Below are 57,671 nucleotides of genomic sequence, written 5' to 3'. Positions count from 1 at the left end.
GGGGGGCTGGCAATGCTGGCACGTTCCCTCGGGCATCAAGTAACCGGCTCGGATGCTAACGTTTATCCGCCAATGAGCACCCTGCTGGAAAATCAGGGTATCGATCTGATTCAGGGCTACGACGCCAGCCAACTGGACCCGCAGCCGGATCTGGTGATTATCGGTAACGCCATGACCCGCGGTAATCCGTGTGTCGAAGCGGTGCTGGAAAACAACATTCCGTACATGTCTGGCCCGCAGTGGCTGCACGACTTCGTCCTGCGCGACCGCTGGGTGCTGGCCGTTGCCGGTACTCACGGTAAAACCACCACCGCCGGCATGGCGACGTGGATCCTCGAAGCCTGTGGCTATAAGCCGGGCTTCGTTATCGGCGGCGTACCGGGGAACTTCGATGTTTCCGCACGCCTGGGCGACAGCCCGTTCTTCGTGATTGAAGCCGACGAATATGACTGCGCCTTCTTCGACAAGCGTTCTAAGTTCGTTCACTACTGCCCGCGCACGTTGATCCTCAATAACCTTGAGTTTGACCACGCGGATATCTTTGACGACCTGAAAGCGATTCAGAAACAGTTCCACCACCTGGTGCGCATCGTGCCGGGCAAAGGCAAGATTATTCTGCCGGAGAGCGACATCAACCTGAAGCAGGTGATGGCGATGGGCTGCTGGAGCGAACAGGAGCTGGTGGGCGAGCAGGGGCACTGGCAGGCGAAGAAACTCAACGCCGATGCCTCGCAGTGGGAAGTCCTGCTCGACGGCGAAAAGGTCGGCGAGGTGAACTGGGCGCTGGTCGGCGAGCATAATATGCACAACGGCCTGATGGCGATTGCCGCGGCGCGTCATGTCGGCGTGGTGCCGGCGGATGCCGCTAACGCGCTGGGCAGCTTTATCAATGCCCGCCGCCGCCTTGAGCTGCGCGGCGAAGCCAACGGCGTGACCGTCTACGACGATTTTGCCCACCATCCGACGGCCATTCTCGCAACGCTGCAGGCGCTGCGCGGCAAAGTCGGCGGCACCGCGCGTATTCTGGCGGTGCTGGAGCCACGTTCCAACACCATGAAAATGGGCGTCTGTAAAGACGATCTGGCGCCGTCTCTCGGCCGCGCCGATGAAGTCTTCCTGCTGCAGCCGCAGCATATCCCGTGGCAGGTGGCGGAAGTGGCGGAAGCCTGCGTACAGCCGGCGCACTGGAGCGCCGACGTTGATACGCTGGTGGATATGATCGTGAAAACCGCGCATCCGGGCGACCATATTCTGGTGATGAGCAACGGCGGTTTCGGCGGTATTCATCAGAAGCTGCTGGATAAACTGGCGCAAAAAGCGGCCGCGGCAGAGTAAGCGCGAACGCCTCCGGTTACTGCCCTCCGCGTGAGGGCAGTTTTGTTTTCGCCACCAGGGATTGTCTGATGCTGACCTGTGAAAAAGTCATTTCTACCGACTCGCCCCATTTCGCCGCGCTTGACGCGCTGTACGCCCGTGCCTTTCCGTGGCACGAACAGCGTGAAAGCGACGCCAAACTTCAGGCGTTGAGCAACCTGCACTATGCGCTGGAAGCGTGGTTTGATAACGGGGTATTTATTGGCCTGAGCGGCTGCTGGCAGTTTGCCGGTTATAGCTATATCGAACATCTGGCGATTGACGACACCCTGCGTTCGCGCGGCTATGGCAAACAGCTGCTGGCGCAGATCCTGACGCGCGCGCCGCTGACTATTCTGGAAATCGATCCGCTCACCAGCGAAATCGCCCATAAACGGCTGCGCTTTTACCAGTCGATGGGATTCCATGCCAATGCCTGGGCGCACCGCCATCCGACCTATCATCAAGGGATCGACGATCATGAACTGCTGGTGTTGAGCTATCCGCAGCCGATCGATGTGGCGCGGTATCAGCAGTTTGCCGAGGATTTAGGGCACGAGGTCATGAGGTAAGGTTTGCGATGCGCTGACCGGAGCTAGCCACCGGATACCGATTCGTAGCCCGGATAAGGCGCAACGCGCCGCCATCCGGGAGATGGCGGTTAGCGTGGGAATTAGCCTTCGTTCTCGGCCAGTTCGCGCAGATACTGGAAGATCAGGCGCGCGGATTTCGGCGGCTTGTTGCCTTCTTTCTCTTTTTTGGCATTGCGGATCAGTGAGCGCAGCTGCTGACGATCAGCGTCTGGCCACAGGTTCAATACCTCTACGACCGCATCATCGCCATTATCAATCAGGCGATCGCGGATTTGTTCCAGCTTATGGAACAGCGCCACCTGCTGGTTGTGACGGTTCTTCAGCTTATCCAGCGCCTGGCGAATCGGATCGACGTCGCGATTACGCAGCATTTTACCAATCAGCTGCAGCTGGCGGCGGCGGCCTTCTTTCTTGATACGCTGGGCGAGTTCAATGGCGTCGCGCAGGTCGGTATCGAGCGGCAGCTTATCCAGCGCGTTCTTACCGAGGTCTACCATTTCCGCGCCAAGACGCTTCAGTTCTTCCGCGTCGCGCTTAATTTCACTCTTGCTGACCCAGATAATTTCATCATCTTCATCTTCAACGTCATCACCGGGCACGTCGTCGAGCCAGTCTTCGGGCTGCTTTGTCATCTCAGGCTCCTTAAAAAAGAGGCTAATGTTACCAGTTAAGGCGCGCACTGAAAAACGGTTCTCTGTTAGACTTCAGTTAACTCCTTCTTACATTATGGCATTAGCAATGAAAGTCATCTCTCAAGTTGCACAGCAGCGTAAGACGCTGGAAGAAGCCGTTAGTACGGCACTGGAACTGGCGGCAGGCAAATCCGACGGTGCGGAAGTCTCCGTCAGCAAGACCACCGGCATCGGCGTCAGCACCCGCTACGGTGAGGTGGAGAATGTTGAATTCAATAGCGACGGCGCGCTTGGCATCACCGTTTATCATCAAAATCGTAAAGGCAGCGCCTCTTCGACTGACCTGAGCCCGGACGCTATCGCTCGTACCGTGCAGGCGGCGCTGGATATCGCGCGTTACACTTCGCCGGACCCGTTTGCCGGCGTGGCGGATAAAGAACTGCTGGCCTTTGACGCCCCGGATCTGGACCTGTTCCATCCGGCGGAGGTCTCCCCGGACGAAGCCATCGAGCTGGCCGCCCGCGCTGAGCAGGCCGCCCTGCAGGCCGACAAACGCATTACCAATACCGAAGGCGGCAGCTTCAACAGCCACTATGGAATTAAAGTGTTCGGTAACAGCTATGGCATGCTCCAGAGCTACTGTTCGACTCGCCACTCGCTCTCCAGCTGCGTGATTGCCGAAGAAAACGGCGATATGGAACGCGACTACGCCTACACCATTGGCCGCGCCCTTGGCGATTTACAGACCCCGGAGTGGGTCGGCAACGAATGCGCCCGCCGCACCTTGTCGCGCCTGGCGCCGCGTAAGCTGTCAACGATGAAAGCGCCGGTTATCTTCGCCAACGAAGTCGCGACCGGGCTGTTTGGCCATCTGGTCGGAGCGATTGCCGGCGGCGCGGTCTACCGTAAATCGACCTTCCTGCTCGACTCCCTCGGCAAACAGATCCTGCCGGAGTGGCTGACCATCGAAGAACATCCGCATCTGCTGAAGGGGCTGGCTTCCACGCCATTCGACAGCGAAGGCGTGCGCACCGAACGTCGCGACATCATCAAAGACGGCGTGCTGACCCAGTGGCTACTGACCAACTATTCCGCGCGCAAGCTGGGTATGAAAAGCACCGGCCACGCCGGCGGCATCCATAACTGGCGCATCAACGGCCGCGGCCTGAGTTTTGCAAAGATGCTTAAAGAGATGGGCACCGGGCTTGTAGTCACCGAATTGATGGGGCAGGGTGTCAGTGGCGTGACCGGCGACTACTCGCGCGGCGCATCCGGTTTCTGGGTAGAAAACGGCGAGATTCAGTATCCGGTTAGTGAGATCACCATCGCCGGAAATCTGAAAGAAATGTGGCGTAATATTGTCACCGTCGGCGACGATATCGAAACGCGCAGCAATATTCAGTGTGGTTCCGTGCTGCTGCCGGAGATGAAAATCGCCGGTCAATGACCTGTGTGCCGGGCGCGTCCTGCCGCGCCCGCTTGATATCTTCATAATAAAAAGGAAGTGAGCAATGCGTAAAAAACTGTTAGCGATGCTGGCCGTCTCTGCTTTTGCGCTCGGTTCGGCATCGGCGTTTGCCGACCTTGGCGAAGACATGGACACCCTTGCGGAAAATCTGCAGGTGGTACAGAAAACCTCAGACATTGGCGAGCTGAAAGCGGCGCTGAATAAGATGCGTACTGCTGCGGTTGACGCGCAGAAAGAGACGCCGCCAAAACTGGAAGGCAAAGCGGCCGATAGCCCGGAGATGAAAGATTTCCGCCACGGTCTGGAAACGCTGGTCGGCCAGATCGACGGCGCGCTGAAGTTAGCTGACGCCGGTAAGCTCAAAGAGGCGCAGGCCGCCGCGGAGGACTTCAAAACTACCCGCAATACCTACCATAAGAAGTATCGCTAATCGCCGTTTTCGGGAGGCGTCAGCCGATGTCTCCCGCCTAAAAGCCTACCCGCATCACATTTTTCCCTTTTCTTTTTCCGGTTTTTCCATCGTCGTTTTCCGCTAAACCTCGCGCATTGTTGTGATGCGCATCACGCCATATCGCCTGTTTTTACATTTATCCGGTGAATATGTGGAGTCGATCACCTAAGCCTTCTCCCTTTCCACTTCGAAGTGGAAAACAACTCGCTACAAACTCCTGACCCCCGGCGCTACTTTGGATTCCAGAGACATCAGCGGGGTAACACAAGTGAATAACGGAGCGGTAATAAACGACGTAGGGGAGCAGGCGGCGCAGACCGAACGCCTGGCTGACAAGATGTTACAGCAGGTATTCGCCCTGTTAAGCCGTCACGACATCGTCCCTAACGACGTTCAGGAGCAAATGCTGACTTCCCACGTGCGGGCCATGGCCCACCGGTCAATCAGCGGCGAACCGCTACCGGAAGTGGATGCCAGTCTGTTCGAAGAAATTTCTGAAGATTCAATGGTGCTGGCCCGCGAAGTGGTCGCGCAGTTCGGCAACCTGCCTGATGAAGAGGCCTGGTTGCTGTCCGTCCACTTCGAAGTCGCAAAAGAAAACCTGTAAGGAGCAAAACATGGAACAAATCACCGTAGTTATTGGCGACCGTCTGGGTAAAGGACAAAAAGTCGCGGCAGGCGCAGAAAAAGCCGGCGCACGTGCAGTGGTCGTCCCTGGCGTTGCTGCCGATATGAAACTTGGCGACATGATGAAAGCGGAAAACGCCTCTTTCGGCATCTCCTTCTGCGGCAGCGGCGGCGCAGGCGCTATCACCGCGCAGACCAAGTACGGCTACAAAGCAAAATACGGCATGCGTTCTATTGAAGAGGGCGTCACCGCCATCAACGAAGGTTGCAACGTGCTGGGCTTCGGCTTCATGGATAAAGAAGAGCTGGGAGAGCGCCTGGTTGAAGCCTGGAAAAAGAAATACGGCGCATAAGTATGAAAGAGCAATTCACCACCACGGTGAGGGTTGCAGGCAAAGGCGAAAGCAAATCACGGGCCTTCGCCGATGCCCTTAACCATGTGCAGGCTGCGGTGATGAAATCATCATCGCGCATCCTACTGCGTATTGAGCCACAGGACGTGACGGTTGTTCATGCGCGCGAAGCGGTACGAAAAGAGGCGTTTCTGTTCATCTTTTTGCGCCGTGAACGACGGACCTACAGCGTGGAGCTGGACGTCACCGTCAACGTGACCGCCATCGATCTCGATAAAGTGGATTTCGTCACGCAAACCTGATTGTTACCAAAGGGTCAGACTATGTTCCTGATAATTTTAATAAAATCGCTCATCATCGGCGGCCTGGTCGGCGTCGGCGTGGGCGCCGGAGCGGCACGCATGTTTCACGCGCCCACCACGCAAGGGATGGGGGCGTTTCGTACCTTGGGCGAGCTGAATTCCTGCGAAGGCGATCCGGCTTCTCACTTCTCTTTTGGCCTCGGCTTCTTCTTTAACGCCTGGGCCTCTTCCGTTGCAGCAGGCTCCTTCACCCAGGACGTTGACCACCGCATTATCCCGAACTGGGGCGCGGCGGCGTTGATGGTGAAAAATCGTAACGTTGGCGAAACGCTACACGATCCGAAAAAAATGGCCATTGCCTGCGGCATCATCGGCATGATCGTCGTCGCCTTCCTTAACCTGACCGCCTCTTCCGTGCCGGAAGCGCTGCAGGTCACCGCCGTTAAGGTACTGGTTCCGGCGGCAAACCTGCTGGTGAATACCGTGATGCCGGTGATTTTCTGGCTGGCGGCTATCGATGCCGGTAAGAAATCAGGCTTCTGGGCGACGATTTTCGGCGGCGCGGCGCAGCTGATTATGGGTAACGCCGTACCGGGTCTGGTACTGGGGATCCTGATCGGTAAAGGCGTAGAAGAGAGCGGCTGGAACCGGGTAACCAAAGTGATGATGATCGCCATTGTCGCGCTGTTCGTCCTCAGCGGCTTCTTCCGCGGCTTCGACATGAAGATGCTCGAATCCTTCCATCTGACCGTGCCGAACTGGCTGGACATGATCCACAACTCACTCAGCGGCAAGTAACGGGAGCCTGATAATGGAACAGAATAAAGGTTTTTGGTATGCCGACTGGTCGTTCCCGATCTTTGTTGGCCTGCTCTCCTCCGGCGTCTTCGCCGGGACGCACATGTACTACCTGTACGGCATCGGCGCATTTAACGAAGTGGCCTTCGTGGCGATGTTGAAGGCAGGGATTGATACCGGCGCGTACGGCGCGGTGGCGGCATTCGGCGCGAGCTTCCTGTTCGCCCGCATCATCGAAGGTTCGCTGGTGGGGATTCTGGATATCGGCGGCGCCATCCAGACCGGTATCGGCCTCGGCGTGCCGGCGCTACTGCTCGGCGCGGGCTTTGTCTTCCCGGTGGCGAACTTCGCCGCGTCGCTGGCAACCGGCCTGATCCTCGGCCTGGCGGTCGGCTACATCATCATTCTGGCGCGTAAGTTCACCATCAACCAGAGCGACTCCACCTACGGCGCCGACGTGATGATGGGGGCCGGTAACGCCTCCGGCCGCTTCCTCGGTCCATTGATCATCCTCAGCGCGATGACGGCGTCTATTCCTATCGGGATTGGTTCTTTGGTTGGCGCACTGCTGTTCTACATCTGGCAGAAACCGATCACCGGCGGCGCCATCCTCGGCGCGATGATCCTCGGTTCCATCTTCCCGATTGCGATTAGCTAATCGCCCGATGGCGCTGCGCTTATCCGGCCTACAAGTCAGCGCGATTTGTAGGCCGGATAAGGCGGTACGCCGCCATCCGGCAACAGATTCACTCTTTCATCAGGAGATAGCTATGTTTGATTTACTCCTGCGCCGTGCGCGCCTCGTCGACGATACCCTGACTGATATCGCCATTCAGGACGGGAAAATCGCGGCGCTGGGCGAGATTAGCGCGCCCTCCCGTAAGACCATCGAACTGAACGGCAAGGTTTACGTCAGCGCTGGCTGGATTGACTCTCACGTTCACTGCTACCCGAATTCACCGATTTATCATGATGAGCCGGATAGCGTCGGCATCGCCACCGGCGTCACTACCGTGATCGATGCCGGCAGCACCGGCGCCGACGACGTCGATGACTTCTATCAACTGACCCGTAAAGCGGCGACGGAAGTTTATGCGTTGCTCAACATCTCCCGCGTCGGGCTGATTGCGCAGAATGAGCTGGCGAATATGGCCAATATCGACGCCGCCGCGGTGAAGCAGGCGGTGCAGCGTCATCCTGACTTTATCGTCGGCCTGAAGGCGCGGATGAGCAGCAGCGTCGTCGGCGAAAACGGCATCACGCCGCTGGCGCGCGCCAAGGCCATTCAGCAGGAAAACGGCGATCTGCCGCTGATGGTGCACATCGGCAATAACCCGCCGAACCTCGATGAAATCGCCGATCTGCTGAGCAGCGGCGACATCATTACCCACTGCTATAACGGCAAGCCGAACCGCATTCTTAATCCTGCCGGCGAGCTGCGCAGCTCCATTACTCGCGCTCTGCAGCGCGGCGTGCGCCTCGATGTCGGCCACGGTACCGCCAGTTTCAGCTTTGAAGTGGCGCGGCGGGCGATTGCGATGGGCATTCTGCCGCACACCATTAGCTCCGATATTTACTGCCGTAACCGTATCGACGGCCCAGTACGCTCGCTGGCGCTGGTGATGTCGAAATTTCTCGCCATCGGCATGACCCTGCCGCAGGTGATTGACTGCGTGACCGTCAGCGCCGCCGAGGGGCTGCGCCTGGCGCGTAAAGGGCGCCTGGAAGCGGGCTTCGATGCCGATTTAACGCTATTTAGCCTGCAGCATCAGCCCACGTTATTGGTGGATGCTGAAAAAGAGAGCCTGCAGGCTGACAACATTCTGGTGCCGCTGGCCGCGATTCGCGCGGGCAAGGGCTATCTGACCGAACAAGGGAGCGCGGAACATGCCTTCGATTTTTGAGAAATACCATTTAAAACAAGTTATTAATACTTCAGGCCGGATGACGGCGCTGGGCGTCTCCACGCCGCGCCCGGAAGTGGTTGAAGCCGCGATGGCCGGTATGAACCAGTACTTTGAAATGAAAGACCTGGTGAATAAAACCGGCGAGTACATCGCCAAACTGCTGGATGTGGAAGGGGCGACCGTTGTCTCCTGCGCGTCGGCGGGGATTGCCCAGTCGGTAGCGGCGGTGCTGGTGAAAGACAGCGACTGGCTGCTGGAGAACCTGCACGTTACCCCGATTGAAAATAACGAAATCGTGTTGCCGAAGGGCCACAACGTCAACTTTGGCGCGCCGGTAGGCACCATGGTGGCGTTGGGCGGCGGTAAGCTGGTGGAAGCGGGCTACGCCAACGAATGTTCTGCCCAACAGCTGGCGGCGGCGATCACTCCGCGCACCGCGGCGATTTTGTACATCAAATCCCACCACTGCGTGCAGAAAAGCATGCTCAACGTCGCGCAGGCCGCGGAAGTGGCGCGCCAGCATAACTTGCCGCTGATCGTCGATGCGGCGGCGGAAGAAGATTTGCAGTGCTACTACCGTATGGGCGCCGACCTGGTTATCTACAGCGGCGCGAAAGCGATTGAAGGGCCGACCAGCGGGCTGGTCATCGGCAAAACGCAGTACGTCGAGTGGGTTAAGCGCCAGTCGATGGGGATTGGCCGGGCGATGAAAGTGGGTAAAGAGGGCATTCTCGGCCTGACCTGCGCCATTGAACACTACCTGACGGCGACCAAAGAGAGCGGTCAGCAGATGGTGGACAAGATGACGCCGTTTATCGAACAGCTCAACACTCTCAACGGCGTGACCGCGCGGGTGGTGTGGGATAGCGCGGGCCGCGATATCGCCCGCGCCGAAATTAAATTTGATGAAGCGACCACTGGCGTGAATACCGGCGATCTGGTTAACGCGCTGAAGCAGGGCGAATACGCCATTTACTTCCGCGGCTATAAAGCTAACGAAGGCATTATCGAAGCCGATGTCCGCAGCGTGAACGTGCAGCAGCTGGAGATGGTCGCTCGCCGCATCGCAGAAGTTCTGAATAAGGAGAAACAAGCATGAAACTGACCCCAAATTTTTACCGTGACCGCGTGTGCCTGAACGTACTGGCGGGCAGCAAAGACAACGCCCGTGAAATTTACGACGCGGCGGAAGGTCATGTACTGGTCGGCGTGCTCTCCAAAAACTATCCGGACGTCGCCAGCGCGGTGGCCGATATGCGTGAATACGCGAAGCTGATTGATAACGCGCTCTCCGTCGGGCTGGGCGCAGGCGATCCAAACCAGTCGGCGATGGTGAGCGAGATTTCTCGCCAGGTGCAGCCGCAGCACGTCAACCAGGTCTTCACCGGCGTGGCTACCAGCCGCGCGCTGCTCGGGCAGAACGAGACTGTGGTGAATGGTCTGGTCTCGCCGACCGGTACGCCGGGAATGGTGAAGATCTCAACCGGCCCGCTGAGCAGCGGCGCGGCGGATGGGATTGTTCCGCTGGAAACCGCCATCGCGCTGTTGAAAGATATGGGCGGCAGCTCTATCAAATACTTCCCGATGGGCGGCCTGAAGCACCGCGCCGAATTTGAAGCCGTCGCCAAAGCCTGCGCTGAACACGATTTCTGGCTGGAGCCGACCGGCGGTATCGATCTGGAAAACTACAGCGAGATCCTGAAAATCGCGCTGGATGCCGGCGTGAGTAAAATCATCCCGCATATTTACAGCTCGATTATCGATAAAGCCAGCGGCAACACCCGCCCGGCCGATGTTCGCCAGTTGCTGGAGATGACCAAACAGTTAGTGAAGTAGTGCCATTGTCCCTCACCCTAACCCTCTCCCAAAGGGAGAGGGGACCATCGGGTTTTCTCTCTCCTCTGGGAGAGGGGACCATCTGGTTTTCTCCCTCTCCCTTTGGGAGAGGGCCGGGGTGAGGGGAAACTTATCCCACCGAACCATCAAGGAGTTACCATGCCAACCGCTCGTCACCTGCTTGTTGCTTCACTGTCTCTGCTTGCCGCCGGCGCCGCCGCGCAAACCCACTACGCCTGGATTGGCACCTATAATCCTAATGGCGAAGGTCTGTATCGCTTTACCGTCGATGCCAAAACCGGCGCCCTGCGCGATAAGGCGCTGGTGAGCTCGTTGCCGAACGTCGCGCAGCTGACCGTGTCGCGCGATGGCAAAACGCTGTATGCCGCCAGTGAAGTCGAAAAAGGCGTGGTGCAGGCGTGGCGAATTGACAAGAACGGCGAGCTGACGGAACTCAACCAGGTTGCCTCTGGCGGCGCCGGGCCAGTGTATCTCTCCCTGACGCCGGATGGTAAATATCTGTTGGTGGCCAACTACGTTAGCGGCAGCACCGCCGTGCTACCGGTGAAAGAAGATGGTAGCCTGGGCGAGGCGGTAGATGTGCATCAGGATGAAGGTCCGGCCGGCGCCGAACGTCCGGCGGCGGCCGTCGAGGGCAGCTTTGCCATTAGCGATCACAATGGCCCGCACGCCCATATGATCGCCGCCGATCCCAGCGGGAAGTTTGTTTACTCCACCGATCTGGGGCTGGATCGGATCTATCAGTACCGTCTGGATAGCGCCAGCGGCAAACTGACGCCAAACGATCCGCCGTTTATCGCCGCCTCGTCGCCGGGCGCCGGCCCGCGGCACTTCGTCTTTACGCCAAAGGGCGACGGCCTGTGGCTGATTAACGAAGAAGCGTCGACGCTAACCTTCTATCATCTTGATAAGCAAAGCGGCCTGCTGCGCGAAGGCAAAACCGTCTCTGCGCTGCCAAAAGAGTATAAGGGCACCAGCTTTGCCGCCGGCCTTGTGCTGAGCAACGATGGCAAACAGCTATACGTCGCCAACCGCTTGCATAACAGCATTGCCCACTTTAGCGTGCTGGCTGACGGCAGCCTGAGCCACCAGGAGGATATCTGGACGCGCGGGGATTACCCCCGTACGCTGACCCTGGATAATCAGGGGCAGTGGCTGTACGTCATGAACCAGCGTAGCGATAATATTACCCGTTTTAGCGTGGCGCCGAAGGATGGCAAATTAACCTTTGCCTCAGACTACACGCCGGTCGGTAGCCCATCGCAGATGGTGATATCCGCCCAACCCTGAGCCGTAACAACAAGGAACTGACATGCGATTTCCCAACCAACGCTTAGCGCAACTCTTCACCCTGCTGCGAAATGAAACGCTGCCGCAGGATGAACTGGCGCAGCGGCTGTCGGTTTCTACCCGTACCGTGCGCGCCGATATTACCGCGCTGAATGCGCTGCTGGCGCAGTATGGCGCGCAGTTTACGCTCAACCGCGGTAGCGGTTATCAGCTGAAGATTGACGACCGATCGCGTTTTCAGGCGCTGGAGGAGACGGCGCCGAAGACGCAGCACGTGCCGCGTACCGCCCAGGAGCGCATCCACTTTTTGCTGGTGCGTTTCCTGACCTCGGCATTCTCTATCAAGCTGGAAGATCTGGCCGATGAATGGTTCATCAGCCGCGCCACGCTGCAGAATGATATGGTCGAGGTGCGCGAGCGCTTCCAGCGCTATCAGCTTACCCTCGAAACCCGCCCGCGCCACGGCATGAAGCTGTTCGGCAGCGAGGTATCGATTCGCGCCTGCCTGACCGATCTACTGTGGGAACTGACGCTGCAGGGCGGCATTAATCCGTTGATTAGCGCCGAGGCGCTGGAAGCGGATGTCCCGGCGCAACTGGAGCCGGTGCTGCAGGAGACGCTCACGCGGCATCATATTCGCCTCACCGATGTCGGCGAGCGCTTTATCTGCCTGTACGGCGCGGTCGTGGTGCGCCGCGTTAGTGAAGGCTATCCGCTGGCCGATTTTAGCGCTGAAGATGTGGCGCAAAACGTCCGCGACGCCGCGCGCGATTTGGCGGGAGAGCTACAGCGGTTGACCGGAAAACCCTTCTCGCCCGCCGAGGAAGAGTGGCTGTGCGTGCATATCGCCGCCCGCCAGGTACAGGATGTCGATCCGGAAACCATCAGCGCCGACGATGACGAAGCGCTGGTCAATTACATTCTGCGTTACATTAACAGCCAGTATAACTACAACCTGCTGGACGACGCCCAGCTGCACGCCGATCTGCTGACCCACATTAAGACCATGATCACCCGCGTGCGCTATCAGATAATGATCCCCAATCCGCTGCTCGATAACATCAAACAGCACTATCCGATGGCATGGGATATGACCCTCGCCGCGGTATCGAGCTGGGGCAAATACACGCCTTATACCATCAGCGAAAACGAAATCGGCTTTCTGGTGCTGCATATCGGCGTCGGGCTGGAACGCCACTACAACATCGGCTACCAGCGCCAGCCGCACGTGCTGCTGGTGTGCGATACCAGCAATGCGATGGTGCGGATGATCGAAGCGATCCTGCAGCGTAAATATCCGCAACTGGAGATCGCCGCCACCATTTCCCAGCGCGAGTACGAACAGCGAGAAGCGATCGATGAGGATTTTGTTATCTCAACGGTGCGGATCGGCGAGAAAGACAAACCGGTGGTGACCATCGCGCCGTTCCCCACCGATTACCAGTTAGATCAGATTGGCAAGTTGGTGCTGGTGGATCGCACCCGTCCGTGGATGTTGAATAAGTACTTCGATGCCGCCCACTTCCGGGTGATCGATAAGCCGATAGATCAGCAAACGCTGTTCGCCGAGCTGTGTCAGCAGCTGCAGCAGGAGGGTTTTGTCGATGCGGAGTTTCATGATTCGGTGGTCGAGCGTGAAGCGATCGTCAGTACCATGCTGGGCGATGGCATTGCGCTGCCGCACGCCCTCGGTCTGTTAGCGAAAAAGACGGTGGTCTATACCGTTATTGCTCCGCAGGGCATCGCCTGGGGCGACGAAATCGCCCATATCATTTTCCTGCTCGCTATCAGCAAGAGCGAGTATGAAGAGGCGATGGCGATCTACGATATTTTCGTGACGTTCCTGCGCGAGCGGGCCATGAGCCGCCTCGCCGCGACCCGCAGCTTCGATGAGTTTAAAACGGTGGCCATGGAGTGCGTCAGCCGGTTTTGAGAGGCTGACGGAGGGGATTAACGCAAATGATGCACGACCTGGTTGCTGCTGCCGCGCCAGATAAGCGCCGGGTCTTTTAAATCCTGCACAAACTTACCGTCGACCAGCACGTTAATCAGGTTCACGACTTCCATCTGCTCAGCGTTCAGTTCATCAATCTTATAGCCGGTCCAGACCCAGATATCTTTACCGGGGCATTCGGCGCGTACGCGCTGCACCAGTTTGAGGATCTCCGCGACGTTTTGCGGATGCAGCGGATCGCCACCGGAGAGTGAAAGCCCCTGGCGTTTGATGCGGGTATCGTTGAGGTCGGCAATGATGCGGTCGGCCATCCCGGTCGTGAACGGCATGCCGGAATTCACCCGCCAGGTGCTTTTGTTGTAGCAGCCGGGGCACTCGTGGACGCAGCCGGAGACAAACAGGGTGCAGCGGGTGCCGGGGCCGTTGACGATGTCGACGGGGTAGTATTGGTGATAATTCATTTTCGCTTCTCAATTAACGTCATAGCGGCGTTGGCTGCGCTCACTCACCCCAGTCACGTACTGAATGTACGCTCCTGGAGATTCCTTCGTTTGCCGCCTTGCTCTGACGTTAATTGCTTTGCGAAAACGCAGGCGTGCGGCCATTTCCCGGCGTCGCTGCGCTCGGCCGGGCTACCAGGGGCTGATACCCTCACCCCGGCCCTCTCCCAAGGGGAGAGGGGGAAAACCAGCGCCGGGCTTGAACGGTTCCCACTCCCAAGGGGAGAGGGGGAAAACCAGCGCCGTGCTTGAACGGTTCCCTCTCCCACGGGGAGAGGGGGAAAACCAGCGCCGGGCTCAACGCCGTGCTTGAACGGTTCCCACTCCCACGGGGAGAGGGGGAAAACCAGCGCCGGGCTTAATGCCGGGTTTGAACGGTTCCCTCTCCCTTGAGGGAGAGGGTTAGGGTGAGGGTGAGAACCCTGTGCAGAACTTAACCGATCTGCCCATTGCCCAGGTGCTTCACGCGGCGCTTCACTTCTTCCTGCTTGCCGGCGTTGAACGGACGCGCGTCCGGGCTGCCGAGATAACCGCATACCCGGCGGGTCACCGATACGCGGGCGGCGTCGTGGTTGCCGCATTTCGGGCAGGTAAAGCCCTTGCTCGTGCACTCGAACTCGCCGGTATACCCGCACTCGTAGCATTCATCGATCGGCGTATTGGTGCCGTAATACGGTACGTGCTGATAGCTGTAATCCCATACGTCTTCCAGCGCCTTGAGGTTATGCTGGATATTCGGATATTCGCCGTAGCAAATGAAGCCGCCGTTGGCCAGCGGCGGATACGGCGCTTCAAAATCGATCTTGTCGTACGGGTTAACCTTCTTCTCGACGTCGAGATGGAAGCTGTTGGTGTAGTAGCCTTTTTCGGTCACGCCCGGTACCACGCCGAATTCGGCGGTATCGAGGCGGCAGAAGCGATCGCACAGGTTTTCGCTCGGCGTGCTGTACAGGCTGAAGCCGTAGCCGGTCTCTTCCTTCCACTGTTCAACGGCGTCGCGCAGACGCTGCACGATGGCGATGCCTTTTTCACGCAGCGCTTCGCTATCGTACATATGCTGATTGTTGTACAGCGCGTTGATGGTCTCGTGAATCCCGATGTAGCCCAGGGAAATGGACGCGCGGCCGTTCTTGAAAATTTCCGCGACGTCGTCGTCGGCTTTCAGACGTACGCCGCAGGCGCCTTCCATATACAGAATTGGCGCGACGCGGGCTTTCACCCCTTCCAGACGAGCTATACGGGTCATCAGCGCTTTGCGCGCCAGCAGCAGGCGCTCGTCCAGCAGCGTCCAGAAGGCGGCTTCGTCGCCTTTCGCTTCCAGCGCGATACGCGGCAGGTTCAGGCTGATAACGCCGAGGTTGTTGCGCCCATCATGTACCTGTTCGCCGTTCTCGTTTTCCCACACGCCGAGGAAACTGCGGCAGCCCATCGGCGTTTTAAACGACCCGGTAACTTTCACTACCTGATCGTAGTTGAGAATATCCGGGTACATGCGCTTGCTGGCGCACTCTAACGCCAGCTGTTTGATGTCATAGTTCGCATCGCCGAATTTATGGTTCAGGCCGTCGCGAATGGCGAAGACCAGTTTCGGGAATACCGCCGTTTTGCGGTTTTTGCCGAGACCGGCGATGCGGTTGCGCAGAATCGACTGCTGGATCAGGCGCGACTCCCAGCTGGTGCCGAGGCCAAAACCAAAGGTGACGAATGGCGTCTGGCCGTTGGCGGTATGCAGCGTGTTGACCTCATACTCCAGCGACTGGAACGCGTCGTAGCACTCTTTTTCGGTCCGCGTACGGGCATAGCCTTCGGCATCCGGGATCTGCCACTCTTCGGCAATTTTACGATGCTTTTTGAAGCTCTCGGTGACGAACGGCGCCAGCACTTCATCGATACGGTTAATGGTGGTGCCGCCGTAAATATGGCTGGCGACCTGGGCGATAATCTGCGCCGTGACCGCGGTGGCGGTAGAGATAGACTTCGGCGGCTCAATTTCGGCATTGCCCATTTTAAAGCCGTGCGTCAGCATGCCTTTCAGGTCGATCAGCATGCAGTTGAACATCGGGAAGAACGGCGAATAGTCGAGATCGTGGTAGTGGATCTCGCCGCGCTCGTGCGCCTGTACGACATCGCGCGGCAGCAGATGCTGACGGGCATAGTGTTTGGCCACGATACCGGCCAGCAGATCGCGCTGGGTCGGGATCACTTTACTGTCTTTGTTGGCGTTCTCGTTGAGCAGCGATGAGTTGGTTTGCTCGACCAGACCACGAATTTCCTGGTTCAGGCGGCCGCGCTTTTCTCGCTCGATATCGCGATCGTGGCGATATTCGATATAGGCGCGTGCCAGCTGTTTCCACGGGCCGGACATCAACTGGTTTTCCACGGCGGTCTGGATATCGTTGATATCGACCTGCGCGCGGCCCTGCATTTGCTGGCTAACGACTTCTGCGACGGTGGCGCAATAGTCTGCGTCATCGACTCCCGCTGCTTTAGCTGCACGCAGAATTGCTTCTTTAATGCGCTCTGACTTGAACGGCACTTTACAGCCATCACGTTTCATCACATGCGGTGTCATGATCACTCCATATATAGAACAGGTTATCCACAGAGGCGGAAGGTCTCCCAAAAGCGCGCCACGCTACGACTAGCGGCGTTTGCCTTCGGATCCGGCCCTTTTTATCCACATCTCATCACCGCCCAACAACGACAAGATATGGTGACATAATAGACGATTAATACAATATGTAGGGCCGGGGCGCATTTTAAGTTCTATATGTAGTGATTTGCATCAAAGATGTTTGCGATTTTATTGACCCAGAACAAGGTAAAAAGGTGAGAGTACGGATGATGGGCGCTGGCGTAAATGTAAATTTAGGCGCTTAAAATATAAGCAAAAATTGGGCCCGAACGCTAAAGGAACGGGCAAAACATTCAGGCTATCAATGTATCGTTAAGCAGATCGACCAGCAGTAGCAGGGCGTAGCGGGCATGTTGCGGGTTGGCGGGCAGCGGAAGCACGGCGCTGGCCATATCGGCCAGCGCATGCTGTTCCGGGGTCAGTGCGATAATCGTCACTCCCTGCGTACGCGCCTGCAGCGTCGCGCTCTGTAATACCGTACTGGCTTCGGCGGTGGCCAGCACCAGCAGTAGATGATCGTCGTTGAGGGTACTGGCGGTCATTCGCATCAGCGCCGCTTCCTGACAGAGATTAATCGCGATGCCGGATGGCAGCAGCTGGTGCTGCAGCAGCGCCGCCAGCGCCACGTCCTGCGCGCCGAGGGCGAAGCAATGCACCGCGCGGGCGCTCAGCAGGCGCGATTTGCACTTTTCCACCGCCGCTTCGGCGGTGTGCCCGAGCTGGCGGGTTAGCGTATCGCCGAGGCTGCTAAGTTTGTCGCGCCAGGCGACGGGCAGGGCGGCGCTATCCGGCGTGAGCCAGCTGGCGCGCCGTTCACTGGCCTGCGCCAGCTGTTTACGTAAATCACGAATATCATCACAGCCCACTGAACGGGCGAAGCGGGTGATGGTGGCCGGGCTGACCCCCGCGCTGGCGGCCAGCTCATCAATGGAGGCGCTGGCGGTAAAGCTAAGATTTTCCAGAATAAAGGCGGCGACGCGCGACTCCTGAGCGCTAAAGCGGATCAATCCTTCCTGTAGCTGACCTACGATATCCATCCTGATGTTCCCTTTGGCAGTACCCGGAATTGAAAATATTTTTCACTTAGTGAATAGCCGTTTTTATAGCATCTGCGCAGGCGATTTCCTATATCTGGCGTCGATGTTTGGCAATGACATGAGGAAATAATGCGCAAAAATTGAGCCTCGATCACATCGGTGAAAATTATTTTCATATAGCCTTCACTATCACACAATATTAACAATATAGTCGCACAGGTCGTGAAGGCTGAAGCGATAAACACGCAAAGGGGAAGCGCAATGCCACGAATCGTACTCTGTTGTGCCGCAGGCATGTCGACCAGCATGCTGGTAAATAAAATGAAAGCGGAAGCCCAGCAGCGCGCGCTGGCGCTGGAAATCTACGCGGTGGCGGTGGCGGAATTTGAACGTGAACTGCCGAACGCCGATGTCATCCTCCTCGGACCGCAGGTCAAATACGAAGCCGGACGGCTAACCGCGCTGGCGGCGCCGCAGGGCAAAGCGGTAGCGGTGATCGATATGGCCGACTACGGCATGATGCGCGGCGCCGCGGTGCTGGATAAAGCGCTGGCCCTGCTCGAACGCTAATTTACTAATCCCGTTTTTTATCACCCTCACGTGCGGTCCTGGCGATCGCGCGCGGCGATCTGCATGCCGAAAATGCGAATAGAGGTCACTATGCAAGCACTGAAAATCGCCGTTATCGGCGGCGGCAGCAGCTACACGCCGGAGCTTATTGAAGGGATTATCGTTCGTTATGAGCAGCTTCCGGTCACCGAGCTGGCGCTGGTGGATGTCGAATCCGGCAGGGAAAAAGTTGAGATCATTGCCGCGCTGACCCGGCGGATGTTGAAACATAAAGGGCTGGAGCAGGTGGCGGTCAGCGTCCACTTTACGCTCGATGAGGCGATCCGCGGCGCCAGCTTTGTGTTGACGCAGCTACGCGTCGGGCAACTGGCGGCGCGCGCCGCGGATGAACGGCTGGGTCTCAAATATCATCTATTGGGCCAGGAGACCACCGGCGTCGGCGGTTTCGCCAAGGCGCTGCGGACGATCCCGGTGATCCTCGATGTTGCGCGCAAAGTGGAACAGCTGGCGCCGGAAGCGTTCATTCTTAACTTTACCAATCCGGCGGGGATCGTCACCGAGGCGGTCAGCCGCTATAGCAAGGCGAAGATCATCGGCCTGTGCAACGTACCGATCAACATGCAGCACATGATCGTCGGCATGTTGGGCGCGCAGGAGTCCGAAGTGAAACTGCGCTTTGCCGGGCTCAACCATATGGTCTGGGTGCATAAGGTGCTACAGGGGCGCGAGGATGTCACCGGCAAAGTGATCGATATGCTGTGCGACGGTAAGGCGCTGTCGATGAATAACATTCAAGAACTGCCGTGGCCGGCGGAATTCCTCCGCGCGCTGAAGGCGATTCCGTGCCCTTATCATCGCTATTTCTGGCTGACGCCGGCGATGCTGGCGGAAGAGATTGACGCAGCGAAAACCAAAGGCACCCGCGCCGAGCAGGTGATGAATGTCGAGCAGGAGCTGTTTGCGCTGTACGCCGACCCGCAGCTGGAAGAAAAACCAGAGCAGCTGAGCTTTCGCGGCGGCGCTTACTACTCGGAAGTGGCCGTTGAGCTTATCAACGCGATTCACAACAACCTGGGCGCGGAGATGGTGGTAAACACCCGCAACAACGGCGCGATTCACGGCCTGGATGATGATGCGGTGGTGGAAACCAACAGCATTATCGATGCGCAAGGGGCGCGGCCGCTGGCGTTCGGCCCGCTGCCGCCGGCGATGAACGGCCTGACGCAGCAGGTGAAAGCCTTTGAACGGCTGACGATTGAAGCCGCGGTACACGGCTGCCGCGAGAGCGCGCTGCTGGCGCTGGTGGCTAACCCGTTGGTCGGTAACGTCACCGATGCCCAGGCGCTGCTGGATGAAGTGTTAACGATAAACCGTCAATGGCTGACGCAATTTAACTGACCGCTATTTCCCTCGGGAGCACACCATGTCGAATACAAGCTGGATTGAACGTTACGTCATGCCGGCGGCGCTGAAAATCGCCGGGCAAAAGCACGTCCTGTCGGTACGCGATGGCATCATTCTGAATATGCCGTTTATGCTGATTGGCTCGTTTTTCCTGATTTTCGCCTACCTGCCGATCCCCGGCTATGCCGACATGATGAGCGGCCTGTTTGGCGAGGTCTGGCGCGATAAAATGCTGTACCCGGTGAAAGCGACCTACGACATCATGGCGCTGATTTCCAGCTTCGGCATCGCCTATCGGCTGGCTGAGAAGTACCGCACAATCGACCCGCTGAGCGCCGGGGCGATGTCGCTGGTGGCCTTTGTGATGACTATCCCGCAAAACACCCTGTTTACCCCGGTACACGGCGCGGCGGAGGTGATTAAAGGGGTGATCCCGGTGAGCATGGTCGGCAGCCAGGGGCTGTTTGTCGCTATTGTCATTTCGCTGCTGTCGACGGAGATTTATCGTTTGGTCGCCAGTCGCAATCTCGTTATCAGCATGCCGGACGGCGTGCCGCCGGCAGTGGCGAAATCATTCCTCGCGCTGATCCCTGGTTTTTGCGTACTGGCGGTGGTGCTGGCGCTGCGCCTGGCGGTTGAGGCCTCGCCGTTCGGCGACATCAACAGCATGATCGCCACCCTGATCGGTATTCCGATGCATCACGTCGGCGGTACGCTGCCGGGGATGATTATTTCGGTGATTGTGATCGGTATTTTGTGGACGCTGGGCCTGCACGGCGACGCGATTGTGCTGGTATTTATCCAGCCGGTGTGGCTGTCGAATATGTCAGAGAACCTGACGGCCTTTCAGAACGGCCAGCCGATCCCGCATATTATTACCCAGCAATTTTACGACCTGTGGATTGCGCCCGGCGGCACCGGCGCGCTGCTGGGGCTGGTGATTTTTATGTTGCTGCGCAGCCGTAGTCAGCAGATGAAACAGCTGGGGAAAATTGCCGCGCCGGGAGCATTGTTTAACATCAGCGAGCCGATGGTGTTCGGCATCCCGCTGGTGATGAACCCGTACTTCTTCCTGCCGTTTATTTTAACGCCGGTGCTGCTGGTGATCGTGTCCTATACCGCAATGGCGACCGGGCTGGTGGCGCCGCCGGCCGGAATCGCGCTGCCGTTCACCACGCCGATCTTCATCAGCGGCTATCTGGCGACCGGCGGCCATATTTCCGGCACCATACTGCAGGTCGTGAATTTAACTATTTCGCTGGTGGTTTACTATCCGTTCTTCCGCGCCTGGGATCGGCTGAAGGCCAAAGAGGAGCATGCCTCAGCGCAGCCGCAGGAGAGCGTTATCCTTCCTGACGCTGACCGCGCGTAATCTCCAGCCCCACGAACCGGTAGCCCCGGTGAGCGTAGCGCCACCGGGGAAAAGCTTTACGCCTGCACCCACCATACCGCTTCGAACGGCCGCAGCGTCATTGCCGCCGGACGGTTGGCCGTTTCCGCATAGTTGCCAATCAGCGCCCGCCAGTCGCCGGACATCTCCGGCGGCTGCCACGGCTGGAACTCACGGCTCAGATTGGCGGCCACCACCAGCGTCTGCCCCTGCCACTGGCGGCGATAACACCACAGCGACAGATGGTCCGGCAGCAGATCCTGATAATCCCCCCAGGTCAGCACCGGCGTGGTTTTTCGCAGCGCGATCAGCTGCTGATAGGTGTAAAACACCGATTCCGGATCCGCCAGCGCCGCCTCGACGTTAATCTCGCGATAGTTATCACCCAACGCGATCCAGGGTTCTCCATCGCTGAAGCCACCGTTCTCGCCGTCGTGCCACGGCATCGGTGTGCGGCTATTGTCGCGCGATTTGCTGGCCAGAATCGCCAGCAGTTCATCCGGGCTTTGCCCCTGCGCCGCGCGCTCGATAAACATATTATGGCTTTCCACGTCGCGATAATCGCTAATGTTGCTGAAATGCGGGTTGGTCATGCCAATCTCTTCGCCCTGATAGATATAGGGCGTGCCCTGCATGCCGTGCAGTACCATCGCCAGCATCTTCGCCGCCGGCACCCGGTACTCACCCTCGTCGCCGAAGCGCGACACGATGCGCGGCTGATCGTGGTTACACCAGAACAGCGCATTCCACGCCCGGTTATGCATCCCTTGCTGCCAGTGGCGGAATAGCGCTTTCAGCGCCACGTAGTCCGGACGGGCGAGGGTCCATTTTTCGCCGCCGGGATAATCGACTTTTAAGTGATGAAAATTAAACGTCATCGACAGTTCGCGTCCGTCCAGCGCGGCGTATTGCTGGCAGTGTTCAAGCGAAGTGGAAGACATTTCACCGACGGTCATCAGGCCACGAGGAGTAAAGACATCGCGGCTCATTTCCCGCAGGAACTCGTGAACCCGCGGGCCATCGGTGTAGAAGCGACGTCCATCGCCAACGGTATCGGACGGGAAGTTCTGATCCTTGGAGATAAGATTGATGACATCAAGGCGCAGGCCATCAACGCCGCGATCGGCCCAGAATTCGCAGACTTTTTTCAGCTCGGCGCGTACCGCCGGGTTTTCCCAGTTAAGATCCGCCTGCTCGGTGGCGAAAAGATGCAAATAATACTGTTCGCTTTCCGCATGCCACTGCCAGGCGTTACCGCCGAATTTCGAACGCCAGTTATTCGGTAATGTTCCCGGCTCGCCGTCGCGCCAGATATAGAACTGGCGATACGGGCTCGCCTTATTTAACGACTGGCGGAACCATTCGTGTTCCGTCGAGGTATGGTTAAACACCATATCCAGCACGATGCGGATACCGCGCGCTTTCGCTCCGGCGACCAGTTGGTCGAAATCTTCCAGCGTGCCGTATGAGGGATCGATAGCGGTATAGTTCGCCACGTCATAGCCGTTATCCACCTGCGGCGAGACGTAGAACGGCGTCAGCCAGATAGCGTCGACGCCGAGCTTTTGCAGGTAGTCGAGACGGGCGGTGACGCCGCGTAAATCGCCGGTACCGCTGCCGGTGGTGTCCTGAAAACTCTTCGGGTAGATTTGATAAATAACGCCGTTTTGCCACCAGCGGGGAAGGGTATTCATATTACGTTCCTGCGAATATAGGGGGCGCAAGCGGCGCCCCGAAAGAAGACGTTAGATAATCTGCAAGGTGCCCTGACGGTACTTGCGTTGATAAACCACGGTGGTGAGGATAATCGGCACTACCACGGCGATGGCCATCGCCGTGGCGTAGACCTGCCAGTAGCTTGGCTGAATCGACAGGATGCCCGGCAGGCCGCCGACGCCGATGCCGTTTGCCAGCACGCCGTTCAGGCCGCAGAGCAGGCCCGCAAGGCCGGATCCGACCATCGCGCACAGCATCGGGAAGCGGTACTTCAGGTTGATGCCGTACATCGCCGGTTCGGTGACCCCGAGATAGGCGGAGATCGCCGCGGGTACCGAGATTTCGCGTTCATTCTGTTTACGGCTGGCAATAATAATGCCGACCACCGCCGACGCCTGAGCAATATTCGACAGCGCAATCAGCGGCCATACCGGCGTGCCGCCCATGCTTTGAATCATCTGCATATCGATAGCGAGGGTGGTCTGATGTACGCCGGTTATCACCAGCGGCGCATACAGGAAGCCGAACAGCGCGGCGCCGATCGGCGCGAAGCTGCCGGTTAACAAGTGGCGTACCGCGAAGGCCACGCCGTCGCCAATCAGACGACCAAACGGGCCGATAAAAGCGTGAGCGAGGAACACCGCCAGAATCAACGAGCACACCGGCACCACCACCAGATAGAGGTAGTCAGGCACGATACGCTTGAGGCGCGTTTCGATAAAGCCCAGCGCCAGCCCCGCCAGCAGAGCCGGGATCACCTGCGCCTGATAGCCGACTTTCGCAATGGTAAACAGGCCGAAGTTCCACACTTCCGGCACCTGCTGGCCGAGCAGGTAAGCGTTCATCAACTGCGGAGAGACCAGCGTGACGCCAAGCACGATCCCGAGGATCGGCGTGCCGCCCATTTTCTTCACCGCTGACCAGCAGATCCCCACCGGCAGATAGAAGAAGATAGCCTCGCCAATCAGCCACAAGAAGTCATAAATCGTTTTCAACGACGGGTGCATTTGCGCCAGCGTCTGGCCGTTGCTCATCGGCAGATCGCCGATGACGTTACGGAAACCGAGGATAAGACCGCCGCTGATCAGCGCCGGCAGGAGCGGGAAAAAGATCTCGGCAAAGTGCGAGATCAACCGTTCGTGCCACTTCATGTTTTGCCGCGCGGCCTGTTTGGCCTGCTCTTTGTCGGCGGACGCCTGGCCGGTGGTGGCCAGCAGCGCCTTATAGTAATCGCCGACTTCGGTGCCGATGACCACCTGGAACTGCCCGGCGTTAGTGAAGCATCCCTTCACCATGCGCAACTGCTCAATATCTTTCGGTTTGGCGATGGCCGGATCGTTCAGCACAAAGCGCAAACGGGTAATACAGTGGCTGACGGTGGCAATGTTGCCGCGCCCGCCCACCAGTTCGATCAGTTTATCGATGTCCTGCTGGTTTACTTTGCTCATGATGAAGCCTCAAAAACAGAGGGGAGAGATGCCGTTTTTACCTTGCATGCATCCTAACCGTTCCGTTGGGAATGCAAAATGGGAACGTTCCCGAAACTCGGCGAAGATCACATAAATCGCCCGAACGAGATTAATTCAGGGCAGCGGGAATGACGATTTGGCGGGGTTCGGCGTGGCCGGCGATCTGGTCGATCAGCTGCTGCGCCGCCTGGCGTCCGGCTTCGGCGTAGCCGGGATCGACGGTGAGGATCTCCGGATGCAGAAACTTCATCAGCGGCGTGCTGCCGACGCTGGCGAGTTGTAGCGTGTCGATACGCTGTTCCTGTAGATATTTACTGGCGCCGAGAGCGAGAGTATCGGTGGCGCAGACCAGCGCGCGGGTCTCGGGCGTCAGTACGCTGGCGACGCTTTCATAACCCTGCTTCATCGCCAGCCCCGGCAGGGCAGCGGTTGGCGTGAGCTTCTTTTGCGCGCAGAAATCGAGATACGCCTGATGACGGCGTTCCCCGGTGGTGACGTCGCTGTGCGGCGCGCCGAGGAAGCTTATATGCCGGTGTCCGCGCTCATAGAGACGCTGCATCAGTAACTCGATCGCGCCATGATCGTCATAGCACACCGAAGCGAAGCCGGGGGCATCGCGCGCCAGCAGCACCAGCGTTTCGCGCCACGGCGCAAGCATCTCCTCGCTAATACCGGTAAAGCCGAACAGCACCACGCCGTCGATATTGCGCCGGGCGAGCATGCCCAGATGTTCTTCCACCAGCGCCGGAGAAAACTGGCTCTCCATCATGATCGGATCGTAGCCCTGCTGATAAAAGGCGGGCAGCATGGTCTGCACCGCTAAATTTTCCGACAGCGAATCCAGACGCGTGACGATAATCGCCACCACCTTATCGCTCTGACCGCGCATGGCGCGGGCGGAGCGGGAAGGGGAGAAACCGTGCTGCTGCATCACCGCTTCCACCCGTTCACGGGTGCGCTCGCTGACGCCGCTTTCGTTATTCAGCACGCGCGACACCGTCGATTTTCCGACGCCGCTTAAGCGGGCGATATCTTTGATTGTTAGCCGGTTTTGCATACGAGGTTCTCGCCATCGTCCGATTTGAGTGAGTCTAATGCTACTCAACGAATCCTCAATGAGCAAAGACTGGTTGATGTCTGGTTTAGTTGCCGGGCGGTATGATAGCCATAATAGCCACAAATAGTTTCCTGGTCGCGGTATACTCCGCGCCGTCTTGAGTCACTTACCGGAGAATTTTATGGACCCCGATCCCACTCCTCATCCTCGATGGAGCAACCTTTCTTTCCGGTAAGCCTGTTTAGCACTGCTTTACCGGAAAGCGTAAAGCAGTGACGTCCACGATGTCCCTGCCCTATAAAAATAATGCCTGACAGGTAAGGCTTTGCCGCGCCTGTTGGCAACGCTGCGTTCGCTCGCGCGAGCGCGGAGGGACTGTTTATGCTGAAAAATTTTACCCGGCAGCTGTTCGCGCAGCTTAGCCGCCATTTACCACATCGTTTGATCCAGCGCGATCCGCTGCCCGACGCCCGCAATCTGGCCAGCGCGCCGATCCCGGATTCACTCGGCAAGCGCTGCCTGGACGTGGCGGCCATGGATGAGCAGGAGATCTGGCGCGCGTTCGATAGCCACCCTGAAGGGCTGAACGACGCCGAAGTGGCGGCGAAAATCGCTCTGCACGGCGATAACCAAATCCCGGCGCAGAAGCCGTCGCCGTGGTGGGTTCATCTGTGGACCTGCTATCGCAACCCGTTCAACCTGCTGTTGACGGTGCTCGGCATTGTCTCCTATTCCACTGAAGATCTATTCGCCGCGGGCGTTATCGCGCTGATGGTCGGCATCTCGACGCTGCTTAACTTCATCCAGGAAGCGCGCTCGACCAAAGCGGCGGATGCGCTGAAGGCGATGGTCAGCAATACCGCCACGGTGCTGCGGGTCATCAACGAACAGGGCGAGAGCCGCTGGCTCGAACTGCCCATCGACCAACTGGTGCCGGGCGATATCGTCAGGCTGTCGGCGGGAGATATGATCCCGGCTGACCTGCGCATCATTGTGGCGCGCGACCTGTTTGTCGCGCAGGCCTCGCTGACCGGCGAATCGCTGCCGGTTGAAAAAGTCGCGCGCACCCGCGATCCGCTACAAACCAATCCGCTGGAATGCGACACCCTGTGCTTTATGGGTACCAACGTGGTGAGCGGCTCGGCGCAGGCTATCGTCTACGCCACCGGCGGCAACACCTGGTTCGGCCAGCTTGCCGGGCGCGTCAGCGAGCAGGAAAGCGAGCCGAACGCCTTCCAGAAAGGCATCAGCCGGGTCAGCATGCTGCTGATCCGCTTTATGCTGGTGATGGCGCCGGTGGTGCTGTTGATCAACGGCTACACCAAAGGCGACTGGTGGGAAGCGGCGCTGTTCGCGCTGTCGGTGGCGGTCGGCCTGACGCCGGAGATGCTGCCGATGATCGTCACCTCGACGCTGGCGCGCGGGGCGGTGAAACTGTCAAAACAAAAGGTGATCGTCAAACACCTCGACGCCATTCAAAACTTTGGCGCGATGGATATCCTCTGCACCGATAAAACCGGCACCCTGACCCAGGATAAAATCGTGCTGGAGAACCATACCGATGTTTCCGGTAAATCCAGCGAGAGAGTCCTGCACACCGCCTGGCTCAATAGCCATTACCAGACCGGGCTGAAAAACCTGCTCGACACCGCGGTGCTGGAAGGCGTGGAGCTGGATGCCGCTCGCGGTCTCGCGGAGCGCTGGCAGAAGGTGGATGAGATCCCGTTTGATTTCGAACGCCGCCGCATGTCGGTGGTGGTAAAAGAGCAGGACGACGCGCATCAGCTGATCTGTAAAGGGGCGCTGCAGGAGATCCTCAACGTCTCGACTCAGGTACGCTACAACGGTGAAATCGTACCGTTGGACGACACCATGCTGCGCCGTATCCGCCGGGTGACCGATACCCTGAACCGTCAGGGGCTGCGGGTGGTGGCGGTGGCGACCAAATACCTGCCGGCGCGGGAAGGCGACTATCAGCGTGCGGATGAATCCGACCTGATCCTCGAAGGCTACATCGCCTTCCTCGATCCGCCGAAAGAGACCACCGCCCCGGCGCTGAAAGCGCTGAAGGCCAGCGGCATTACGGTAAAAATCCTCACCGGCGACAGCGAACTGGTGGCGGCGAAAGTGTGTCATGAAGTGGGGCTGGATGCGGGCGAAGTGGTGATTGGCAGCCAGATTGAAGCTATGAGCGACGACGAACTGGCGGCGCTGGCGAAACGCACCACGCTGTTCGCGCGCCTGGCGCCGCTGCATAAAGAGCGCATCGTGACGCTACTGAAACGAGAAGGTCACGTGGTGGGCTTTATGGGTGACGGTATTAACGACGCCCCGGCGCTACGCGCGGCGGATATTGGCATTTCCGTTGACGGGGCGGTGGATATCGCCCGCGAGGCGGCGGATATCATTCTGCTGGAAAAAAGCCTGATGGTACTGGAGGAGGGGGTTATCGAAGGCCGCCGCACCTTCGCCAACATGCTCAAGTACATCAAAATGACCGCCAGCTCCAACTTCGGCAACGTCTTCAGCGTGCTGGTGGCCAGCGCCTTCCTGCCGTTCCTGCCGATGTTGCCGCTGCACCTGTTGATTCAGAACCTGCTGTATGATGTCTCCCAGGTGGCGATTCCGTTTGATAACGTCGATGATGAGCAGATCCGTAAACCGCAGCGCTGGAACCCGGCCGATCTCGGGCGTTTTATGGTCTTCTTCGGGCCGATCAGCTCGATTTTCGATATCCTCACCTTTGGCCTGATGTGGTGGGTGTTCCACGCCAACAGCGTCGAGATGCAGACCCTGTTCCAGTCCGGCTGGTTTATTGAAGGGCTGCTGTCGCAGACGCTAATTGTGCATATGATTCGTACCCGCCGCATTCCGTTCGTCCAGAGCCGCGCCGCGTGGCCGCTGTTCGCGATGACGCTGCTGGTGATGGCGGTGGGGATCGCGCTGCCGTTCTCGCCGCTGGCGGGCTACCTGCAGCTGCAGGCGCTGCCGCTCAGCTATTTCCCATGGCTGGTGGCGATTCTGGCGGGTTACATGGTGTTGACCCAGACCGTTAAAGGCTTCTACAGCCGCCGCTACGGCTGGCAGTAGCGGTTTCGCCCCTTTGCCGTTCGGCAGAGGGGCTTACCGGTATTTCTCTTAAATCTCATCAAGTTGTGAAGCCCGTCATCGCCATGTATTGACGCAATTTTGTGCGCATGTTAACCCAATGTTTTGCTTTTTTTGGCCCGTCATAAAAAGGAACATTGATGATTAACACCGTGCGTTACAGTCTGCTGACCAGCGGAATATTACTGAGCAGCATGGCGCTTGCCGCTCCGGCAGGCGATCTGCCGCTGATGCCGTGGCCCGCCCATGTGGAGCGCCCGCAGGCGCAGGGGGCGTTGGCGCTAAATAGTCAGCTGACGATCAACGTCAGCGGCGACGATCTGGGTGAGGCGGCCAACCGCTGGCGTGAACGTGTTGCGCGGCAAACCGGCTGGACCCTACAGCCGCAGACGGCGCCGGCAAAAAGCCCAACTATTAAGGTGATCGTCAGTAAGAAAGTGCCTTTCTTGCCGCAGCCTGATAGCGACGAAAGCTATCAGCTAACCGTTAACGCCGAAGGCGCGACCCTGAAAGCCAATACGCGTTTTGGCGCGCTGCGCGGCATGGAAACGCTGCTACAGCTGGTACAAAACGGCCCTGACGGCACCACCATTCCTTATGTCGCCATTGACGATGCGCCGCGCTTCCCGTGGCGTGGACTGCTGCTGGATTCCGCCCGCCACTTTATGCCGCTGTCGGCGATCAAGCGGCAGATTGATGGTATGGCGGCGGCGAAGCTTAACGTACTGCACTGGCATCTGACCGACGATCAGGGCTGGCGCTTCGCCTCCAGCCGCTATCCGAAGCTGCAGCAGCAGGCCAGCGACGGCCTGTTTTATACCCAGGCGCAGATGAAAGACATTGTGCGCTATGCGGCTGAACGCGGTATTCGCGTGGTGCCGGAAATCGATATGCCGGGCCACGCCTCGGCGATCGCCGTGGCTTATCCGGAACTGATGAGCGCGCCGGGGCCTTACGCGATGGAGCGCCACTGGGGCGTGCTGAAACCGGTACTCGACCCAACAAAAGAGGCCACCTACGCGTTTGCCGAGGCGATGGTCAGCGAACTGGCGGCTATCTTCCCCGATCCGTATCTGCATATCGGCGGTGATGAAGTCGATGACAGCCAGTGGCGCGCCAATCCGGTCATTCAGAAATTCCTCAAAGAGAAGGGGCTGGCGGACAGCCACGCGCTACAGGCGTACTTCAACCGGCGCCTGGAGAAGCTGCTCGAGAAACATCACCGGCAGATGGTCGGCTGGGATGAGATCTACCACCCTGATTTACCGAAGAGCATTCTGATCCAGTCCTGGCAGGGGCAGGACGCATTAGGCGACGTCGCCAAACACGGCTATCGCGGTATTCTCTCCACCGGTTTTTACCTCGACCAGCCGCAGTACACCGCCTATCACTATCGTAATGAAATTATCCCGCAGGGGCTTAACGGCGTGGATACGATTACCGATAGCGACAGCGCCCAGAGCTGGCAGTTTTCGATGCCGCGGCTGAAGGGCAGCGCGGTTGAGGGCAGCTTTACGCTGGTAAAAGGCGATAGCGGCTGGCGGGGATTTATTGATTTTAAAGGTAAATCACGGCGTGCCGTGCAGGAGATTGAATGGCTCGGCGACAATCAGGTCACGTTCCGCGTCGATACCTGGATGGGCGAAACCCGCCCGGTGCTGACCATTAACGATGACAAGCTCGCAGGTTACTTCCTGCTTGGCAACACCCGTTATCCCATTGACGGCAAGCGGCTGGATGCCGTGCCGCAGGGCATTCAGCCGACGCTGCCCGACGCGCAGCAACAGAAGAATCTGCTGGGCGGTGAGGCGGCGCTGTGGGCGGAGAACGTCGCCGCGCCGGTCATCGATATCAAGCTGTGGCCGCGCGCTTTTGCAGTAGCGGAGCGTCTGTGGTCGGCCGAGGACGTCAAAGACAGCGACAATATGTATCAGCGCCTGCAGGCGATGGACAGCTGGTCAACGGTCTCCGTCGGCCTGCAGCAGCACACTCAGCAGTTGGAGCAGTTCACCCGGCTGGCGAACAGCAGCCATACGCTGGCGTTGCAGATCCTCGCCGAGGCGCTGGAGCCGGCGCATTACTACACCCGTCAGCATCTCAAGTTCCAGGCGAACAATTACCATCAATTTGAACCGCTTAACCGGCTGGCCGATGCGTTACCGGCGGAGAGCGACACCGTACGCAGCCTGAACCAGTGGGCGGAGCGGCTGATCAGCGATGCCGAAGACACCGAGAGCGCCGATGCGCTGCGCCACGTCTTTACCCGCTGGCAGAACAACAGCGGCGATGCGCTGGCGCTGACCGACAATAACTATCAGCTGGCGGCGATTAAACCGGTGGTGCAGCAGGTTGATAAGCTGGCGAGCCTCGGGCTGCGCTTGACCGATCTGGTTGCGCGGCAGGGAACGCTGGACGATAAAGAGTACGCCTCAATCCAGGCGCAACTGGATACGGCGGCGAAAACCCAGGATGAGCTGGTGATTGCGGCGGTCTATCCGCTGGAGAAACTGCTGCGGGCAACGAAGATAAAATAGGGCATTTCCCTCACCCCGCGGATGGCGCAAGCGCCTGGGGTGAGGGCAGAGAAGCGATTAGCGACGGATCGCGATAGCTTCAATCTCAATCTTCACGTCTTTCGGCAGACGCGCGACTTCTACGCAGGAACGCGCCGGGAAAGTGGCGTTATGCTCGGTGAAGAACGCTTCATACGCGGCATTCACGGTGGCGAAATCATTCAGATCTTTCACGAAAACGGTGGTTTTCACGATATCGCCCACTTTCAGGCCAGCGGCTTCAACGATAGCTTTTACGTTGTCCAGGGACTGACGCGCCTGCGCGGCGACATCTTCCGGCACGCTGCCGGTTTTCGGGTCTACTGGGATCTGGCCGGAAGTGATGATCATGCTACCCAGATCAACACCTTGTACATATGGGCCGATAGCTGCTGGTGCCTTTTCCGTCGCAATAGTTTTGCTCATAATATCTCCAGATGAACTGCAGTAATTAGGTCGTAGCCATTATAGGGAGGGCCGGTATTAATACCAACCGCAATTAGTTGGCCAGCACCACATAATGGGAAAACTCTTTTTCACAGTATTTGCATTTGAGTGCAATGTCATCGGCGCGTTTTTTCACTGCGAAACTCGACGAAACCGGCTCAGCGTGACTGATGCAGTTGCTGTTCGGGCAGACCAGCACGCTGTTGATGCGCTCCGGCAGGCTCGGGCGGGATTTGCCCACTACTTCGTAATCATCGATACGGTTAACCGTTGCGTCCGGCGCATACAGCGCCAGCTGATTGACCTGCTCATCGGTCAGAAAGGTGTTCTCGATTTTAATCAAATCTTTACGGCCCATCTCACCGGATGGCAGGTTCAGGCCGATGGTGATGCGCTGGTCGGTTTCGGTCAGCTTGAACAAGGTCAACAGTTTGAAGCCGACCTGGGCCGGGATATGGTCGATCACGGTGCCGCGCTTAATGGCTTCTACCTGCAGTTTATTGTCGTGTGTCATCTCTCATTCCCCCTTACTGTGCCAGCTCGCTATTCAATACCAGTGCCAGTAACGCCTGGCGGGCGAAGATGCCGTTGCCGGCCTGCTGGAAGTACCAGGCGTGCGGCGTTTTATCGACATCGGTGGTGATTTCATCAACGCGCGGCAGCGGGTGCAGCACTTTCATGTTGGCGCGCGCGCCTTCGAGATCCGCGGCGCGCAGTATGAACTGCGCCTTCACGTTGGCGTATTCCGATGGGTCAAGGCGCTCTTTCTGCACGCGCGTCATATACAGAATATCGACCTCTGCCATCACTTCGTCGATGGCGCTATGCAGGCTCCAGGCGATGCCTTTTTCATCCAGCATATCGAGAATATATTGCGGCATCGCCAGCGCGTCCGGGGCGATGAAGTAAAAGCGGTTGCCGTTGAATTTGGCCAGCGCCTGGGTCAGCGAGTGTACGGTACGGCCATATTTCAGGTCGCCGACCATCGCGACATTAAGATTCTCAAGGCGGCCCTGAGTTTCCTGAATGGTGAACAGGTCGAGCAGGGTTTGTGTCGGATGCTGATTGGCGCCGTCGCCGGCGTTGAGAATCGGCACGCCGCCGGAGAATTCGGTTGCCAGACGCGCGGCGCCTTCTTGCGGATGGCGCATCACGATAGCATCGACGTAGGTGCTGATAACCGAAATGGTGTCGGCCAGGGTTTCGCCTTTCTTACCGAGCGAGGTGTTGCTGCTGTCGGAGAAGCCGACCACGCTGGCGCCTAGGCGGTGCATGGAGGTTTCAAAAGAGAGACGAGTACGAGTGGAGGCTTCAAAGAAACAGCTGGCGATAACCTTATGCTTCAGCAGCTCGGGTTGCGGATTGGCTTTCAGCTTTGCGGCCGTCGCCAGCACCAGTTCGAGGTCTTCGCGGCTGAGATCGTTTATGGAAATGATATGTTTTTGATATAGCGGGTTAGCCATGCTTATCTCCTGACGCCTGAGCAAAAAAAAAGCCCCTTAAATAAGGGGCTTCGAGAATTCATTGAGCAACGGAAAGAAAAACGCCAGGCCAGCGCCTGCTTTCAGACGCGGTAAGACACAGCAATGTCGTACGCAATTGACCATATTTCCTCCCGGCAAAACGGCTGGCATTATACGCAGCTTTGATGAGCAATCAAGCGATTAATCCACAATCAGGGAAACGTTTGCCTGCGAAGGCTGCGCCAGCGCAAAAAACCGCGATAAAAATGTGGTCTGGCAGTGGTAAGCGGCGTATAAAACCAAAATGAAAAGCTGTTTTATATTTGAGGGCTCTTATGATTATCGGCAATATTCATCATCTGCAATCCTGGCTGCCGGACGCGCTGCGTCAGGCGATTGAGCATGTTAAGGCTCACGTCAACGAGGCGACGCCGCTCGGCAAGCACGATATCGACGGCAACAATCTGTTCTATCTGATTTCTGAAGACAGCACCGAACCGCAGGCCGAGCGTCGCGCCGAGTATCACGCCCGCTATCTGGATATCCAGATTGTGCTGCGCGGTCAGGAAGGGATGACTTTCAGCACCTTACCGGCAGGCGAGCCGCAGACTGACTGGCTGGCGGACAAAGACATCGCCTTCCTCGCCGAGGGAGCGCAGGAGAAAACCGTTATCCTTAACGAGGGCGATTTTGTGGTGTTTTATCCAGGCGAAGTGCATAAACCGCTATGTGCCGTCGGGGCGCCGGCGAAGGTGCGCAAAGCGGTGGTAAAGGTATTGATGGCTTAAAACGGGTAGCCCGGATACGCCTGGCGCTATCCGGGAACCTACCGTGGTTAATGGCTATTTCCCAAGCGTCGCCACCATCACCGCTTTGATGGTGTGCATACGGTTTTCCGCCTGATCGAAGACGATGCTCGCCGGCGATTCAAAGACTTCATCGGTCACTTCCATGCCGCCGTGCAGTCCATACTCCGCCGCCATCTGTTTGCCGAGAATGGTCTGGTCATCGTGGAACGCGGGCAGACAATGCAGGAATTTCACCTGCGGGTTGCCGGTCAATTGCAGCATGGCTTTATTCACCTGGTAACCGCGCAGCAGGGCGATACGCTCCGCCCATTTCTCTTTCGCCTCGCCCATCGACACCCACACGTCGGTATAAATGAAATCGGCGCCTTTTACGCCCGCGGCGATATCTTCCGTCAGGGTAATATTGCCGCCGTGCTTTTTCGCCAGCGCAGTGCATTCCGCCACTAAACCTTCATCCGGCCAGCAGGCTTTCGGCGCCACCAGACGCAGATCCAGCCCGGTCAGCGCGGCGGCTTCCAGCATGGAGTTACCCATGTTGTTACGCGCGTCGCCGGCGTAGACCAGCGTCATTTCATTAAATGCCTTACCCGGCAGGTGCTCTTGCATGGTCAGCAGGTCAGCCAGGAGCTGCGTCGGGTGGAATTCATCGGTCAGGCCGTTCCACACCGGCACGCCGGCATACTCCGCCAGGGTTTCCACCAGCTCCTGGCCGTAACCGCGATACTGAATACCGTCATACATGCGGCCCAGCACGCGGGCGGTATCTTTCATGGATTCTTTGTGGCCGATTTGGCTTCCGCTGGAACCGAGATAGGTCACGCGGGCGCCCTGGTCGTAAGCGGCAACTTCGAAAGAGCATCGTGTGCGGGTTGAGTCTTTTTCGAAGATGAGCGCGATGTTTTTGCCCTTCAGTTTCTGGGCCTCGATGCCGTTTTTCTTATCGGCTTTTAATTGCGCGGCCAGGTCGACAAGGCCGGTAATTTCTGCAGCAGTAAAATCCAGTAATCTCAAGAAATGCTTCTGATATAACGCGGACATAACTCCCTCACCTGGCAAACGCCATTATTGAATTAAAATTCACTTTATATGTATGAATATTCATTTGCAACCCCGAGTTAGAAATCTTTTACACAGAAGGTGGAGGCAATCACGGCGGTATGTGACAATAGGAGTATCTGCCGCACATTATGAGGAACGAGCCATGGCAAACCCGGAACTACTGGAAGAACAGCGTGAGGAAACGCGTCTGATTATCGAAGAGCTGCTGGAAGATGGCAGCGATCCGGACGCGCTGTATACCATTGAGCATCATCTCTCTGCCGATGATTTCGAAACGTTGGAAAAAGTGGCGGTAGAGGCCTTCAAGATGGGTTATGAAGTCACCGAGCCGGAAGAGCTGGAAGTCGAAGAAGGCGAAGTGGTGATCTGCTGCGATATCCTGAGCGAAAGCGCGCTTAACGCCGATCTGATCGACGCCCAGGTTGAACAGCTGATGAACCTGGCGGAAAAATTCAACGTTGAGTACGACGGTTGGGGTACCTACTACGAAGACCCGAACGGCGAAGACGATGACGGCGAAGATGACGAAGATTTAATTGACGAAGACGACAACGGCGTACGCCACTAAGTCGTCAACGGATACGGCGGCGTCTGCCGCCGTATATACCCGTCCTGATTAGGGTATAGCCTGGAGCTTCAATGGATTACCCGCAAATACTCTCCCCGATTTTAGCATTTCTTCACTGTCCTACGCCGCAGGCGTGGATTGACGAAGCCCGTAAACCGGAAAACCTGCCGCTGCTGCTGACCGACCATATGGTATGCGAGCTGAAAGCGGCGCAAAACGCCATGCTGCTGGTACGCCGCTACGTCGCCGATAAAGACGGCGCCGACGAGCTGCTGGAATGCCTGAAACCGTACGAAGACTTTACCTATCGCCGTGGGCCGGAGCCGGATTTTGTCGCTCTGCATAAACGGATCAACAAAAGCGCTATGCCGCGAACCAACGACCCGTGGGGCAGCCAGTTGCTCGACAGCATGATTCTGTTGATCAAAGAGGAGCTGCATCACTTCTGGCAGGTGCGTGAGATCATGCTGGCGCGGGATATCCCTTACGTCAAAATCACCGCCAGCAACTATGCCCGCGGTATGCGCCGGGAGGTGCGATCGCACGAGCCGGTGATGCTGATCGATAAGCTGATTTGCGGTGCTTATATCGAAGCGCGCTCCTGCGAGCGTTTTGCTGCGCTGGCGCCGTGGCTGGATGATGATTTACAGAAGTTTTATCTGTCGTTGCTGCGCTCCGAGGCCCGTCATTATCAGGATTACCTGGATCTGGCGCAGAAGATAGCGGGGGAAGATATCAGCGAGCGGGTGCGCCAGCTTGGCGAGGCGGAAGCGGCATTGATTCTCCGCCCGGAGCCCGAGTTCCGCTTTCACAGCGGCGTACCGACGGCGCCGTAGTCAGCGATTTTCGGACTCGGTAGCCACTAATACTGGCACTTTCAGTAGTCATGGGGAGAGATAGCGTTGAGAGCTTCAGCTCGTAATGGTACGGGCAGTAGGTCGGGTAAGGCGTTAGCCGCCACCCGACAAAAAAAACGGCACCGCGAGCCCGGGACATCCCCCGGCTAGCGCTACGCTTAGCCGGGCTACCAAACTGTAGCCCCGGTAAGCGTAGCGCTACCGGGGACGCCTGCGATATCGAGGCGTTACAGCGTTTTCAACATCCGCACTTCACAATCGACGTGGCCGGTGCAGCCCAGCGGCCCGTCGATGTGTTCAAATCCGAGATGTTCATAAAGGGCAATCGCCTCTTTCAAAAAAGCGGTGGTCTCCAGATAGCAGCGTTTAAAACCCTGCTCGCGGGCGTGATCCATCGCCATCAGCGCCAGCTTTTTCGCCAGCCCTTTGCCGCGCGCCGCGGTCATAAAGTACATTTTCTGCAGCTCACAGATATCGGACTCGCTACACGAGAGCGGCGCCACGCCGCCGCCGCCAACCACTTCGCCATTTTGCTCCACAACCCAATAGGCGGAGCCCGGTTGGCTATAAAGTTCATAGAGTTCATCCAGGTTGGGATCAGCGACCGTATAGCCTTTATCGGCGGTCAGGCCGTATTCCGCGGAGACCTGGCGGATAACTTGGGCGATGGCGGCATTATCTGCCGCCGTAATGCGGCGTAAAGTAAAGGTCTGTGGCGCAGCAAGATTCATAGAATCACTCAATTTTAGCTTAAATAACCATACATTGTTTTAATACCATTATTCTTTAACCGACGCAAGGCGTGCATAAATATATTGCCGAGTAATTTCAAAATAATATATTCTGCATATTTAATGATGGTTACTCTGACCTATTATTTATATATATAATTTAAAGTGCAAGGATGGCGGGGTTATGGATATTACTTTAGGGAAGGAGCAGCGTGCCAGTCATTATTTTGTCTTTCACGGACGGGCTCGCGCCTATTTCTTTATTTGTTTGGTCAATATTATACTGTCAGTAATTACTTTAGGGATATTCATTCCCTGGGCATGGGTACGTAGTCGCCGTTACCTTTGTGAAAATATGGAGGTTAACGGTAACCGTTTTGCTTACCACGGGAAGGGCTTCACGATTTTACTTAGCTGGCTGCTAATGTTTATCGTGCTGGTTTTACTCAGTCTGGCGCTTGCCATTTTCTCTCACGGCAGCGAAGAATGGGTGACGTTAGCATATCTTATCCTACTGCCAGTCATGGTAATGAAGGGGTTAAGCTACCACGCGAATATGACCTCATTCGCTAATATTCGTTTCGGGTTTAAATGTAATCTACTGCGTGCATGGTGGATTATGCTTGGGTTACCTTTACTGATAATCGTACTAACGGTGGTGATCCTCGCTATTCCAGGAAGTCGTATTTGGTTAGGTTCAAGTATAAATGGCATGCTAGTGGGTTTCGTTGTGCTGGTTTTACTGGCACTGTGTGTGATGGCCGTCGCCAGCGGGGTGGTTTACAGCCACTGGCTTGAACTGATCGGCAAAGGCGCAAGCTTAGGCAAAAATAAATTTAATATTTATATTAGCACTAAGCGTTGCGTCGTGGCTTTTTTATGGGCAATGGTAATTCTATTGCCATTTATTATACTGTTTTTCGGGTTTTTCGTTTCCGCATTCATGCAAATGATTACAGGATGTATGTTCGGCTTGTGTAATGAAAATACGGTTCTGTTTATGGCATTACGGCATCTTGGAACGGTGGCAGGAGGGAATTTATTCCTCACCATCGGCATCGTGTTAGCCATGACGTATATCCAGGTAGCTTTACGTAATCACGCGTGGAATAATTTGGTGCTTGGCGACAGCATTCATTTTCGTTCTACTCTGACGTTTTTTGGTCTTGCCCCGCGTTTATTGGCTCTGACGTTTCTTTCTCTGCTGACATTGGGTCTGGCGTACCCCTGGTTAAAGATTAATTTGATGCGCTATATTGCCGCCAACACCGAGGTAATGGGTGACGTTGAAACGCTCGACCTGCAGCAAGATGAGGCCCATAAACCACCAGTACCTGGCAAATTGTTCAGCGGTTTTTTACCTAACCTGCCGTTCTTATAATGTAAAAAAGCCGGAGCAAGCTCCGGCTTTTTATGCTTTGGCGAGTTATTACAGCGCGGCGATCACCGCCTGCTGTTCAATCAGTTTCGCTTTCGCTTCCGCGTAGCCTTCCAGCTTCTCACGCTCTTTGGCGATAACCGCTTCCGGCGCGCGTGCCACAAAACCTTCATTGGACAGCTTGCTTTCGATACGGCCGATTTCCGCTTCGACTTTCGCCACTTCTTTCGCCAGACGCGCCAGCTCGGCTTCTTTGTCGATAAGGCCCGCCATCGGGATCAGCAACTCGGCGCCGTCGATAATCTTAGTCACGGAAACCGGACCTTTATCATCGGCAGGCAGCACGGTGATGCTTTCCAGACGCGCCAGGTTCAGCAGGAAGCTACGGTTGTCGTTAACACGGCGCTCGGCATCTTTGCTGCAGCCGCGCAGCAGCAGTTCCAGCGGCTTACCCGGAGCAATATTCATTTCCGCCCGGATGTTACGTACGGCAACGATCGCCTGCTTCAGCCATTCGGTATCCGCCAGCGCCGCTTCATCAACCTGAGAAGCCTCATACTGCGGGAACGGCTGCAGCATGATGGTGTCAGCGTTAATACCGCAAATGACCTTCACGCGTTGCCAGATGGTTTCCGTGATGAACGGGATGATCGGATGCGCCAGGCGCAGCAGACCTTCCAGCACGGTCACCAGCGTATGGCGAGTGCCGCGCAGTTCCGCTTCGCTGCCACCGTTCATGACCGGCTTGGTCAGTTCGAGGTACCAGTCGCAGAACTGGTTCCAGGTGAACTCATACAGGATGCCCGCGGCGATATCGAAACGGAAGTTATCCAGCGCTTCGCGGTACGCTTTCACGGTCTGGTTGAATTCAGCCAGGATCCAGCGGTCGGCCAGGGACAGCACCATCTCGCCGCCGTTGAAACCGCAATCCTGATCTTCGGTATTCATCAGCACGAAGCGGCTGGCGTTCCACAGCTTGTTGCAGAAGTTACGGTAACCTTCCAGACGCTTCATATCCCAGTTGATGTCGCGGCCGGTAGAGGCCAGCGCCGCCAGGGTAAAGCGCAGGGCGTCAGTGCCGTGCGGCTCGATGCCGTTCGGGAACTGTTTCTCGGTACGCTTGCGGATTTTTTCCGCCAGTTGCGGCTGCATCATGTTGCCGGTACGTTTCTCCAGCAGCTCCGGCAAGGTGATGCCGTCAACCATATCCAGCGGGTCAATGACGTTACCCTTGGATTTGGACATCTTCTGGCCTTCGTCGTCGCGGATAAGGCCGGTCATGTAGACGGTCTTAAACGGAACCTGCGGCTTGCCGTTTTCATCTTTGATGAAGTGCATGGTCATCATGATCATGCGGGCAATCCAGAAGAAGATAATGTCGAAGCCGGACACCATCACGCTGGTCGGGTGGAACTGACGCAGCGCGTCGGTGTTTTCCGGCCAACCGAGGGTGGAGAAGGTCCACAGCGCGGAAGAGAACCAGGTATCCAGAACATCTTCGTCCTGACGCAGGGCAACGTCGGCGCTCAGGTTGTTTTCCTGACGCACTTCATCTTCGCTACGGCCAACGTAGACGTTGCCGTCGTTGTCATACCATGCCGGGATGCGGTGACCCCACCACAGCTGACGGGAAATACACCAATCCTGAATATCGCGCATCCAGGAGAAGTACATGTTTTCGTACTGCTTCGGCACGAACTGAATGTCGCCATTCTCAACGGCTTCAACTGCCGGCTTGGCCAGCACGTCGGCACGCACGTACCACTGGTCGGTCAGCATCGGTTCGATAACCACGCCGCCGCGGTCGCCGTAAGGCACGGTCAGGTCGTGCGGTTTGATTTCTTCCAGCAGGCCCAGCGCGTCGACGGCGGCAACCATCGCTTTACGCGCGGCAAAACGTTCCATCTTCTGGAATTCAGCCGGGATCTCGTTGGAATAAACGTCGGATTCGTTGCCTTTGGTGTCATAGACTTCCGCGCTTTCGCGGATGTCGCCATCAAAGGTCAAAATATTAATCATCGGCAGCTGATGACGGCGGCCAACTTCGTAGTCGTTAAAGTCGTGCGCCGGGGTGATTTTCACGCAGCCGGTGCCTTTTTCCATATCGGCGTGTTCGTCGCCAACAATCGGAATGCGGCGGTTAACCAGCGGCAGCACCACGAATTTACCAATCAGGTCTTTGTAGCGCGGGTCTTCCGGGTTTACGGCCACGCCGGTATCGCCCAGCAGGGTTTCCGGACGAGTGGTGGCGACCACCAGGTAATCTTTACCGTCAGCGGTTTTCGCACCATCGGCCAGCGGATAGCGGATGTGCCACATGGAACCTTTCGATTCGCGGTTCTCCACTTCGAGGTCGGAAATGGCGGTGCGCAGTTTCGGGTCCCAGTTCACCAGGCGCTTGCCGCGATAAATCAGGTCTTCTTTGTACAGGCGAACGAAGACCTCTTTCACCGCGTTGGACAGGCCTTCGTCCATTGTGAAGCGCTCGCGCTCCCAGTCTACGGAGTTGCCGAGGCGGCGCATCTGGCGGGTAATAGTGCCGCCGGATTCCGCTTTCCACTGCCAGATTTTATCGATGAAGGCATCGCGACCGTAGTCGTGGCGGGTTTTACCTTCTTCAGCGGCAATCTTACGCTCAACCACCATCTGGGTGGCGATACCCGCGTGGTCGGTACCGGCCTGCCACAGGGTGTTTTTACCCTGCATGCGCTGGTAACGAATCATGGTATCCATGATGGTTTGCTGGAAGGCATGACCCATATGCAAACTGCCGGTGACGTTCGGCGGCGGGATCATGATGCAGAAGCTCTCCTGGCTTTCATCACCATTCGGTTTGAAATAGCCCTGCTTTTCCCAGTGCTCGTAAAGCGGCTGTTCGATATCTTGTGGGTTGTATGTCTTTTCCATTATTTCCAGGTTGCCGTGTTCAGGTTGAAACCAGCCATGCGGTACGCTTTATAGCGTTCGCGCGCCAGTTGTTTCAGAGAATCTTCGTAAGGGACAAAGTCTATCACTTCTGTGAAAGCGGTGGCAAAATCTGCAAAGTTTAGCCGCAGGCTGATAAGAATATCCCGCGGACTGCTGTTGCGCTTTTGCGGCCAGGCAATTTCTACCGGCGCGCCGCCTCTCGGGCCTTCGCCCGCCAGGTTATGCGGCACAAAGCTCTCCGGCGGCCGCGTCCACAGCGCTTCATCGAGGCGAATAGCCTGCTGTTCATCTTCACAGGCGATCAATACGCGCTTGCCGTTGCGCCAACGTTCTGCGGCAATTTCACACACCAGCTGTTCGACGGCGCTGAGCTCGTCGACGGTGTCTTCGTTGTCCAGAAGATAGAACGTTGCGTTTTTCATATATGGGGCTTCTTGTTGTGGATTTAAATGCAAAGCCGGGTGGCGCTACGCTTACCCGGCCTACAAACGGCATCTTTCCGTCGGCCCGGTAAGCGTAGCGCCACCGGGCATCAGACGGCAATCACTCTTCGCCGTTAAAACCCGCACGATTGAGCAGGAACTGAGACAGCAGCGCCACCGGACGACCGGTTGCGCCTTTGGCCTTCCCGGAACGCCAGGCGGTACCGGCGATGTCGAGGTGCGCCCAGTTGTACTTGCGGGTGAAGCGTGACAGGAAGCAGCCAGCGGTAATCGCGCCGCCAGGACGGCCGCCGATGTTGGCCATATCCGCAAAGTTGGACTCCAGCTGATCCTGGAACTCGTCGGCCAGCGGCAGACGCCATGCGCGGTCGCCGGCCAGTTCGGAGGCGCCGATCAGCTCATGAGCCAGCGGGTTATGGTTCGACATCAGGCCGGTGATGTGATGGCCGAGGGCAATCACGCAGGCGCCGGTCAGCGTCGCGACGTCGATAACCGCTTCCGGTTCGAAACGCTCAACGTAGGTCAGGACGTCGCACAACACCAGGCGGCCTTCGGCGTCGGTGTTCAGGACTTCCACCGTCTGGCCGGACATGGTGGTCAGAACATCTCCCGGGCGATACGCGCGGCCGCCAGGCATGTTTTCACAGCCCGCCAGCACGCCGATGACGTTGAGCGGCAGCTGCAGCTCGGCAACCATTCGCATTACGCCGTAAACCGCCGCCGCGCCGCACATGTCGTACTTCATCTCGTCCATGCCTTCGGCAGGCTTGATGGAGATACCGCCGGAGTCGAAGGTCAGGCCTTTACCGACCAGCACGATAGGGCGCGCGTCTTCAGACGGGTTGCCTTTATACTCGATGACCGACATCAGCGACTCGTTCTGCGAACCGTTACCGACGGCGAGATAGGAGTTCATGCCCAGCTCGCGCATCTGCTGTTCGCCGATCACGCGGGTGATAACATTCTTGCTGTAAGTGTCGGCCAGCTGGCGCGCCTGGGAAGCAAGGTAAGCCGCGTTACAGATATTCGGCGGCATGTTGCCGAGGTCTTTCGCCGCTTTGATACCGGCTGCGATCGCCAGGCCATGTTGAATGGCGCGTTCGCCGCTGGTGAGCTCGCGGCGAGTCGGCACGTTGAAGACCATTTTACGCAGCGGACGACGCGGCTCGCTTTTGTTGGTCTTCAACTGATCGAAGCTGTACAGCGTCTCTTTGGCGGTTTCAACGGCCTGGCGAACTTTCCAGTAGTTGTTACGACCTTTAACGTGCAGTTCGGTCAGGAAGCAGACGGCTTCCATCGAACCAGTGTCATTCAGAGTATTAATGGTTTTCTGAATAACTTGTTTATACTGACGTTCATCCAGTTCGCGCTCTTTACCACAGCCGATGAGCAGAATGCGCTCAGACAGGATGTTCGGCACATGGTGCAGTAACAAGGTCTGGCCAGGCTTGCCTTCGAGCTCGCCGCGACGCAGCAGGGCGCTGATGTAACCGTCGCTGATTTTATCGAGTTGTTCGGCGATGGGGGAGAGGCGACGTGGTTCGAAGACGCCGACCACGATACAGGCACTCCGCTGCTTCTCCGGGCTACCGCTTTTTACACTGAACTCCATGCACTATGCTCCTGAATCTTAAAGACAACAGTGGTGGCTACGGCTATACTCGTCGCCTTTCCAGTTGCAGATGCGTTGGCTACGCCTGCTTACCCCTGACGCTGGCTGATGCCGCACCGGGGCTTCACAGTCCTGCCACCTTTCTACAACTCGAAATCCATTGAGTATATAATTGCAAGCTTTCGTAACTCATGTCCGCTGTTGCGGTGACTTCGTGTTAATCTTAACGTTATTACGGCTTTGGTTCGTCAGAAAAGATCCTGATACGCAGAACCGATGAGTCATTTAATCTTAGCGATGTTTTCGACGACAAAAGAGAATAAATGACGTTTAAGCCATGAAACAAGCAATTTTCCTGCAATAAGACGGGTTTTTACGGGCGTATTTATAGTGATAATCATAAGATATCTGGTTCGTGAGACGCTGAAAAGCCAGTTGGCGATCCTATTCATCCTGTTGCTGATTTTCTTCTGTCAGAAACTCGTCAGGATCCTCGGCGCCGCGGTAGATGGCGATATCCCGACCAACCTGGTGCTCTCGCTGTTAGGGCTGGGCGTACCGGAAATGGCGCAGCTCATTCTGCCCCTGAGTCTTTTCCTCGGGCTGTTGATGACGCTCGGCAAACTGTATACCGAAAGTGAAATTACGGTGATGCACGCCTGCGGCTTAAGTAAAGCCGTATTGATTAAGGCGGCGATGATCCTCGCCCTGTTTACCGGCGCCGTCGCGGCGGTCAACGTGATGTGGGCGGGGCCGTGGTCGTCGCGCCATCAGGACGAAGTACTGGCGGAAGCCAAAGCTAACCCTGGAATGGCGGCGCTGGCTCAGGGCCAGTTCCAGCAGGCCAGCGACGGCAGCGCGGTGCTGTTTATCGAAAACGTCAACGGCAACCGCTTCAACGACGTGTTCCTGGCGCAACTGCGGCCTAAAGGCAACGCGCGTCCTTCCGTGGTGGTGGCGGATTCCGGCGAGCTGTCGCAGAAAAAAGACGGCTCCCAGGTGGTCACCATGACCCAGGGGACGCGTTTTGAAGGCACGGCGATGCTGCGCGATTTCCGTATTACCGACTTTAAAAATTACCAGGCGGTTATTGGCCATCAGGCGGTAGCGGCCGATCCCAGCGACACCGAACAGATGAATATGCGCACCCTGTGGCGTACCGACACCGATCGCGCCCGCGCCGAACTGCACTGGCGCTTCACGCTGGTGGCGGCGGTGTTCATGATGGCGCTGATGGTTGTCCCGCTCAGCGTGGTGAACCCGCGTCAGGGCCGCGTGCTGTCTATGCTGCCGGCGATGCTGCTGTATCTGGTGTTCTTCCTGCTGCAAACGTCGATCAAATCGAACGCGGGTAAAGGCAAAATGGACCCCGCCATCTGGATGTGGGGCGTGAACCTGCTCTACTTCGCGCTGGCGGTGCTGCTTAACCTGTGGGATACGGTGCCGATGCGTCGTTTCCGTGCCCGGTTTAATAAAGGAGCGGTGTGATGCAGGCGTTTGGCGTACTTGACCGCTATATCGGTAAAACCATTTTTAACACCATCATGATGACGCTGTTCATGCTGGTGTCGCTCTCCGGCATTATTAAGTTTGTCGACCAGCTGAAAAAAGCCGGGCAGGGCAGCTATGATGCGCTGGGAGCAGGACTCTATACCATTCTCAGCGTGCCAAAAGATGTGCAAATCTTCTTCCCAATGGCGGCCCTGCTTGGGGCTTTGCTGGGGCTGGGGATGCTGGCGCAGCGCAGCGAACTGGTGGTGATGCAGGCTTCCGGCTTTACCCGTATGCAGGTGGCGCTGGCGGTGATGAAAACGGCGATCCCGCTGGTGTTGTTGACCATGGCGATGGGTGAATGGGTGGCGCCGCAGGGCGAACAGATGGCGCGTAACTACCGAGCGCAGCAGATGTACGGCGGTTCGCTGCTGTCGACCCAGCAGGGTTTGTGGGCGAAAGACGGGCATAATTTTGTCTACATTGAACGAGTAAAGGGTAACGATGAGCTGGGCGGGGTGAGCATCTACCAGTTTAACGATAACCGTCGTCTGCAATCTGTCCGTTACGCCGCTTCCGCTAAGTTTGATAATGAAGCTAAGGTTTGGCGTCTGTCGCAGGTTGATGAGTCCGACCTGACCGATCCGAAGCAGGTAACCGGTACCCAGATGGTCAGCGGTACCTGGAAGACCAAACTAACGCCGGACAAACTCGGCGTGGTTGCGCTGGATCCGGATGCGCTGTCAATCAGCGGCCTGCATAACTACGTGACCTATCTGAAGTCCAGCGGTCAGGATCCGGGTCGTTACCAGCTCAACATGTGGAGCAAAATCTTCCAGCCGCTGTCGGTGGCCGTGATGATGCTGATGGCGCTGTCGTTTATTTTTGGTCCATTGCGGAGCGTGGCGATGGGCGTGAGGGTCGTTACCGGGATTAGCTTCGGCTTTATCTTCTACGTCCTCGATCAGATATTTGGCCCACTGACGCTGGTTTACGGCATACCGCCAATCATCGGCGCGCTGCTGCCAAGCGCAAGCTTCTTCCTGATAAGCCTTTGGCTGATGATGAGAAAAGCGTAGTTCGATAAATGACCCGGCCAAGCGCAAGCAACGCCGGGTTTTTTGTGCCTGCCGTTTGAGTGGCTATCCGCAGTGTAATGCCCTGTATTGTTGTCGCCCGGATCGGACGCAGCGCGCCGCAATCCGGGGCTCGACACTGACGTCAACGGCGCCTTCCGCCAAGCAGGCTGCCCAGCATGCCGCGGACAATCTGGTTGGTGACCTGACGTACGGCGCTTTTGGCCGCGGTCTGTACGATACCGTCTCGTTTACCGCCGCGCGGGCCGGTCGTGCCGAACAGAATATCTTTCAGTCCGCCGAGCAGCCCGTCGTCATCGCCGGTTTGTTGGCCTTTTGCCGGCGGCGCCGACTGCTGCTCTGTGGCGACCTGCACCCCTTTTTGCAGCATTTCGAAGGCCGACTCGCGGTCAATCTCTTCTTCATACTTGCCGTACAGCGCCGAGTGGTTAATCAGGCCATTACGCTCATCATCGCTGACCGGCCCCATCCGTGAACATGGGGCGATGACCATCGCACGCTCAACTACCGACGGACTGCCTTTTTCGTCGAGGAAGGAGATCAGCGCTTCGCCGGTACCGAGCTCCTGAATGGCCTGCTCGGTACTGAACGCCGGATTGGCGCGCATGGTCTGGGCGGCGGTCTTCACCGCTTTTTGATCCTTCGGGGTAAAGGCTCGCAGGGCATGCTGCACGCGGTTGCCCAACTGGCCGAGCACTGCATCCGGGATATCCGACGGATTCTGCGAGACAAAATAGACGCCGACCCCTTTAGAACGGATAAGGCGAATCACCTGCTCGATTTTATCCAGCAGTACCTGCGGCGCATCGTTAAACAGCAGGTGGGCTTCGTCGAAGAAGAACACCAGCTTCGGTTTTTCGAGGTCGCCGGCTTCCGGCAGGCGCTCGTAGAGTTCGGAGAGCATCCACAGCAGGCTGGCGGCGTACAGCTTCGGCATCTGATAGAGCTTTTCAGCGCTGAGGATATTAATCACCCCTTTACCGCTGGCATCGACACGCATCCAGTCCTGAATATCCAGCATCGGTTCGCCGAAGAAGTGCTCTGCGCCTTGCTGCTCCAGGGTCAACAGCCCACGTTGGATAGCGCCTACCGACGCGCTGCTGATGTTGCCGTACTGATTCTGGAAGGCTTTGGCGTTATCGCCAATAAACTGGGTAATGGCGCGAAGATCTTTAAAGTCGAGCAGCAGCAGACCGCGATCGTCAGCGATACGGAAAATAATGTTCAGCACGCCGCTTTGTACTTCATTCAGGTTGAGCAGGCGGGCGAGCAGCAGGGGGCCGAGGTCAGACACCGTGGCGCGCACCGGGTGGCCCTTTTCACCAAAGATATCCCAAACAACCACCGGGTTGGCGTGCGGCTCCCAGTCGGTAACGCCGATTTTTTCCAGACGCGCCTGAAGTTTCTCAGAGCTCTGGCCTGCCTCCGCGATACCGGTCAGGTCGCCTTTCACATCGGCCATAAAGACCGGCACGCCGATCTCAGAAAACGACTCCGCCAGCTTTTGCAGAGTAACGGTTTTACCGGTGCCGGTGGCGCCGGTAATTAAGCCGTGACGGTTGGCCATTGCCGGCAGCAGGTGGAGCTGTTTGTCCAGCGTGCGTGCAATTAGCAGGGGTGAGCTCATGATCGATTCCTCCATTTATCCTGCGTCGATTATAGGCAACCTGACAGCAAAAAGAGGGAGGAAATCGATAACTCTCAACGTTTAATCTCACGCGCAGTGGCGTTGAATCAGCGCAATGCTCTGTTCAATCTCGCGGCGAATATCCTCTTCACGCCATGACGCCAGCTGCGGGGCGAAAGGCTCGAAGGCGTAATCGCCACGATATCCGCGGGCTTCGAGATGTTTTACCTGCTGGCAGGTCAGCAGCCTATCTTGTGGTGTCAGCATGATGCGCTCGTCGTCGGTCAACTGTTCTCGCGGGCGGGGATCGTCAACGCCGGAGAGGTGAACCAGACCTATCTCAGCAACGTCCAGCTGGCTGAATTCCTCTTCAGCTTGTGGATAGAGGTGGTGGTGGAAAGTATCAATTAACAGTTTAAACGGTACCTGGGCGTCGCGAATAAGCGCCTGCGCCTGCGCCGCCGAGCGCAGCGAACTTTGTGGGAAGCCCAGCGGCTCGACCAGGCCCTGAATGCCATATTGTTCGAACAGCGGCGCCAGCTCGCGCATAGCGGCAAGCGTTTCTTGCGGCGCTACGGTGGCGCCATCGTTTAACGGGCACATCACCAGCGATTTGGCGCCAATAGCCTGCGCCTCTTTTAGCAGCGACTCCGTCAGCTGACGTACTTCAGCGCTGTGGCGGTTGAAGGGATAGACGGCGTTGATCGTCAGAATTTCAAGCTGGTAACGGTCGGCCAGCCTGCGCACCTGCTGGTAGGTGAGCGCGTCGGTGACTTTACCGCTGGGTAAATCATTTCGCAGCTCGACCTTACGCAGCCCGAGTTCGCTCACCAGACGGAAAAACGCCTCAATGCTGAGCGACGGCGCAATTTTACGATTGATACAGAAACGCTGCGGGGCAATGGCCATTTGACACTCCTGACAAGATGTTGACTGGTTTAGTTCGATTGCCAGATAGTTAAAATGTTTATTTCATCATTAGCAATGGATGAAATGATGGTTATTTGAGCACGATCGCAAAATAGTTGCTGCGCCATTTCATGGTTTACATCAAAGCTAACCGCATAAAATCTCACCTTCTATACTGCTGTGATATGAAATCACATAGAGAGAGGCTTGCTGAAAAATGCGACAGCTATCACCAAAGTGGAATTTCATTTTATCTGTTTATTGAAATATAAATTTCATTTTACTACGGTTATAGCACAGCACAATCAGCGACGGGCCGTAACTTGAACGGCCTTCTACACTATGAGGCGAGAAGATGACTATCACAGGTAACTTTATTGGTGGGAAAACGGTAACCAGCAGCAGCCGCGAAACGATGCCGGTGTACGACCCGGCCACTGGCGATGTAGTTCGCGAAGTCACGCTTTCCACCGCGCAGGAGGTTTCCGACGCAATCCAGGTCGCTCGCGACGCTTTTGACAGCTGGTCCCGCACCACGCCGCTGCGCCGCGCCCGCGTGCTGTTCAATTTTAAAATGCTGCTCGAACAGCACGTCGATGAACTGGCGGGAATTATCGTTAGCGAGCACGGCAAAGTGTGGTCCGATGCGTTGGGCGAGCTGACCCGCGGCATGGAAGTGGTTGAGTTCGCCTGCGGTATTCCGCATCTCATTAAAGGTGAGTTTTCTTCCGACGTGGGTACCGGCGTCGACAGCTATTCGCTCATGCAGCCGCTGGGCGTGGTGGCGGGGATAACGCCGTTTAATTTCCCGGCGATGGTGCCGATGTGGATGTTCCCCATCGCGCTGGCCTGCGGCAACAGCTTCGTGCTGAAACCACCGGCGCTGGCGCCAACCGCGGCGGTACGCATGGCTGAGTTACTGAAAGAAGCCGGTCTGCCGGATGGCGTCTTTAACGTCATCCATTGCAGCAATGAAGATGCCGAGCAGCTTTATACCGACCCGCGTATTGCCGCCGTCAGCTTTGTCGGCTCCTCCGGCGTGGCGGAATATATCTATAAAACCGCCAGCGCTCACGGAAAACGCGTCCAGGCGTTTGGCGCGGCGAAAAACCATGCCATCGTGATGCCGGACGCCGATCTTGATGCGACCGTGAATGCCATTATGGGCGGCGCGTATGGTTCCGCTGGCGAGCGCTGTATGGCCCTGCCGGTAGTGGTGGCCGTCGGTGACGAGACCGCAGATAAGTTAATCGCCCGCCTGAAACCATTAGTTGAGTCGCTGAAAGTCGGTCCCGGCTGCCTGCGCGGCAAAGACGAAAACGAAATGGGGCCGGTGGTATCCGAAGCGCATCAGAAAAAAGTACTCGGCTATATTGATAAGGGCGTCAGCGAAGGGGCGTCGTTGGTGGTGGATGGCCGCAGGCTGCGCGTAGCCGGGCATGAGGACGGATATTACGTTGGCGGTACGCTGTTTGACCACGTCACTCCTGAAATGACCATCTGGCGCGAAGAGATATTTGGTCCGGTGCTGGGGATCGTTCGCGTCGCTGATTACCAAAGCGCGCTGGCGCTGGTTAACAGCCATGAATTTGGCAACGGCAGCGCCGTCTTTACCAGCAACGGCCATACCGCCCGCGAGTTCGTCCATGACGTACAGGCCGGCATGGTTGGCGTCAACGTACCGGTGCCGGTGCCGATGGCCTTCCATAGCTTCGGCGGCTGGAAGCGCTCGGTATTTGGCGCGCTGAACGTCCACGGGCCGGACGGCGTCCGCTTCTATACCCGTATGAAAACTGCCACCGTGCGCTGGCCGCAGGGGCAGCAAACCGTATCTGAATTCAGTATGCCGACGTTAGGTTAATCGGCGAAGGAGAACGCTATGTCGTTATTGGCTAAAGCGCAAAAAGAGGGACATATCCAGCACATCACCCCGCAGAGCGCGGGGTGGCAGTATATTGGCTTTGATGTCTGGATGTTAAAACAGGGGCAAACCGTGACCCTGGAGAGCGGCGAGCGTGAGCTATGTCTGGTACTGGTTTCCGGGCTGGCCTCGATCAAAACTCAGCACGCCGATTTTCCCGACCTTGGTAAACGCATGTCGCCATTCGAGCGTACGCCGCCGTGGTCGGTCTATGTGCCGCCGCACGATAAGGTCGAGGTCACTGCAGATTCCGATCTTGAGCTGGCGGTTTGCAGCGCGCCGGGCAAAGGCAGCTTCCCGGCGCGAGTGATACGGCCTGAGGATGTCGGCGTAGAGCATCGCGGTAAAGGGCGCAACCAGCGCCTGGTGCACAATATTCTGCCGGATAATGCGCAGGCGGATTGCCTGCTGGTGGTGGAAGTCTACACCGAAGAAGGGGCGACCAGCTCCTGGCCATCGCACAAGCACGATACCGCGCTGCCGGGGCAGGAAACCCAGCTGGAAGAGACCTACTACCACCGCTTCGATCCGCCGCAAGGCTTTGCCTTTCAGCGAGTGTACACCGATGACCGCAGCCTGGATGCCTGTATGGCGCCCTATAACCATGATGTGGTGATGGTGCCGCGCGGCTACCATCCGGTAGCGGCGATCGCCGGTTACAACAGCTACTATCTGAACGTAATGGCGGGGCCGGATCGTAAGTGGCTATTTACCTGGGAAGACGATCACGCCTGGATCAACAGCGATCGCTATTCATAGTGCGCGATAAACGAGAAAAGCCGGGGATGTCCCCGGCTTTTTTGTCTGTTGATTGCCGTTGTTTACATCGTAGCGCAACGGGTAATCAGGCGCGGTGCTGCTGCGGCTCTTTGCTGCTATTCAATGCCAGCGATACCGCCAACGTCTGCGCCAGGCACAGCGAGGCCACCTGCGAACGGAAACCATCGACCTGCGCTTCACGCACCACAAAGCACACATCACTGAAGGCGGCAAGCGGGCTTACCTGGCTATCGGTAATGGCGATTTGTCGCGCCTTGCGCTGGGCGCCAAGCTCAACCAGCTCCACCACTTCACGGGCGTAGGGCGAGAAACTCACCGCCACAACCACATCCTTCGGCCCCACCAGACTGAGCTGCTCGGTGAACATCCCGCCGAGGCCGTCGATCAGGAAGGCTTTGCGATCCAGATGGCGCAGCGCGTAGGTCAGGTAAGAGGCGACGCTGAACGAGCGACGCAGGCCGATGACATAGATATTTTCCGCATCCGCCAGTAAATCTACCGCGCGGTTGAGGTCTTCGCCGGAGGTCTGCATTGCCAGTTGCTGCAGCGCCTGGGTATTGACCATGCTGAACATGTTGAGGATTTCCGTCGGCGTTTCCGGCGGCGTCGTTTCGTCGTTAGTGGTCTGGCGGAACAGACGCGCGCGCTCGGTGTAGTTGGCGGTCTCTTCCATCAGATGCTGCCTGAACATCTGCTTCATTTCGTTAAAGCCGCTAAAGCCAAAGGCGTTAGCGAAGCGAATCAGCGTTGAGGGCGGAACGTCAGCCTGTTGCGCAATGGAGGCTACGGTATCGAAAGCAACGCTATTACTGTTATCCAGTATATAGCGCGCCACCTGCTTCAGACGTTTGCTGAGCGTGTCGTAGCGCCGTCTGATTTCATCCTGCAGGATGGTCAGTTGGGTCGGATTATTAGCCATAAGTTGCGCTCTGAGAAAATGGAAGGAATATGGCTTCCAGTGTACCAAATGAAGCGAATTTTTCATTTTTTGCGATGAAATACGCGATTCATTTCACGAAGAAACCGCAGGCCCGCCATTTTCAAGGAAGAGGCGGGCCTGAAGGAGGTTAGCCGCGCGCTTCGCGCCAGTAGCCGATGAGCCGCAAATAGTTACGCTTCACTTCATCGATTAGCGTGGCGTCATCCAGTTCGCCCTGCATCCAGCGGCGCGAAGGCTGGCCAAAGATGGTGCGGCCGACGGCAAAACCCTTGATCATCGGGTGTCCGGCCGCTTCGGCGAAACCTGAACGCAGGCGATCCGATGGGGCATCCAGCCCCAGGAGCAGGATGCCCCGGCACCATGGATCTTCGCGCTCGATAAGCGCTGAGATCCGCTCCCACTGGGCGCTGGCCAGCGGCGGCAGTTTCCACCAGTCCGGCTGGATCCCCAACTGATAGAAGTGCTCCAGCATAGTGTGGTAGTGGCGTTCGTCTTTGTCCGGTCCGTTCTCCGGCAGGATCACTTCCAATAGCAGCTCGTGTCCGGACTTATTACAGGCCTGCCAGACTTCAAGCAGCAGCGCGTCCTGCTCGGCGCGCAGCGCCGCCGGATCGTCCGGATGGTAAAAGACCAGACATTTGACGACGTGCTCAAGCGGCCAGTCGATCAGTTGTGAGCCAATATTACCGTGCTCAAGGCGCAGCGGACGCGAGCTGGGGAGCTCAATTGGCCGACCGATCCACCAGCCTTTACCGGTAATGGCGTTAAGCGCACGCTGGCCGTAGGTGCCGTCGGCCAGGATACCGCTACGCTGTTCAAGCCCGGCCTCAGCGGCTGCGGCTTCGGCGGCTGCCAACAGTAGCAGCTTGAGCCGGGGAATGCAGGCCGGATCGCGGCCGGTTTCTAACGCCAGGTCCGCCAGTTGTTTGCGGTGGTCAAAGGCGAAGATACATAGCTCTGGCCACGGCTGGCGGCGGCTGGTCACCCGGTGCAAGTGATTGAGCCGCGCATCGATATCCGGGCGCGGAACGGCATCTGCCCGCGATAGATAATCATCAAGTTCGACTTTCGTCGGCATCGCCGGCGCGCAGCCGTGGCGCGAAACCACCAGCGCGCCGCAGGCGTTGGCGTAGCGGCAGGCCTGTTCCCAGCCTTCATCATTCAGCCAGCCGCGCAGCAGGCCGGACATAAAGGCGTCGCCGGCGCCGAGCACGTTAAGCACCTCGACGCGAACGCCCTGCTGCAGCGGGACGCTATCCCAGCTATCCGGGATCGCGCCTTCCAGCACCACGCAACCCATCGGCCCGCGCTTGCAGACCAGCGTCGCGTTAGTGGCGTGGCGCACGTTTTTCAGCGCGGTGAGGGTGTCGGTACTGCCGCCGGCAATATGAAACTCCTCTTCGGTGCCCACGACTAAATCGAACAGATGCAGAACTTCCTGCAGCTGGCGGGTCACCGGTCCGGATTCAATGAAACGCGTTTCACCGTCGCCAAGTGAAGTCAGCCCCCACAGCACCGGGCGATAGTCGATATCCAGTGCGGTACGCAGACCGTGGCGGCGGGCGTATTCCAGCGCTTTCAGCACCGCTTCGCGGGTATTGGCATGTGAAAGATGCGTGCCGGTCACCGCCAGAGCGCGGGAAGAAGCGATGTACTGTTCATTAATATCGTCAGGCGTCAGCGCCATATCGGCGCAGTTGTCACGGTAGAAAATGAGCGGGAAGGTATCCTGATCCTTGATTCCCAGCATCACCAATGCGGTCAGCCGGTCTTTATCCGTGATCAGGTATTCGGTATCGACCCCTGCGCGGCTGAGGGTTTCACGCAGGAAGCGACCGTTGTGTTCATCGCCAACGCGGGCCAGCATCGCTGATTTCAACCCCTGAATCGCGGTGCCAAAGGCGACGTTGCCTGAGGAGCCGCCGAGATATTTGGCGAAACTCGCCACATCTTCCAACCTTGCCCCTATCTGCTGGGCGTAGAGATCGACGGCCACCCGGCCAATACAGATGACGTCGAGCCGCTTAACTGCTGCATTCATCGCTTGGGTTTCCTTTTGCATATTTGCTGCCAGGAGAAGGTCGCTCGAGTGACGGTCTGCCGTGAACAGCCTGATGGTTATTGGTTATCTCTAGTTTGAGAAATAAATATTTCATTTTCAAATCTAATCGAAATTAAAAAACCAAAAGTGTGAAGGATCTACCACTCTGCGCGGCTGAGCAGCTGCCTGCTCATACATGCTGTCTGCGTCCCGTTTACCCATGTTCCCCTTTTTTTAATATCAATATTATCCATAATTTTCATGTAGATAATTTTGTTTTTCCTCTTTTGTTTGGAAGCCTTCTCGCGAAGGAGATGTAAGTGAAACGTGTGAAATGGGTAGAGAGTTTGATCCTTCTCGCAAAATGAAACATTTCTTCTGTATTTGTGTTTAATGAAAAAAATGTTTGCCTATAATCCAAAAATATTCCAGTGGACGTTAACGGCTTTCCCGCACCTACGCCATCTTCTTTGGCGAGCAAAGCGCTAACTCACACGACAAATACTGAACGATAAGGATTAGGCAACATGGGCAAACTGAGACTGACAATGGCGCAGGCGCTGGTGAAGTTCCTTGATAACCAGTATCTGGAGGTGGACGGCGAAGCGCAGAAATTCGTGAAAGGGATTTTCGCTATCTTTGGTCACGGCAACGTGTTGGGCTTAGGCCAGGCGCTGGAAGAAAACCGCGGCGAGCTGCGGGTTTATCAGGGGCGTAATGAACAAGGAATGGCGCATGCGGCGACCGGCTTTGCTCGCCAGTCGCTGCGTCGGCAGATTATAGCCTGTACTTCATCCATCGGCCCCGGGGCGGCCAACATGATCACCGCCGCGGCGACGGCTACGGCCAACCGTATCCCGCTGTTATTACTGCCGGGCGATGTATTCGCCACCCGCCAGCCGGACCCGGTACTGCAGCAAATCGAACAGAGCTACGATCTGAGTATCACGACTAACGACGCATTTCGCGCGGTGAGTAAGTACTGGGATCGTATTACCCGCCCGGAACAGCTCATGAGCGCCTGCATTAATGCCATGCGCGTGCTGACGGATCCGGCGGAAACCGGCGCCGTTACCTTGTGTCTGCCGCAGGACGTGCAGGGTGAAGCCTGGGATTATCCCGAGTCCTTTTTTGCCCGCCGCGTCCACCGTCTGGATCGCCGTCCGCCAAGCGCGGCGCAGCTGGCTGATGCGGTAGCGGCAATAAAAGCCAGCCGTAAACCGCTCATCGTCTGCGGCGGCGGCGTGAAATATTCCGCGGCAGGCGATGCGCTGGTGAGCTTCGCCGAACGTTACGGGATTCCGTTTGCGGAAACGCAGGCCGGTAAGGGCACGGTGGTTTCATCGCATCCGCTGAACGTCGGTGGCGTTGGCGAAACGGGCTGTCTGGCTGCCAACCTGTTGGCGAAAGAGGCCGATTTGGTCATCGGTATCGGCACACGCTTTAGCGATTTCACTACCTCCTCGAAATGGATATTCCAATCCCCTGGCGTGCGCTTTCTTAACGTTAACGTCAGTAATTTTGATGCCTGGAAGCTGGACGGCATCCCAATGCTGGCGGACGCCCGCGAGGCGCTAAGCACGCTCAGCGCTGCGCTGTCGAACGAGCCCTGGCAGGCAGAATGGGGCGCGCAGATTGCAAGCGTCCAGAGCCGGCAGATGAAAGAGACCCAGCGCGTCTATCAGGCGGTCTGGCAGGAAACGGATTTCGTACCAGAAATTGATGACCATATTGACCGCGAATCGGTATATCGCGAATTCCGTCAAATCACGGATTCTACCCTGACGCAAAGCAGCATTCTTGGCCTGCTGAACGAGTCGCTGGCGGCGGATGCGGTCATTGTGGCGGCGGCGGGCAGCCTGCCGGGGGATTTACAACGCGTCTGGCGCAACCGGGCGCCGAATACCTATCACGTCGAGTACGGCTACTCATGCATGGGTTATGAAGTCAACGCCGCTCTCGGCGTGAAGCTGGCGCAGCCGCAGAGAGAGGTCTATTCGCTGGTCGGCGATGGCTCCTTCATGATGCTGCACTCTGAACTGGTCACTTCCTTGCAGGAGCGGGCGAAGATCAACGTCATTCTGCTCGACAACATGGCGAACGGCTGCATCAACAACCTGCAGCTGGAACACGGTATGGATAGCTTTGGCACCGAGTTCCGCTACCGCTCGGCGGAAAACGGCCAGCTGCAGGGCGGGCTGGTGCCGGTGGATTTCGCCACGATCGCTTCCGGCTACGGCTGCAAGACCTGGCGGGTCACCACCCTCGATGAGCTTCGCCACGCGCTGGATGCCGCTCGCCGTGAAACCGTCAGCACGCTTATCGACATTAAAGTGCTGCCGAAAACCATGGTCCACAAATACGGGAGCTGGTGGAACGTCGGCGTGGCGCAGACGGCGCTGTCGGAACGCATCCGTAAAGTCGCTGAAATGATTAATGAAAAACGCGCCCAGGCGCGGGATTACTAACAAAGAACACGAACCCTGAACCCTACAGAACTACGGAGAGAACCATCATGTCACTCAAATTAGGTGTCATCGGCGCAGGCGCCATCGGTAAAGAACATATCCGTCGCTGCACCCAGGTCTTACAGGGGGCGACCGTGGTCGCCGTATCCGATATCAATGCCGATAACGCCCGTGCGGCAGTTTCTCTGCCGGGCGTGCAGGCGGAAGTCTACGCCGATGGTCATGATGTGATTAAAGCCAGCGACGTTGACGCCGTGCTGGTGACCTCCTGGGATCCAACCCATGAAGAGTACACCCTGGCGGCTATTGAGGCCGGTAAGCCCGTATTTTGCGAAAAACCGCTGGCGATGAGCGCGGAAGGCTGCCGCCGTATCGTTGATGCTGAAATGAAAGCCGGGCGTCGCTTGGTGCAGGTTGGCTTTATGCGCCCGTACGATGAAGGCTATCTGGCGCTGAAGAAGGTCATTGACGACGGCGATATCGGCGCGCCGCTGATGCTGCGCTGTGCTCACCGCAACCAGTCGGTCGGTGAGAACTACACCACCGATATGGCGATCACCAACACCCTGATCCACGAACTGGACGTGCTGCGCTGGCTGCTGAACGATGATTATCGTTCGGTGCAAGTACGCTTCCCGCGCTCGACCTCCCATACCCATGCGCGGCTGAAAGACCCACAGATCGTCTCGTTTGAAACGAAAAAGGGCACCCTGATCGACGTCGAAGTCTTCGTGAATTGCCAGTACGGCTATGACATCCAGTGCGAAGTCGTTGGCGAAACGGGCATTGCGCGCCTGCCGGAACCGTCGGCGGTGGAGATGCGTAAAGCCGCCAGCCTGTCTACCGCCATCCTCACCGACTGGAAAGACCGTTTCATCAAAGCCTACGACGTCGAACTGCAGGCATTTATCAATGATGTGAAAGCCGGCAAGTTGCAGGGCCCCTCCGCCTGGGACGGCTATGCGGCATCGGTTGCCGCCGACGCCTGTTTGAAGGCGCAAGAGTGTAACGAACCAGTAGCAGTGTCGCTGCCTGAGTGCCCGGCATTCTACCAACGCTAAACCCTCCTTCACCGACGT

The 57,671-nt window shown here is 57.3% G+C and carries 50 protein-coding genes (1 of these 50 only partly in view); 30 read left to right on the top strand and 20 right to left on the bottom strand.

Annotated features, from left to right (window positions below):
- Positions 1–1,335 carry the 3' portion of a UDP-N-acetylmuramate:L-alanyl-gamma-D-glutamyl-meso-diaminopimelate ligase gene (gene mpl / locus PGS10_RS15335; protein ID WP_032709697.1) on the top strand. The gene continues 39 nt to the left of window position 1, outside the view, so only the last 1,335 of its 1,374 coding nucleotides appear in the window; its start codon lies off the left edge, out of view; it ends in the stop codon at positions 1,333–1,335.
- Positions 1,336–1,403: 68 nt separating this feature from the next.
- Positions 1,404–1,925, top strand: a complete 522-nt coding sequence (locus PGS10_RS15330) for a GNAT family N-acetyltransferase (protein ID WP_316423212.1) — start codon at positions 1,404–1,406, stop codon at positions 1,923–1,925.
- A 101-nt stretch (positions 1,926–2,026) separates the two neighbouring features.
- Here PGS10_RS15330 and yjgA read toward each other — a convergent pair whose 3' ends face one another.
- Positions 2,027–2,578, bottom strand: a complete 552-nt coding sequence (gene yjgA, locus PGS10_RS15325; RefSeq protein WP_015368580.1) for a ribosome biogenesis factor YjgA — start codon at positions 2,576–2,578, stop codon at positions 2,027–2,029.
- 94 nt (positions 2,579–2,672) lie between these two features.
- Here yjgA and pmbA point away from each other — a divergent pair, with 94 nt between their 5' ends.
- The 12 genes from pmbA (at position 2,673) to PGS10_RS15265 (ending at position 13,564) form a co-directional block, all read left to right on the top strand.
- Entirely contained in the window at positions 2,673–4,025 is a 1,353-nt protein-coding gene (pmbA, locus tag PGS10_RS15320) for a metalloprotease PmbA (protein ID WP_045360325.1), read from the top strand.
- Positions 4,026–4,089: 64 nt separating this feature from the next.
- Complete coding sequence (gene cybC / locus PGS10_RS15315; protein ID WP_015368578.1) at positions 4,090–4,476, top strand: cytochrome b562; 387 nt, start codon at positions 4,090–4,092, stop codon at positions 4,474–4,476.
- Positions 4,477–4,765: 289 nt separating this feature from the next.
- Positions 4,766–5,104: a glycine dehydrogenase gene (locus tag PGS10_RS15310; RefSeq protein WP_316423211.1), complete on the top strand. Its 339-nt coding sequence runs from the start codon at positions 4,766–4,768 to the stop codon at positions 5,102–5,104.
- A 10-nt stretch (positions 5,105–5,114) separates the two neighbouring features.
- Positions 5,115–5,477, top strand: coding sequence for an SFCGS family glycine-rich protein (locus tag PGS10_RS15305; RefSeq protein ID WP_015368576.1), 363 nt, complete (start codon positions 5,115–5,117; stop codon positions 5,475–5,477).
- Between the two features lie 2 nt (positions 5,478–5,479).
- Positions 5,480–5,779, top strand: coding sequence for a DUF4312 family protein (locus PGS10_RS15300; RefSeq protein ID WP_015368575.1), 300 nt, complete (start codon positions 5,480–5,482; stop codon positions 5,777–5,779).
- A gap of 21 nt (positions 5,780–5,800) precedes the next feature.
- Positions 5,801–6,577, top strand: a complete 777-nt coding sequence (locus PGS10_RS15295; RefSeq protein ID WP_015368574.1) for a DUF4311 domain-containing protein — start codon at positions 5,801–5,803, stop codon at positions 6,575–6,577.
- Between the two features lie 13 nt (positions 6,578–6,590).
- Complete coding sequence (locus PGS10_RS15290) at positions 6,591–7,235, top strand: DUF4310 family protein (RefSeq protein WP_015368573.1); 645 nt, start codon at positions 6,591–6,593, stop codon at positions 7,233–7,235.
- 112 nt (positions 7,236–7,347) lie between these two features.
- Complete coding sequence (locus tag PGS10_RS15285) at positions 7,348–8,481, top strand: amidohydrolase/deacetylase family metallohydrolase (RefSeq protein WP_047046238.1); 1,134 nt, start codon at positions 7,348–7,350, stop codon at positions 8,479–8,481.
- Entirely contained in the window at positions 8,465–9,583 is a 1,119-nt protein-coding gene (locus PGS10_RS15280; protein WP_316423210.1) for a DgaE family pyridoxal phosphate-dependent ammonia lyase, read from the top strand. The genes PGS10_RS15285 and PGS10_RS15280 overlap by 17 nt, the downstream gene beginning before the upstream one ends.
- Entirely contained in the window at positions 9,580–10,320 is a 741-nt protein-coding gene (dagF, locus tag PGS10_RS15275) for a 2-dehydro-3-deoxy-phosphogluconate aldolase (protein ID WP_045394691.1), read from the top strand. The genes PGS10_RS15280 and dagF overlap by 4 nt, the downstream gene beginning before the upstream one ends.
- A gap of 159 nt (positions 10,321–10,479) precedes the next feature.
- Positions 10,480–11,631, top strand: a complete 1,152-nt coding sequence (locus tag PGS10_RS15270) for a lactonase family protein (RefSeq protein WP_087858329.1) — start codon at positions 10,480–10,482, stop codon at positions 11,629–11,631.
- 22 nt (positions 11,632–11,653) lie between these two features.
- On the top strand, positions 11,654–13,564 hold the full coding sequence (locus PGS10_RS15265; RefSeq protein WP_047046234.1) for a BglG family transcription antiterminator: 1,911 nt from the start codon (positions 11,654–11,656) through the stop codon (positions 13,562–13,564).
- 17 nt (positions 13,565–13,581) lie between these two features.
- On the opposite strand, the gene nrdG is transcribed toward PGS10_RS15265, so the two are convergent.
- From nrdG to PGS10_RS15250, 3 genes are all read right to left on the bottom strand, one after another.
- Positions 13,582–14,046 (bottom strand): anaerobic ribonucleoside-triphosphate reductase-activating protein, encoded by a 465-nt coding sequence (gene nrdG / locus PGS10_RS15260; RefSeq protein ID WP_045386772.1) that lies wholly within the window; start codon positions 14,044–14,046, stop codon positions 13,582–13,584.
- Positions 14,047–14,518: 472 nt separating this feature from the next.
- On the bottom strand, positions 14,519–16,657 hold the full coding sequence (gene nrdD, locus PGS10_RS15255) for an anaerobic ribonucleoside-triphosphate reductase (RefSeq protein ID WP_032713553.1): 2,139 nt from the start codon (positions 16,655–16,657) through the stop codon (positions 14,519–14,521).
- A gap of 356 nt (positions 16,658–17,013) precedes the next feature.
- A complete protein-coding gene (locus PGS10_RS15250) occupies positions 17,014–17,757 on the bottom strand; it encodes a MurR/RpiR family transcriptional regulator (protein WP_045394700.1) in 744 nt (247 codons plus the stop codon).
- 261 nt (positions 17,758–18,018) lie between these two features.
- On the opposite strand from PGS10_RS15250, the gene PGS10_RS15245 reads away from it, so the two are divergent.
- The 3 genes from PGS10_RS15245 to celB all read left to right on the top strand — a co-directional run bounded on the left by PGS10_RS15245 (position 18,019) and on the right by celB (position 21,103).
- On the top strand, positions 18,019–18,327 hold the full coding sequence (locus PGS10_RS15245; protein WP_020079792.1) for a PTS sugar transporter subunit IIB: 309 nt from the start codon (positions 18,019–18,021) through the stop codon (positions 18,325–18,327).
- Positions 18,328–18,417: 90 nt separating this feature from the next.
- Positions 18,418–19,725: a 6-phospho-beta-glucosidase gene (locus tag PGS10_RS15240; RefSeq protein ID WP_316423208.1), complete on the top strand. Its 1,308-nt coding sequence runs from the start codon at positions 18,418–18,420 to the stop codon at positions 19,723–19,725.
- A gap of 25 nt (positions 19,726–19,750) precedes the next feature.
- Positions 19,751–21,103, top strand: coding sequence for a PTS cellobiose transporter subunit IIC (gene celB / locus PGS10_RS15235; protein ID WP_047046222.1), 1,353 nt, complete (start codon positions 19,751–19,753; stop codon positions 21,101–21,103).
- A gap of 56 nt (positions 21,104–21,159) precedes the next feature.
- Here celB and treC read toward each other — a convergent pair whose 3' ends face one another.
- From treC to treR, 3 genes are all read right to left on the bottom strand, one after another.
- Positions 21,160–22,815 (bottom strand): alpha,alpha-phosphotrehalase, encoded by a 1,656-nt coding sequence (treC, locus tag PGS10_RS15230; protein WP_047046220.1) that lies wholly within the window; start codon positions 22,813–22,815, stop codon positions 21,160–21,162.
- 51 nt (positions 22,816–22,866) lie between these two features.
- Positions 22,867–24,285, bottom strand: coding sequence for a PTS trehalose transporter subunit IIBC (gene treB / locus PGS10_RS15225; RefSeq protein WP_045378471.1), 1,419 nt, complete (start codon positions 24,283–24,285; stop codon positions 22,867–22,869).
- 130 nt (positions 24,286–24,415) lie between these two features.
- Complete coding sequence (gene treR / locus PGS10_RS15220) at positions 24,416–25,363, bottom strand: trehalose operon repressor TreR (RefSeq protein ID WP_316423207.1); 948 nt, start codon at positions 25,361–25,363, stop codon at positions 24,416–24,418.
- Between the two features lie 181 nt (positions 25,364–25,544).
- On the opposite strand from treR, the gene mgtL reads away from it, so the two are divergent.
- The 3 genes from mgtL to PGS10_RS15210 all read left to right on the top strand — a co-directional run bounded on the left by mgtL (position 25,545) and on the right by PGS10_RS15210 (position 31,005).
- On the top strand, positions 25,545–25,598 hold the full coding sequence (gene mgtL, locus PGS10_RS25110; protein ID WP_219340445.1) for a mgtA regulatory leader peptide MgtL: 54 nt from the start codon (positions 25,545–25,547) through the stop codon (positions 25,596–25,598).
- A 146-nt stretch (positions 25,599–25,744) separates the two neighbouring features.
- On the top strand, positions 25,745–28,453 hold the full coding sequence (gene mgtA, locus PGS10_RS15215) for a magnesium-translocating P-type ATPase (RefSeq protein ID WP_047037336.1): 2,709 nt from the start codon (positions 25,745–25,747) through the stop codon (positions 28,451–28,453).
- A gap of 158 nt (positions 28,454–28,611) precedes the next feature.
- Positions 28,612–31,005, top strand: a complete 2,394-nt coding sequence (locus PGS10_RS15210; protein WP_316423206.1) for a beta-N-acetylhexosaminidase — start codon at positions 28,612–28,614, stop codon at positions 31,003–31,005.
- 57 nt (positions 31,006–31,062) lie between these two features.
- Here PGS10_RS15210 and ridA read toward each other — a convergent pair whose 3' ends face one another.
- From ridA to PGS10_RS15190, 4 genes are all read right to left on the bottom strand, one after another.
- The gene (gene ridA / locus PGS10_RS15205) at positions 31,063–31,449 is read right to left on the bottom strand and encodes a 2-iminobutanoate/2-iminopropanoate deaminase (protein ID WP_020079786.1); all 387 of its coding nucleotides are present in this window, start codon (positions 31,447–31,449) and stop codon (positions 31,063–31,065) included.
- 73 nt (positions 31,450–31,522) lie between these two features.
- The gene (gene pyrI / locus PGS10_RS15200) at positions 31,523–31,984 is read right to left on the bottom strand and encodes an aspartate carbamoyltransferase regulatory subunit (RefSeq protein WP_015368555.1); all 462 of its coding nucleotides are present in this window, start codon (positions 31,982–31,984) and stop codon (positions 31,523–31,525) included.
- 13 nt (positions 31,985–31,997) lie between these two features.
- Positions 31,998–32,933: an aspartate carbamoyltransferase gene (pyrB, locus tag PGS10_RS15195; RefSeq protein ID WP_045394707.1), complete on the bottom strand. Its 936-nt coding sequence runs from the start codon at positions 32,931–32,933 to the stop codon at positions 31,998–32,000.
- A gap of 36 nt (positions 32,934–32,969) precedes the next feature.
- Positions 32,970–33,077, bottom strand: coding sequence for a pyrBI operon leader peptide (locus PGS10_RS15190; RefSeq protein WP_020079785.1), 108 nt, complete (start codon positions 33,075–33,077; stop codon positions 32,970–32,972).
- Between the two features lie 191 nt (positions 33,078–33,268).
- Here PGS10_RS15190 and PGS10_RS15185 point away from each other — a divergent pair, with 191 nt between their 5' ends.
- Positions 33,269–33,721 carry a YhcH/YjgK/YiaL family protein gene (locus tag PGS10_RS15185; RefSeq protein ID WP_046883302.1) on the top strand — a complete coding sequence of 151 codons (453 nt, stop codon included), beginning with the start codon at positions 33,269–33,271 and terminating at the stop codon, positions 33,719–33,721.
- Positions 33,722–33,775: 54 nt separating this feature from the next.
- Here PGS10_RS15185 and argF read toward each other — a convergent pair whose 3' ends face one another.
- The gene (gene argF / locus PGS10_RS15180; protein ID WP_045378488.1) at positions 33,776–34,780 is read right to left on the bottom strand and encodes an ornithine carbamoyltransferase; all 1,005 of its coding nucleotides are present in this window, start codon (positions 34,778–34,780) and stop codon (positions 33,776–33,778) included.
- Between the two features lie 163 nt (positions 34,781–34,943).
- Between argF and rraB the strand changes: the two genes are divergently transcribed.
- Positions 34,944–35,369 carry a ribonuclease E inhibitor RraB gene (rraB, locus tag PGS10_RS15175; RefSeq protein ID WP_015368550.1) on the top strand — a complete coding sequence of 142 codons (426 nt, stop codon included), beginning with the start codon at positions 34,944–34,946 and terminating at the stop codon, positions 35,367–35,369.
- A gap of 71 nt (positions 35,370–35,440) precedes the next feature.
- Entirely contained in the window at positions 35,441–36,205 is a 765-nt protein-coding gene (miaE, locus tag PGS10_RS15170) for a tRNA isopentenyl-2-thiomethyl-A-37 hydroxylase MiaE (protein ID WP_045378492.1), read from the top strand.
- A gap of 248 nt (positions 36,206–36,453) precedes the next feature.
- Here the strand turns inward: miaE and PGS10_RS15165 are convergent, their stop codons facing one another.
- Positions 36,454–36,957 (bottom strand): GNAT family N-acetyltransferase, encoded by a 504-nt coding sequence (locus PGS10_RS15165; protein WP_045394710.1) that lies wholly within the window; start codon positions 36,955–36,957, stop codon positions 36,454–36,456.
- 184 nt (positions 36,958–37,141) lie between these two features.
- Here PGS10_RS15165 and PGS10_RS15160 point away from each other — a divergent pair, with 184 nt between their 5' ends.
- Positions 37,142–38,338 (top strand): YjgN family protein, encoded by a 1,197-nt coding sequence (locus PGS10_RS15160; RefSeq protein WP_316423205.1) that lies wholly within the window; start codon positions 37,142–37,144, stop codon positions 38,336–38,338.
- A 48-nt stretch (positions 38,339–38,386) separates the two neighbouring features.
- On the opposite strand, the gene PGS10_RS15155 is transcribed toward PGS10_RS15160, so the two are convergent.
- The 3 genes from PGS10_RS15155 to pepA form a co-directional block, all read right to left on the bottom strand.
- On the bottom strand, positions 38,387–41,242 hold the full coding sequence (locus tag PGS10_RS15155; protein WP_045394712.1) for a valine--tRNA ligase: 2,856 nt from the start codon (positions 41,240–41,242) through the stop codon (positions 38,387–38,389).
- Positions 41,242–41,685, bottom strand: a complete 444-nt coding sequence (gene holC / locus PGS10_RS15150; RefSeq protein ID WP_020079783.1) for a DNA polymerase III subunit chi — start codon at positions 41,683–41,685, stop codon at positions 41,242–41,244. The genes PGS10_RS15155 and holC overlap by 1 nt, the downstream gene beginning before the upstream one ends.
- 121 nt (positions 41,686–41,806) lie before the next feature.
- Positions 41,807–43,318 carry a leucyl aminopeptidase gene (gene pepA, locus PGS10_RS15145; protein ID WP_008807121.1) on the bottom strand — a complete coding sequence of 504 codons (1,512 nt, stop codon included), beginning with the start codon at positions 43,316–43,318 and terminating at the stop codon, positions 41,807–41,809.
- A gap of 390 nt (positions 43,319–43,708) precedes the next feature.
- Here pepA and lptF point away from each other — a divergent pair, with 390 nt between their 5' ends.
- Positions 43,709–44,806 carry an LPS export ABC transporter permease LptF gene (gene lptF / locus PGS10_RS15140; RefSeq protein ID WP_045394713.1) on the top strand — a complete coding sequence of 366 codons (1,098 nt, stop codon included), beginning with the start codon at positions 43,709–43,711 and terminating at the stop codon, positions 44,804–44,806.
- Positions 44,806–45,888 (top strand): LPS export ABC transporter permease LptG, encoded by a 1,083-nt coding sequence (gene lptG / locus PGS10_RS15135; protein WP_045394714.1) that lies wholly within the window; start codon positions 44,806–44,808, stop codon positions 45,886–45,888. The genes lptF and lptG overlap by 1 nt, the downstream gene beginning before the upstream one ends.
- Before the next feature lie 142 nt (positions 45,889–46,030).
- Here lptG and PGS10_RS15130 read toward each other — a convergent pair whose 3' ends face one another.
- Complete coding sequence (locus PGS10_RS15130) at positions 46,031–47,533, bottom strand: helicase HerA-like C-terminal domain-containing protein (protein ID WP_047066009.1); 1,503 nt, start codon at positions 47,531–47,533, stop codon at positions 46,031–46,033.
- An 87-nt stretch (positions 47,534–47,620) separates the two neighbouring features.
- Positions 47,621–48,442: a TIM barrel protein gene (locus PGS10_RS15125; protein ID WP_316423203.1), complete on the bottom strand. Its 822-nt coding sequence runs from the start codon at positions 48,440–48,442 to the stop codon at positions 47,621–47,623.
- Between the two features lie 355 nt (positions 48,443–48,797).
- Here PGS10_RS15125 and PGS10_RS15120 point away from each other — a divergent pair, with 355 nt between their 5' ends.
- Positions 48,798–50,303: a CoA-acylating methylmalonate-semialdehyde dehydrogenase gene (locus PGS10_RS15120; RefSeq protein ID WP_015368538.1), complete on the top strand. Its 1,506-nt coding sequence runs from the start codon at positions 48,798–48,800 to the stop codon at positions 50,301–50,303.
- Positions 50,304–50,321: 18 nt separating this feature from the next.
- Positions 50,322–51,122 carry a 5-deoxy-glucuronate isomerase gene (gene iolB, locus PGS10_RS15115; RefSeq protein ID WP_047046197.1) on the top strand — a complete coding sequence of 267 codons (801 nt, stop codon included), beginning with the start codon at positions 50,322–50,324 and terminating at the stop codon, positions 51,120–51,122.
- 85 nt (positions 51,123–51,207) lie between these two features.
- Here the strand turns inward: iolB and PGS10_RS15110 are convergent, their stop codons facing one another.
- Positions 51,208–52,062 (bottom strand): MurR/RpiR family transcriptional regulator, encoded by an 855-nt coding sequence (locus PGS10_RS15110; RefSeq protein ID WP_015368536.1) that lies wholly within the window; start codon positions 52,060–52,062, stop codon positions 51,208–51,210.
- A 148-nt stretch (positions 52,063–52,210) separates the two neighbouring features.
- Entirely contained in the window at positions 52,211–54,124 is a 1,914-nt protein-coding gene (locus tag PGS10_RS15105; RefSeq protein WP_316423202.1) for a bifunctional 5-dehydro-2-deoxygluconokinase/5-dehydro-2-deoxyphosphogluconate aldolase, read from the bottom strand.
- Between the two features lie 527 nt (positions 54,125–54,651).
- Here PGS10_RS15105 and iolD point away from each other — a divergent pair.
- Positions 54,652–56,592 (top strand): 3D-(3,5/4)-trihydroxycyclohexane-1,2-dione acylhydrolase (decyclizing), encoded by a 1,941-nt coding sequence (iolD, locus tag PGS10_RS15100; protein WP_316423201.1) that lies wholly within the window; start codon positions 54,652–54,654, stop codon positions 56,590–56,592.
- A gap of 47 nt (positions 56,593–56,639) precedes the next feature.
- Positions 56,640–57,653 carry a Gfo/Idh/MocA family protein gene (locus tag PGS10_RS15095; RefSeq protein WP_045394721.1) on the top strand — a complete coding sequence of 338 codons (1,014 nt, stop codon included), beginning with the start codon at positions 56,640–56,642 and terminating at the stop codon, positions 57,651–57,653.
- Positions 57,654–57,671: the final 18 nt, after the last annotated feature.

This window comes from Klebsiella sp. 141153 (genome assembly GCF_032601995.1).
Classification (GTDB): Bacteria; Pseudomonadota; Gammaproteobacteria; order Enterobacterales; family Enterobacteriaceae; genus Klebsiella; species Klebsiella aerogenes.
The sequence above is the reverse complement of the archived record's forward strand: the minus strand, read 5'-3'. Positions and strand labels throughout refer to the sequence as shown.

What these genes read in the sequence shown, in the direction of transcription:
- PGS10_RS15160 (WP_316423205.1), top strand. Translation starts at nt 37,142, where the DNA reads ATGGATATTACTTTAGGGAAGGAGCAGCGTGCCAGTCATTATTTTGTC.
- PGS10_RS15305 (WP_015368576.1), top strand. Translation starts at nt 5,115, where the DNA reads ATGGAACAAATCACCGTAGTTATTGGCGACCGTCTGGGTAAAGGACAA.
- PGS10_RS15290 (WP_015368573.1), top strand. Translation starts at nt 6,591, where the DNA reads ATGGAACAGAATAAAGGTTTTTGGTATGCCGACTGGTCGTTCCCGATC.
- PGS10_RS15190 (WP_020079785.1), bottom strand. Translation starts at nt 33,077, where the DNA reads ATGGTCAATTGCGTACGACATTGCTGTGTCTTACCGCGTCTGAAAGCA.
- holC (WP_020079783.1), bottom strand. Translation starts at nt 41,685, where the DNA reads ATGAAAAACGCAACGTTCTATCTTCTGGACAACGAAGACACCGTCGAC.
- PGS10_RS15105 (WP_316423202.1), bottom strand. Translation starts at nt 54,124, where the DNA reads ATGAATGCAGCAGTTAAGCGGCTCGACGTCATCTGTATTGGCCGGGTG.
- PGS10_RS15165 (WP_045394710.1), bottom strand. Translation starts at nt 36,957, where the DNA reads ATGAATCTTGCTGCGCCACAGACCTTTACTTTACGCCGCATTACGGCG.
- cybC (WP_015368578.1), top strand. Translation starts at nt 4,090, where the DNA reads ATGCGTAAAAAACTGTTAGCGATGCTGGCCGTCTCTGCTTTTGCGCTC.
- PGS10_RS15265 (WP_047046234.1), top strand. Translation starts at nt 11,654, where the DNA reads ATGCGATTTCCCAACCAACGCTTAGCGCAACTCTTCACCCTGCTGCGA.
- treB (WP_045378471.1), bottom strand. Translation starts at nt 24,285, where the DNA reads ATGAGCAAAGTAAACCAGCAGGACATCGATAAACTGATCGAACTGGTG.
- pyrB (WP_045394707.1), bottom strand. Translation starts at nt 32,933, where the DNA reads ATGGCTAACCCGCTATATCAAAAACATATCATTTCCATAAACGATCTC.
- PGS10_RS15120 (WP_015368538.1), top strand. Translation starts at nt 48,798, where the DNA reads ATGACTATCACAGGTAACTTTATTGGTGGGAAAACGGTAACCAGCAGC.
- PGS10_RS15270 (WP_087858329.1), top strand. Translation starts at nt 10,480, where the DNA reads ATGCCAACCGCTCGTCACCTGCTTGTTGCTTCACTGTCTCTGCTTGCC.
- iolD (WP_316423201.1), top strand. Translation starts at nt 54,652, where the DNA reads ATGGGCAAACTGAGACTGACAATGGCGCAGGCGCTGGTGAAGTTCCTT.
- lptG (WP_045394714.1), top strand. Translation starts at nt 44,806, where the DNA reads ATGCAGGCGTTTGGCGTACTTGACCGCTATATCGGTAAAACCATTTTT.
- argF (WP_045378488.1), bottom strand. Translation starts at nt 34,780, where the DNA reads ATGTCCGCGTTATATCAGAAGCATTTCTTGAGATTACTGGATTTTACT.
- PGS10_RS15280 (WP_316423210.1), top strand. Translation starts at nt 8,465, where the DNA reads ATGCCTTCGATTTTTGAGAAATACCATTTAAAACAAGTTATTAATACT.
- iolB (WP_047046197.1), top strand. Translation starts at nt 50,322, where the DNA reads ATGTCGTTATTGGCTAAAGCGCAAAAAGAGGGACATATCCAGCACATC.
- nrdG (WP_045386772.1), bottom strand. Translation starts at nt 14,046, where the DNA reads ATGAATTATCACCAATACTACCCCGTCGACATCGTCAACGGCCCCGGC.
- pyrI (WP_015368555.1), bottom strand. Translation starts at nt 31,984, where the DNA reads ATGACACACGACAATAAACTGCAGGTAGAAGCCATTAAGCGCGGCACC.
- PGS10_RS15210 (WP_316423206.1), top strand. Translation starts at nt 28,612, where the DNA reads ATGATTAACACCGTGCGTTACAGTCTGCTGACCAGCGGAATATTACTG.
- PGS10_RS15110 (WP_015368536.1), bottom strand. Translation starts at nt 52,062, where the DNA reads ATGGCTAATAATCCGACCCAACTGACCATCCTGCAGGATGAAATCAGA.
- pepA (WP_008807121.1), bottom strand. Translation starts at nt 43,318, where the DNA reads ATGGAGTTCAGTGTAAAAAGCGGTAGCCCGGAGAAGCAGCGGAGTGCC.
- pmbA (WP_045360325.1), top strand. Translation starts at nt 2,673, where the DNA reads ATGGCATTAGCAATGAAAGTCATCTCTCAAGTTGCACAGCAGCGTAAG.
- PGS10_RS15125 (WP_316423203.1), bottom strand. Translation starts at nt 48,442, where the DNA reads ATGGCCATTGCCCCGCAGCGTTTCTGTATCAATCGTAAAATTGCGCCG.
- mgtA (WP_047037336.1), top strand. Translation starts at nt 25,745, where the DNA reads ATGCTGAAAAATTTTACCCGGCAGCTGTTCGCGCAGCTTAGCCGCCAT.
- PGS10_RS15185 (WP_046883302.1), top strand. Translation starts at nt 33,269, where the DNA reads ATGATTATCGGCAATATTCATCATCTGCAATCCTGGCTGCCGGACGCG.
- celB (WP_047046222.1), top strand. Translation starts at nt 19,751, where the DNA reads ATGTCGAATACAAGCTGGATTGAACGTTACGTCATGCCGGCGGCGCTG.
- treR (WP_316423207.1), bottom strand. Translation starts at nt 25,363, where the DNA reads ATGCAAAACCGGCTAACAATCAAAGATATCGCCCGCTTAAGCGGCGTC.
- PGS10_RS15240 (WP_316423208.1), top strand. Translation starts at nt 18,418, where the DNA reads ATGCAAGCACTGAAAATCGCCGTTATCGGCGGCGGCAGCAGCTACACG.
- PGS10_RS15300 (WP_015368575.1), top strand. Translation starts at nt 5,480, where the DNA reads ATGAAAGAGCAATTCACCACCACGGTGAGGGTTGCAGGCAAAGGCGAA.
- PGS10_RS15130 (WP_047066009.1), bottom strand. Translation starts at nt 47,533, where the DNA reads ATGAGCTCACCCCTGCTAATTGCACGCACGCTGGACAAACAGCTCCAC.
- nrdD (WP_032713553.1), bottom strand. Translation starts at nt 16,657, where the DNA reads ATGACACCGCATGTGATGAAACGTGATGGCTGTAAAGTGCCGTTCAAG.
- miaE (WP_045378492.1), top strand. Translation starts at nt 35,441, where the DNA reads ATGGATTACCCGCAAATACTCTCCCCGATTTTAGCATTTCTTCACTGT.
- PGS10_RS15330 (WP_316423212.1), top strand. Translation starts at nt 1,404, where the DNA reads ATGCTGACCTGTGAAAAAGTCATTTCTACCGACTCGCCCCATTTCGCC.
- PGS10_RS15095 (WP_045394721.1), top strand. Translation starts at nt 56,640, where the DNA reads ATGTCACTCAAATTAGGTGTCATCGGCGCAGGCGCCATCGGTAAAGAA.
- rraB (WP_015368550.1), top strand. Translation starts at nt 34,944, where the DNA reads ATGGCAAACCCGGAACTACTGGAAGAACAGCGTGAGGAAACGCGTCTG.
- treC (WP_047046220.1), bottom strand. Translation starts at nt 22,815, where the DNA reads ATGAATACCCTTCCCCGCTGGTGGCAAAACGGCGTTATTTATCAAATC.
- PGS10_RS15295 (WP_015368574.1), top strand. Translation starts at nt 5,801, where the DNA reads ATGTTCCTGATAATTTTAATAAAATCGCTCATCATCGGCGGCCTGGTC.
- PGS10_RS15245 (WP_020079792.1), top strand. Translation starts at nt 18,019, where the DNA reads ATGCCACGAATCGTACTCTGTTGTGCCGCAGGCATGTCGACCAGCATG.
- dagF (WP_045394691.1), top strand. Translation starts at nt 9,580, where the DNA reads ATGAAACTGACCCCAAATTTTTACCGTGACCGCGTGTGCCTGAACGTA.
- PGS10_RS15155 (WP_045394712.1), bottom strand. Translation starts at nt 41,242, where the DNA reads ATGGAAAAGACATACAACCCACAAGATATCGAACAGCCGCTTTACGAG.
- PGS10_RS15285 (WP_047046238.1), top strand. Translation starts at nt 7,348, where the DNA reads ATGTTTGATTTACTCCTGCGCCGTGCGCGCCTCGTCGACGATACCCTG.
- PGS10_RS15250 (WP_045394700.1), bottom strand. Translation starts at nt 17,757, where the DNA reads ATGGATATCGTAGGTCAGCTACAGGAAGGATTGATCCGCTTTAGCGCT.
- ridA (WP_020079786.1), bottom strand. Translation starts at nt 31,449, where the DNA reads ATGAGCAAAACTATTGCGACGGAAAAGGCACCAGCAGCTATCGGCCCA.
- yjgA (WP_015368580.1), bottom strand. Translation starts at nt 2,578, where the DNA reads ATGACAAAGCAGCCCGAAGACTGGCTCGACGACGTGCCCGGTGATGAC.